The organism is Gemmatimonadales bacterium (assembly GCA_041390145.1).
In the GTDB taxonomy this organism is placed as follows: Bacteria; Gemmatimonadota; Gemmatimonadetes; order Gemmatimonadales; family GWC2-71-9; genus SPDF01.
The window spans coordinates 1-57,671 of record JAWKQM010000009.1 but is presented as its reverse complement, the minus strand read 5'-3'; the positions used below and the strand labels follow the sequence as shown (position 1 = coordinate 57,671).

Here is a 57,671-nt window from a genome sequence, read left to right as displayed (position 1 = left end):
CGGGTCCTTGTACTCGGCGGGCTCGGTCATGAGGGGCGTGACACGCCCGCTCCGATCCACCTCAACGACCGTCCGGTCGTTCTCGCGACCGGTGATAAAGAGCAGCGTCCCAGTCCGCGAGAGCCCAAGCGTCGGGAGTCCGGTGACGGTGCCTTGGACACCGTCCAGCACCGGGATCTCGGGACCGCTGAGTTCCAGCCGCTTCGGGTCGAAGGCGACGAGCGTCAGCAGGTTGTTCTCCTTGCCGAGCAGGAGATGGCGTCCATCGGGCAACAGCCGAACGCCGGCGCCCTTTCCGTTGAGGCGACGGACCTCGCCGGTTTTGGACGACACCGCCACGATCGTCGATGCCCGCGCTTCACCCAGTTCCGAGGAGAGGAGCCACTCGGTGCCGGGGATCGGGGCGAGTTCGCTCAACAGGCCGATGGAGTCTGGAAGGGGGGTGCTGACAGGGGGAGCATTCCCATCCGCGCTCACCTTGTAGATCGAATGCGACGCCTCGATCAGGTAATAAATCGTGTCCGAAGGGAGCCAGACCAAACCGTACGTCTGTGGCGATTGCCCGATCTCCGCGACCCTGATCGGCGGAGTGCCGCTGATCGAGATCCGTTTGAGCGTCGTCCCCTGCCGGAAGAGCAACGAACGGCTGTCGGGGGAAAAGATGATGTCCCGGGCCCCTTCCGTTCCCGGGAGCAGCCGCGCTTCCACTGAGCCAAGGTCGCGCACGGCGATGCTGCGCCGTCCGCCGTCCTCGGCGCGGTAGGCGAGATGCAAGCCATCGGGTGAGATCGCGAGCGCCGGCCGGACGTCCCCGGCGTAGTCCGCGGCCATCCGCCCATCTTGGCTGAGGCGGAACGCCACCGAGGGGACCGCTCCGGCAGCCGGTGATCGCGTCATTCCCCAGGCCGCCAGTGCGACCCCGACCCCGGCCACGCCGAGTGCGGCGTACGCAATCTTCCGCGAGGGCCCGGCCGACGGTGCACGCGACATCGATCGTGACATGCTCTGGGTGGACATCGTGCCCGAAAGCGATGCCAGGAAATCCTGGGCGCTGCCGAACCGGTCTGCCGGCAGCTTCTCCAGCGCCTGCAGCACCGTGGCCTCGACGTAGTCCGGGACGGAGCGGCGCTGCGCCGAAAGACTCGTCACCTCCGCCGTCATCACCTTGGCCACGATGGCTTGCGCCGTTGGCCCCGTGAACGGCGGTTCCCCGACCAGCATCTCGTAGAGCACGCACCCCAGCGCGTAAATGTCCGTCTTGGGGGTGATCTCCTTGTCCCCCATCGCCTGCTCGGGACTCATGTAGTGCGGCGTGCCGAGGGACATCCCAGTCTCGGTCATGCGGGTGCCACCGTCGGATCGGCTGACCGCCAGGGCGATGCCGAAATCGGCCACCATCGCGTGCCCGCCGTGGAGCAGGATGTTTTCCGGTTTGATGTCGCGGTGAATGACGCCCTGTCCATGGGCATACGCGAGCGCGTCGGCCACTTCGCGGGCGATGCGGACCGCGTCGTCAACGGAGAGCTGCGTCTCCCGGTCCAGCCGATCGCGCAGGCTTTCCCCTTCCACGTACGGCATCACGTAGAAGACGAGCCCTGCCGCCTCTCCGGAATCGAAGAGGCTGAGGATGTGCGGATGCTGGAGGTTGGCGGTGGTCTTGATCTCGGCGAGGAACCGCTCCGCGCCGAGAATGGCACTGAGTTCAGGGCGCAGGACCTTGAGCGCCACCTTGCGATCGTGCCGCACGTCATATGCGAGGTACACGGTGGCCATGCCTCCCTGCCCGAGCTCCCGCTCGATGCGGTACTTCTCGGCGAGGGCGGCGGTAAGGCGGGGCAGCGGGTCAGTCATCGCCGTACACTCTCTTGATCAAGGTCTGGTACCGCGGCTCATCCTTGAGCGGATCCCACATTGGGAACCTCAACCCCGCGCCGAGGAACGGGTCCCGCCGGTCGGCCGCTTCGTCGAGGACGTCGAGGGCCATGGCCTTCCTGCCGAGGTAGATGTACCAGGAAGCCAAGTCGAAGATCGGAGCGCGGTCACGCACACCAGGAGCCACCAGCAGTGCATACATCGAGTCCCGGCCGCCGGCCGCATAGGCGGTGCGAATTGTCCCCGGGGGTACCAAGGGGCGGCCCTGCAGAAGATTCCACTGCTCCAGGACCTCGGCGGCCGCGCTGTCGCTTCCCTGTGTGCCGTACAACCATCCCGCCCGCTGGAACGCAGGAGCAAACTGCGGATCCCGGGTCATCACCTGCTGGAACTGGGCCTCTGCCTCTGGAAAGCGACGGGCGTTGAAGAGGTTCATGGCCAGGTCCGTCGCGTTGATGTTGGACAACGGATCGAGCACCACCGCCTGTCGGAAGTTGGCGAGGGCTTCGTCCGTCTTCCCCTGCACCATCAGCACGGAACCCAGCCACTGGTGCGCCGAGGAGAAGTTCGGGTTGAGCCGGATGGCTTCCTTCAGGTCCCGTTCCCCTTCCGCAAACTGCCATCCGATGAAGGCACGGTCAAAGGCACGGGCGGCGTATGCGACGGACAGTTTGGAATCCAGGGCCAAGGCAGAATCGGCGTATCGCTCGACTTTCGCTGAGGCGTCGATCGCCGGTTCAGAGGAATAGATTGGCAGCAGCATCCACGCCTCGGCGAGCCCCCCATAGGCGGCGGCAAACTTCGGATCGAGCGCCAGCGCGGCCTCGAATCGCTCGACCGCGGTGTGGAGGGCATCGCTGTTCCGCTGGGCGAGCAGGAGCCGACCGTTCAGGTAGAGCTCGTAGGCCTCGAGATTGGTGGTCGGGACGGAGGCCGCGCCGCCGCCGGTCGCGAGCATGGACCCCAGCGCGTTGGCAATGTTGTTGGCCACATCCGTCTGGATGGCGAAGATGTCTTCGAGCTCCCGGTCATAGGTGCTGGCCCAGAGGTGCTCATCGGTGCGTGCATCGATGAGCTGCGCCACGATGCGGATCCGGTTCCCCTGGCGGCGCACGCTCCCCTCCAGCACGCTGGTCACGCCGAGCTGCTGGCCGATGTCGCGGATGGAGGTGCCTCCGCCCTTGAACTTTGTGGTGGAGGTCCGGCTGATCACCTTCAGTCCGGCAATCTGGGACACCTGGGCAATGATGTCCTCCGTGACGCCGTCACTGAAATACTCGTTCTGTGGGTCGCCTCCGATGTTCTCGAAGGGGAGGACCGCGAGGGAGGTTGGCGTCGCGGTGCCGTTCGGGGCGCTGTCGCGCCGACCGAGCCCGAACGCAATCAATCCGACCACGGCGACCGCCGCCACGAGGATGCCGGTGCGGATCCAGGCGGAGCGGCGATGCGTGGCTGTGCCTGCGCGCCGACGCGCGTACGACGGGGTGCCCTCAGCCGGCGCCGCGAGCGCCTGGGCGAATGCAGCGGCCGATCCGAACCGGTCGGCGGGGAGCTTTTCAAGTGCCGTGAGGATGGCATCCTCGACCTGGGGGGGAATGCGGTCCCGGCGCGCCGTGAGCGGCGCTGGCCTTTCCGACATCACCTTGGCCACGATGGACTGCACGGTGGGCCCCGTGAAGGGTGGCTCCCCGAGCAGCATTTCATAGAGCACGCAACCGAGGGCGTAGACATCGCTCCGGGCGGTGATCTCCCGCTCCCCCATCGCTTGCTCAGGGCTCATGTAGTGCGGCGTGCCGAGGCTCATCCCGGTTTCGGTCATCCGGTCTTGGCCCGCGGTGCTGGCAGCGAGTGCGATACCGAAGTCGGCGACGAGGGCGGACCCGTCGTGCAGCAGGATGTTCTCGGGCTTGATGTCGCGGTGGATGACGCCGTGACGGTGCGCGTAGTCGAGCGCGGCGGCCACTTCGCTGGCGATGCGCACCGCGTCGTCGATCGGCAGCTGCTTTTCGCGGTTGAGCCGGTCACGGACCGTTTCCCCTTCCACGAACGGCATCACGTAGAAGAGGAACCCGTCGGCCTCGCCGGAATCATGCAAGGGGAGAATGTGTGGATGCTGCAGATTAGCTGTCGTCCTGATTTCGCTCAGGAACCGCTCAGCCCCGATCACCGCTGCGAGTTCCGGGCGCAGCACCTTCACCGCGACTTTACGAGCGTGCTTCAGGTCCTCGGCCAGGTACACCGTGGCCATCCCGCCCGCGCCGAGCTCCCGCTCGATGCGGTACTTCTCGGCGAGGGCGGCGGTGAGGCGGGAAAGGATATCCATCACTTCGTCACCAGATCCATGAGGTAGATATCGCTCTCAAGCTCGCCGGCGGCGAAGTAGAACCGCTTCCCATCGTGGGGGATGGCGCCGAGGAAAACCGTGCGGGTCGGATCGTCGAATCGGATGAGCAGCCTGGGCCTGCCTCCCGCCAGATCGACCTGATACAGCCCTTCGGCACCATCCGCGTCAAAGGCACGGAAATAAATTGAACGACCATCGGCCGACCACTCGGGCCACGAGGGGTATTCGAGCCCGAATGTGTCGGGAGGCATCAGCTGACGTGCGGTCCCGCCAAGTTCGTAGATCCCGATCCCACCCGGTCGAGCGTGAGTAAAGTAGGCGATGTATCGGCCATCGGGTGACCATCTGGGCCCGAACCCATTGGGGATCGGCAACGTTTCGGGCGGACCCCATTCGGCGTCGAGAGATTTCCGTCGGATCACTCGTGTCGTGCTAGTGGTGGCGAGATCGGAATACGCGATGGTGAGGCCATCCGGCGAGTACGCGGGATGAAACGACTCCGCACCATCGTCCACGAGCGGCCGCTCCCCAGATCCGTCGATCCCGACCACATAGATGTCCCTCGTGGTATTCCGAATCGTGTGGAATGCGATCTCACGGCTGTCGGGTGAGGGGTCAGGGCTGAAGTTATCAGTTCCACCACGCGTCACCCGGCGGACCTCCCCGCCGGCCGTCGACATGACATAGAGATCTTGTCGACCCTTGAGGTTCGAGTCGAAGATCAGAGTGCGGCCGTCCCGTGTGACGCTGACGGTCTCGATGGTCTGGTTGCCGGTCGTGAGCGGTACGGCGTCCTTCATCGACGCAACACCACTTGTCGGGATCGGCAATGCGTAGAGATTGCGCCGGAGGAGCAAGCGGTCGTAGGCTAACGTGCGCCCATCGGCCGATGGCGAGACCGAGAAAGGTTCGAGGCCCGTGGTGAGACGGAGCGGTGTCCCAATGGGCCGACCGTCTTCTGCGATTCGCAGGGCATAGATATCCCGCGCCCCATCGCGATTCGAGATGAACAACAGTGTGCCATTAGGCAGCCATGCGGGCTGGGTGTTGAGCGAGGTGCTGTCGGTCACTGCCACCGCAGTGCCCCCCAAGGGAGCCACCCAGACCTGGCTGGGAGAGATATTTCCCCACGAATAATTGTAGTCCTGGTTGCCGCGCACCCAGGCCACCATCCTGCCATCCGGTCGCCAGGCAAATGAGTGCAGCTCGCGGAGCCCCACCCACAGCACGGTCTCGCGACCATCCTCGGCACGTATCAGCGTCGTATCACCGCGCGCGATAATCGTGCGGCCGGGGCCATCGACCAGCGCGGCGCCGCTATCGATGGGCTCGGCAGTGCCGCCGAGGCGCGGCATCCGCCACGAGCCAGAATCGTGGGCGGGCGTGGTGTAGAGGTTCCAGAAGGTGACCGAGCGACCATCGGGAGTCCAGCGCGGCTTGAATTGGCTGCCCCCCCACCCTGCCGTGAGCGGGACCGGCCGGCCCCCGGCAACATCCCGCACGATGATCTGGGTGTGCAGCGGCGAGCCGAGTTCGTACGCGATCTCCTGGCCATCCGGGGAGAGCGCCACATGTATCTCCGCCTCGGGTTCCCTGGTCACCTGCCGGATGTTCGTGACCGACATCGTGAATGGCACGGGGCGAACTGCACGCCAGCCGAACCAGCCGACCACGGCGAGCGCCGCGACCACCGCCGCCATTCGCCACGACATCCCACGCGTGACCGTGATCGTCGTCGCCGACGGCACGCGCAGCGCCTCGGAGAACTGCACGACCGGGTTGAAGCGGTCGGCAGGCGCCTTCGCGAGTGCGCGTTGCAGTGCCACCACGACCCCGCCCGGCACGGACGGCCGGAGATCGGTAATGGGGGGTGGCTCAATGGCGATATGCTGCCGGATTACGCTCTGCATGTCGGGGCCGACGAAGGGCGGTCGCCCGCCCAGCATCTCGAACAGCATGCAACCGAGCGCATAGACGTCACTTCGTCCGTCGACGTCCGGCGCCCCGGCTGCCTGCTCTGGGCTCATGTAGTGCGGTGTGCCAATCGAGAGCCCGGTGGCGGTCAGCCGCTCTGCCCCGACGCCAGTCGTCGCGTGCGCAATCCCGAAATCGGTGACCACGGCATGGCCACTCTCAAGCAGGACGTTCTCGGGCTTGATGTCACGGTGCACCACTCCGTGAGTATGCGCATAGCTCAGCGCATCGGCGACCTCGCGAGCGATCTGCAGTGCGTCCTCGATCGACAGCTGCTTTTCGCGATCGAGCCGACTGCGGAGCGATTCGCCGTCGACCAAGGGCATCACGAAGAACAAGAACCCTGCCGCCTCCCCTGAGTCGTGGAGTGGTACGATATGGGGGTGTCTCAGGTTGGCCGTGGTCTCGATCTCGCGCAGGAACCGCTCTGCACCCATGGCAGCGGCGAGTTCTGGCCTGAGGACCTTGATCGCGACCTTGCGCTTGTGCTTGAGGTCCTCGGCCAGGTAGACCGTGGCCATCCCGCCCGCGCCGAGCTCCCGCTCGATGCGGTACTTCTCGGCGAGGGCGGCGGTGAGGCGGGGCAGGGGGTCGGTCATTTCATCCTCGCGGCCAAGGCCGCGGCTCGGCTGGTGTCGCTGAAGCGACACGAGAGGTGCGAGATCAAGGACTAGGAGGGCTGCGTGGGCACCTTCGCGGCTTCGCGTCTTCGCGTGAACAGCTTCGGACGCGAAGACGCAAAGGGACGCAAAGGACAGCGGTAACCCCTTAGGATACCGCGAGATATGGAAGCGGGCTAGAGGGCGGGGCTTTCGCCCCGCATGCTAGTACAGCGAGAAGGCGTACTGCCACCCCGCGACGATCAGCCACTTGGTCTGGAGTTGCGGGCCGTCGAGATCCTGGTAGAAGGGGATACCGGCTTCCACCGCGAGCCGCTGGCCCTTCAGCTTGCCGGTCGCGACCTCGAAGTTCAGGCCGACGAGGGCATCGAGCCGGGTACCGCCGCGGAGCGAGGGATCAGCCGTCGGAACGACGGCAGGATTGAGGGCTGGATCCGCGCCGTGGATGTTGCCCCAGCTGCTGCCGGCCACGCGGATGGAGGTGCTCACCCAGTGGCTCCAGCGCCGGGCGTACCACCCGGTCAGGTATCCCTTGTTGCCGAGCCGATAGTCGTTGTCGTTGGTCCCGGTCCGGATGACGCCGCTGCCCTGTGCGCCCCAGGACCAGTTGTCATTCTGGCCGAGGTAGGTAAGGCCAAGGAGCACGTCGAGTGTGCCGGAGCCGAGCTGCATCGGGTAGGGGAGCTGAACCGGCTGCCCCATGCTCATCGGTGTCACATCCTGCTGGTCGATGGAGCCGGTGGGGAAGCTCAGCCCCGCCTGGACATGCATCGCCTGCCGGTCCTTGTTGAACACCCTGATCAGCGCGGAAGCTGTAAGATCCGAGATGCCGCTGCTCTCGGTGGTGAAGAACCCTCCCATTCCGGTCTGATGGTCCATCGAGTAGCTCAGGTACGGCAGCATGAAGGACAGGGTCACGCGGTTGCTCGGCGCGTACATCAACCCGAACATGCTCATGTTCATCGGCATGCTGAGCGGCGAGACAGGATAGTCCGCGAGCACGTCGGCGGTGGTGACCTCGGACGTGCCGGTCCGGTTGCCGTCCATGTCCATGTACATGTAGCGATACGAGAGCATCATCTCGCCCCGCTCGTGGGTATGGTCGCCCATGACGCCGATCGGGGCGTGCCCGTCGGGGCGCCCACTCGACCACTTCGGTTCCTGGGCAGCGCCCGGTATCGCGGTGGCAAGGCAGAACAACCCCAGGACAGCGGGGGCCCATCGTGTAGCCGAGAAATGCATGGCAGTCTTCTCCTGAAAGCTCAGAGCCCGGCGGGCGCAGGGAGCGCACCGTCGAAGCGATTGATTTGGATTGGCGATATGACTCAGGAAAGACCGATGGGCGGTGCGGTGGCCGGGGGAAGGAGGCGGGATGGCGTGCCGACGAGCGGCTCGGCGGCTTGCAGGAGTTCAGGTGAGTGTGAGGTGGCAAGCAGCAGCGTGGCCAGCGCCGCACCTTGCGGCAATCCTGGATGTTGCAGAGCGAGCGAGCAGGCGCCGAAGCAGCAGCAGCGGTTGCCATGTTCCGGCCCCTGATGGCCGGAATGATGTGAATCAGAATGATGCGAGTGCCCGGTACCCGATGCTTCCGGGGCCGCATCGCCGGGGCAGGGATGGCTGATCTCCAGCACGAGGCCCCCGGCTCCCGGTGACAGCAGGAGCAGGGTGAGGGCCAACAGCTGGGAGACGCGCGATCGGAAGGGCATGCTACAGGCAATCTAGGACCATCGGACCAAAAGGTGCACCGGCTACTTCCCCTCAGTGGTGCGCCGCAGCTCGGCCGACCCAGCCCAGCTCCCGCTCGATGCGGTAGCGGTCGGACAGGGCGGCGGTGAGGCGGGAGAGTTGGTCGCTCATTGCTCCCCCACCAGCGCGGCGAGTTCCGCCTTGACCGAGTCGCGCTGCGGCATCAGCGCGGGCTCCGGGTTCGAGCGAATGGAGAGGTAGCGTCGATAGACCCGGATCGCTTCCTCCCGGTCGCCCGCCAGCGCGGCCAATCGACCCTGATCGCGGAGGCCTGCCCACCAGATCGAGCTGCCTTCCCCTCGCCAGGCGGCCCGGGATGCCTGCTCGATCATGCCGACGTGCTCCAGGGCCCGAGCCACCAGCAGGTCGGCGGCCTGGAGGCTCGTATCCCCGCCGTCTGTCGTCAGCTCGGTTCCGGCTGGCCCCAGCATGAGGAGCGAGTCGAGCCGGATCACCAGGGCGGCTGCCTGCGGGTTTCCACTCCGTACTGCCGACAGGGCTTCAACGATCGCAAGGCAGACGGGGCTCGCCTCGGGAGCCCCATGCTCGTCCAGTCTCACGGACCCTTGCCTCAGCCTGTCGGTGAACGTCGCCACGGAAGCACCGGGTTCGCGCAGCAGGCGCCACTGCGCCATCAGACAGGCCGCCTGATTCTGGGTCCGACGCGCCGGGGGCGTGTCGGCCGGTGGTGCCAGCGCGAGCGCCGTCAGGCGCTCGAGCGTGCTTACCGCGGCGCCGGGTGGTGCCGATTCATAGAGCACCGCCATGATCGCGGTCGGATCGTCCCACACCCCTCGCTGCCGGGCCAGGGCTACGGCCTCCGCCGGTCGTCCAAGGGCCATCAGCACTCGGGTCCGAGTTTCGGCGGCTACCCGCCGGCTGGCGTCGGCGGTGGCGGCACGATCTGCAAGGCTGAACAACGTGTCGATCAGACCCAAGCCACGCCCATTATCCACAAGGTCAAGGGAGGCCCAGCGTACAGAGGGGTTTCCCGTCCGCGCGAACCGCGCCAGCGCGGCCGCCACCGCGGCGGAATCGCCGACGCCCTCGGCAACGGTGAACTCCAGGATGCCCCTGGCGTCCGAGGTCGAATCCTGCGCGATGATTCGTCCGAGCAGTCGCTGCGCCCCGGCCGTGTCATGCCGATCTACCGCCATTTCGACCTGGTGAAAGAGCGGGGCCGCCATGTCGGGGTCGAGCGATGAGGCCATCTCCAGTGCCTGGCGCGCTCGCGCCTGGTAGTCCGCGATGCCGAGCATCTGGCCGGAGTGGACGTAGGTCTCGCCTAGCCAGTACCACGCATCAGCCAGATCGGGGAATCGGCTCACCGCAGATTCCCAGGCCTTGAGGACATCCGCCTTGCTGTCGGGGGCTGGGCCGTTCCCGCCGGTGTAGCCCGCCAGTACCGCTTGATCGCGGGGGCTCAGCACGGCGCGATTGGACCAGGCCAGTTCCTGCACGCGGGCGTTCATCAGTTCACCCGTCGGGCTCCACGCGAGGGATTCGCTGAGGCCGAGGGCGGCGAGGGTGAAGGATGAGTCGAGGGCGATGGCGCGCTGGAAATGGACGGCTGCTCCGCTCCAGTCGCCTCGCCGGTTGGCGGCCCGGCCCGCCACGTAGGCGCGGGTCGCCTCGAGTGACGGAGAGAGCCCAACTGCCCGCTCGCTGGTGAGTCCCGCGGTCCGCACCAGGAGCTGCCCGACCAGCACATCGAGCAGGCTGGACAGGCTGTCCGTCGGGCCCTCGACCCGCGCCTGCACGACTGCGCCGTCCTGGCCGGGGCGGCCGACCGACGCACTCAACACGAGGCGACTCCCCGTCCCAACGACGCTGCCAAGCAGGAATTGCCCGGCACCCAAGTCGCGCGCCGCCGCCGGCCCGGCGGCTTCCGCCTGCTCGCCACCGCCATGGCGTTTCCACGCCGCGAGCGCGGTCCGCGGATCGATGGCGCGGGGACCACCCTCGCCGGTGTACATCGCCGCGAGCAGGTCCACCATGCCATCGCCCAGATAGTCGAGGGAACCGTCGGCGCTGGTGACGCGGAAGGGGAAGACGGCAATCAGGTCCGGGTTGAGTGATGCGTCGACGGCCGGCTTCCGGTTCCAGAGTGCAAACGCCGCCATCGCGGCGACCGCTGTGATGACCACCCCGATGCGGACGCGTCGCGTGGGTGACGCGCGACCCTCCACGCGCACCGGTTGCGTGGCAGTGGGTGTCATGCCTCCGCTCGGTGTCAGGACCGACTCGAGCTGCGGAATCAGCGCCTCGGCGCTCTGCCACCGGTCGGCGGGCTTCTTCTCCAGGCACCGCATCACCAGCGTCGAGAGCGCGGTGGGCACGGTCCGGTGCGTGCCGATCGGCTCCGCCGCCGCGGTGACATGCGCGGCGAGGACCTGCTGTGGGTTCATGCCGGTGAAGGGTGGGGTTCCGGCAAGGAGCTCGTAGGCCACCACGCCGAAGGCGTAGATGTCGGCCCGATGGTCCACCATCGGATCGGCCACCGCCTGCTCCGGCGCCATGTACGTCGGCGTGCCGAGGGCGATGCCCACCGTCGTGATCGACTGGCGGCCGGTGGCCTCGCTCAGCGCCTTGGCCACGCCGAAATCGGTGACCAGTGCGTGCCGCCCGCGCAGCATCACGTTCTCGGGCTTCAGGTCGCGATGCACGATGCCGTGCTTGTGGGCCTCGGAAAGCGCATCGGCGATATCGCGAAGAATGCGGACTGCCTCATCGATCGGAAGCTCGCCCTCCTTGACCAGTCGCTCACGCAGTGAGAGACCATCGACGAATGGCATCACGTAGAAGAGGAGACCGTCCGCCTCGCCGGAGTCGTAGAGGGGGAGGACATGCGGGTGCTGCAGGCCCGCGGCGACCTTGATCTCGCGGAGGAAGCGCTCCTTGCCCAGCGACGCGGAGAGGTCCTCCCGCAGCACCTTGATCGCCACTTTGCGGTCGTGCTTCAGGTCCTCGGCGAGATACACCGTGGCCATCCCGCCCTGGCCCAGCTCCCGCTCGATGCGGTAGCGGTCGGACAGGGCAGCGGCCAGGCGGGCGAGCGGGTCAGTCAATGTGACATCCAGTTCATGGAATGATCGTCATTCCGGCGAAGGCCGGAATCCAGGACCACCGGACCCCGGCTTCAGCCGGCGGGCAGGCGCGGTCGCTATTGTGCCGCCCCCAGCACATCCAGCTCGAGGTGCGACGGGTACTGCGCGCTCCGGTAGATGCGATGCGTCTGCGCCCGGAAGTCGCCGGCCCTGGCCTCGAAGATATTGGGCACGAAGGTCTGCGGGTTCCGGTCGTGCACCGGGAACCAGGTGCTCTGCACCTGGACCATGATGCGGTGCCCCGGCCGGAAGGTGTAGGCCTGCTGGTGCATGTCCACGCTGAACGGGGTGACGGTGTTCGCGGGAATCGGCTGCGGGTTGTCCCACCCCTTGTAGTAGCGGCCGCGCATGATCTCGCCGACCACCATCAACTCGTACCCGCCCATCCGCGGCCGGTCCGCAATCGAATCGGGATAGACATCGATCAGTTTGACGACCCAGTCGGCATCGGTGCCGGTGGTGGCGGCGAAGAGCTTGGCCGCAACCGAGCCCGCCACCGTGACCTCCTCGGTGAGCGGCTCCGTCTGCCAGACCAGCACGTCGGGGCGGCTGTCCACGAAGCGCTGGTCCTCGGTCATCCAGTAGTCCCAGTCGGATCCACGCGGATCATACGTCCACTCGACCGGCCGGTGCCGGTAGGGGACCGGGCGCGCCGGATCGCTGACGTACTGGTCGAAGCCGCTGGTTGCGGTGGGCGGGTCGAATGAGAGTTTGCCACCGTCGTGCAAGTAGAGCTGCTTCGGTGCGGAGGTCGGTGCCGGCCAGGCGTCGAAAGTGCGCCACTGCTGGGCTCCGGCGTCGAACACCCGCGCCTCCGGGAATTGCCCGTCGCCCTTGTCCTTGAGCCAGTAGGCAAACCACGGGGCCTCGATGGTGCGGCGGTATGTCTCGCCGGTGGCGCTGCCGAATTGAATGGGGCCGAGCGAATCGCCGGACTCCAGGAACCACTCACCGTGGTACCAGGGGCCGATGACGAGAAAGTTCCGGTGCGCGGAGTCGTTGGTCTCCATGGCGGCATAGACGTTCGGCGTGCCGTAGATGTCCTCCTGGTCCCACCACCCGCCCACATTCAGCGTGGGGACCGGGGCGCTCTTGAGCCGCGAAGGAATCGACCGGGCGCTCCACACCGTGTCATAGGACGGGTGCGTGGCAAAGTTCCGCCAGGTGGGCCAGGCGTCGGCGCCGACCGCGGCACTCAGGTCCCGGAGCGTCGGGAAGGAGAGATACCAGTCGTAGGTGTCGTACCGCCCGGGAGTTGGGGGAATGCTCTGGTCGGAGCTGGCCTCCATGTCCCAGGCGTACTCCAGGCCGTAGCTCAACCGGAAGGCGCCCTGGTGGAAGAAGTCGTCGCCCATCCAGGCGTCGCCCATGGTGGCCTGCGGGCTCAGCGCCTTGATGGCAGGATGCGGATCGAAAGCGGTGGCGTTGGTGGTCCACCCTGGATACGAGATGCCGAGCTGCCCGACCCGGCCGTTGTTGTTCGGCACGTTCTGGAGCAGCCACTCCACGGTGTCCCAGGTGTCGGTGGCCTCATCGATGCACCCGTCGCCACGCTCCAGGCAGGCAGGGCGGCTCATCACGAAGGTGCCGCCGGACTGGAAGCGGCCCCGGATGTCCTGGAAGACGAAGATGTAGCCGTCTTTCATCAACTCCTGGTAGCCATAGCCGATCTTGTAGGTCCCGCCCCAGCCGGCGGTGCCGTAGGGGGTGCGGCTCAGGATGAAGGGGAGCTCCTCGCTCGCGCGCTTCGGTGTGAGAATGACGGTGAACAGCTCGACGCCGTCGCGCATCGGGATGCGGACCTCCTGGCGATCGAATTGCCGGGACAGGTCGTCCGACCCGGGGGGAGGCGCCGATTCGAGGTTGCAGGAGACGCAGAGGATGGCGAGGGCCAGCCATCGGGTCGTGGTCATCAGACGAGTCGTCGTGTCGCTCACCGCGTCACCCTTTCCTTGAGTTCCGAAAACCAGTTCTCGACGTACACCACCTCACCGGCGGTGCTCTCCGGTTCCTTGATCATGATGAAGCGGCTGTCGTCGGGCGCTACGTCGTATTGCTGCCGGTTGCGGGCTGACGCGAAGCCGGCAACGGAGAACAGCGCCCGGGGGATGCCGAGGGTGAGCGTCGGTCCTGGCACCACGGGTACCACCATCAGCTCGTCGCCGCTCTTGTAGAAGAGTTCCCGGCCGCTGTGCGCCCAGCGCGGCTCGGAACCGCCGTCGCGTGAAATGAGGCGGCTCGTCGTGATGCTCGGGAAGGGGGTGACGTAGACCTCCCGGCCACCCGCCGTGATGGAGGTATAGGCCAGCCACCGGCCATCCGGCGAGAGGGCAGCCTGGTTGCTGGCCGTTTCCTTGACCAGAAGCGGCACCTGGGCGGTGTCGCCGGTCAGGCGCCGGCCGTAAATATGGCCGACACCGCCGATCTCGTCGGCGCGGAACAGGACCCACTGCCCGTCGCGTGACACCTCCGCCTCCCAGAGCCCATAGGTGTGGTGCACCAGGCGTTCAGGGGGGGCGCTTCCATCGACGCGTAGCCGGTAGACGTCGAGTTCATCCATGGAGGTGGCCGTGGCCCCGTTGCCGGCGTTGCTGACGTAGTAGATCGACCGGCCGTCGGGGGTCCAGGAGGGGCGCCAGCTGACCGTGCCATCTCGGGTCATCTGCTGCCTCGTTCCGTCGGCACGCCAGACCCAGAGCTGGGTGGTGCCGTCGCGGACGCTCACGGCCAGCGCCTTTCCGTCCGGCGAGAGCGCTGGATAGGCAAACGCCCCGGTCCAGGTCGGATCGAGGGGCTCCGTGCTGCCGTCGCGCGCTACCCAGACCAGGGAGGACTGTGCCTTGGCACCGCTTTCGACGGAGTACAACGCATCGCCCGAGGGAGAGAATGCGAAGGTCGCCGGGGCGACCCCCTCCAGAACCGGCACCGCGCCGGTGGTGAGGACCAGCCGCTTCGCGTCGAACCCCGCCGCGAAGAGCCCGCCCGCCCGGTCGGTGTAGAGCAGGTGGCCGGTGGGGGAGTGCCAGGCGCCGGCGGCATCGGCCACGAGCAATCGGGCGCTGTCCGCCGCGAAGTCGAAGACGTAGACGGACGATCCGTTGGCACAGTTACCGGGGCAGCCGGTGAAGAGCACCCCGCGACTTCCCAGGACCGGCGTCACGAGCGGGAGGGTGAGGCGCTGGTTGGTGCTGTCGGCGAGCACGACCGTGCTCTTCCCGCCGTTGGCGGAAATTCGCCGCAATTCGCTGCGTAGGCCTTCGTAGATGATCGTCCCGTCATCCAGCCAGGCCGCGACAGGGTAAATGACATTCGCACTGTCGGAGAGCGTGAGTGATCCACCACCCCCGGCTGGAACCTTCTTGAGCTTGCCGTCGAAGGTCACGTATCCGATCCACTTGCCGTCCGGCGAGAAGAACGGCGACAGCCCACCCTCCGTGCCGGACATCGGCGTCGGGTCACGCTGGCCACGGAGCTTCTGCATGATCCGATACCCGCCGTCGACGGAGTCTGTGAAGACGATGCTTGACCCGTCGGGCGCGATGGCGGCCTTGGTGTAGAAGCGGTCGATGCTGGGGGAGAGAATCTCGGCGGCTGCGTGCTGCCAGAGCACCACTCGCTGGCGGCTCGTTTCGCCAGTGGGAGCTGGCCGGAGCCATCCCCAGAGTGCCATGGCTGCCGTGCCCGCGAGAAGCCCGACGCTCAGCAGGCGGGGCAGCGGGGCAGCGGGGCGGGGAGGCCGCGACTGACCACTCGCGTGCACTCCTGCCATTGATGCAAACGCGGGGTTCCCCAGGGCGTCGGCGAACTCCTTGGCAGTCGCAAACCGGTCGGCCGGCAGCTTCTCGAGCGACTTGGCGACGGCGGCCGCCACGTTGGGTGGCACTGCCTTCCGCAGCTTTGTGACCGGCGCGGCCTCCTCGGTCACGATCTTCATGATGATCTGCTGGGCCGAGGCGCCCACGTGCGGTGGGTTGCCGGTGAGCATCTCGTAGAGCACGCTGCCAAGCGAGTAGACATCGCTCCGGGCGGTGATCTCCTTCTCGGCGGTGGCCTGCTCCGGACTCATATAGTGCGGCGTGCCGAGACTCATGCCCGTCTCGGTCATGCGGCCGCCGGCCGCGGCACTGAGGGCCAGGGCGATGCCGAAGTCGGCCACCATCGGGCGGCCGTCGTGCAGCAGGACGTTCTCCGGCTTGATGTCGCGGTGGATGACGCCGTGCCGGTGGGCGTAGTCGAGCGCGTCGGCCACGGCCACGGTGATGCTGACCGCCTCATCGATGCCGAGTTGGGTTTCGCGGTCGAGCTTGGCGCGGAGCGTCTCGCCGTCGATGAACGGCATCACGTAATAGAGGAAGCTGTCGGCCTCGCCGCTGTCGAAGAGCGGCAGGATATGCGGATGGCTGAGCGACGCGGTGGTCTTGATCTCCACCACGAACCGCTCGGCGCCGATGACGGCGGCGAGCTCGGGCTTCAGCACCTTGAGCGCCACCTTGCGGTCGTGCTTCAGGTCCTCCGCCAGGTAGACGGTGGCCATGCCCCCCTGGCCCAGCTCCCGCTCGATGCGGTAGCGGTCGGCCAGGGCGGCGGAGAGACGGGGCAGGGGATCAGTCACTCAGGCACTCCCATTCAGAGTTCCTTGCGCCTCATGCGCTGCCGCAGGAGATAATAGACGATCGACACGCCGATCAGCGCCGTCATGCCCAGCGTTTCCTGCCGAGTCGAGTGCGACAGCACCCAGAGCACCACCCCCGAGGCGAGCAACGCCACCGTCGGGCCGCCCGGCGCCCGGAAGCTGCCCGGCGCCCGCGGCCGGTCGTACCTGATCTTGAGCGCCGCGAGGCAGACGGCCAGGTAGATCAGCAGCAACGCCATGCTCGCCAGCACCGCAAGGACGGCGAAGCCGCCGGAGAGACTGAGCGCCAGCGCGACGCCGGCGGTCACGAGAATCGCAATCCACGGCGTGTGGAACCGCGGGTGGATGCGACTGAGCGCCTCCGGCAGCATCCCACTCTCAGATGCAGCGAGAAAGGCGCGCGGTGTTCCGATCATGTCGGCCGCCAGCGCGCCGAAGACTGCCACCGCCGTACACGCGACGATCAGGCTGCGCCCCACCGGGCCCATGAGCCGGTCGCCGAGGTCGGCAAGGGGCGCTGTTCCGCCGAGCGCCAACTCGTTGCCCAGCACACCTTGCGACACGAACTGGAGCGCGAGGTAGAGCAGGATGATCGCGCCGGCGGCGCCGAGAATTCCGCGGGGGACCGTGCGAGCCGGGTCCCGAATCTCGCCGCTGGGCGTCAGCGCGCTCTCGATGCCGCCGAAGGCGAAGAAGAGGAGCAGGGCGCCCGCCCCCAGTTTCTCGATCGACGGCCAGCCGGGCCAGGCGAGGTTCGGTCCCTGCACCGCAAAGACACCGACCACGATGAGGAGGAGCAGCGGCAGCAGCTTGGCCACAGTGGTCACCACCGCCACCCGTGTCCCCTCCCTGACCCCCCACACATTGACCACGGCAAGCCCACCGAAGACGAGCACCAGGGCAAGGGCACGAGGAAGCCCGCCCGCCAGGGCGGGAACGCTCACCGCCAGTGCATCCATCAGGACGTGCGCAATCGCCGCATCCGACGCCGCGGAAAAGGCGAGGGCGAAGATGACCCACGCCACGAACCCCGCCATCGGGCCGAACGCCTCCTCCACATAGGCGATCGCGCCTCCGGACCGCGTCACCTGGCTCCCCACCTCAGCGAAGCAGGCCAGCACCAGGAGGATCAGCGCCCCGCAGAGCAGGTAGGCCAGGATCGCCGCGGGTCCGAGGATGACCGCGACCACCGCGGGCAGTGCGAAGATCCCGGCGCCGACCGTCAGGTTGACGGCGTTGGCGCCCAGGGCCCACGGGCCGATGGCGCGGACAAGCTCGGCCTCCGGGTTGGTGCCGCTCACTTCCTCCCCTTCATCTCGTCGAACCAGTTGAACACCATCACCACATCGCCGTCTCCGCTGGCGGCCTGGTTGATCATCAGGAAACGCCCGTCCCGGCTCACGGCATAGGCGGCATGGAAATTGTCCGTACCCCCGTTGGGGATGGCGAAGAGCAGGCGCGGCGGCCGCGCGCTGAACGTGGCGCCAAGCGTGACATCCACCGCCATCATCTCGCCCCCGCGGGTGCGATAGTAGAGTTCCTTGCCCGAGGGGGCCCAGCGCGGTTCCTCCCCGCCGTTGAGCGAGACCTGCGTGCGCCCCGCCCCGGGATCATCCACCAGCCGCACGAAGACTTCGTTGCGTCCCGATTCGTTGGTGACATACGCGAACCACCGGCCATCGGGAGACACCGCAGGGGCAAACTCATCGTAGCGGCCAGACACCAGCACCTGCTCGGTCGTATCCCCTTCGGCCGCCAGCACGATGTCCCGGCCCCCGGTCGTGCTGCCGAGCCGGGCCAGGAAGTGCCTGCCATCCGGCATCCACTCCACTTCCTCGACGCTCCGGCCGACGTTGAGCAGGGGTTCCGCCTCGGCGCTGCCGTCGGCGCGCTGGATCCAGGCCTTTCGCACCCCGCCGACCGGCGAGGAAATGAACGTGACGCGGCGTCCGTCGGGCGTCCATGCGGGTCGGGAACTCCCACTGCTTTGGAAGGTCAGGCGGGAGAGCGGGCTGTTCGGGAGTCGCTTCACCCAGATCTGTTCCCCGTCGCCTCCCAGGACAGCGACGGCCAGGTGCGACTCGTCCTTCGAGAGGGCCAGCCCGGAGAATTGCCCCAGCCAGGTGCTGTCCAGCGGGGTCCGCTGGCCGGTGCGGTCAACCCAGACCAGCTGTGCGCTGCCGGCTCCGGCACCGGACATGTATGCCAGGGTGCCGTTGTCGCTCACGGTGAATTGCGCCGACCCGCTGGTGCCATCCACCTGGACCCGTTCGGCCACCGCGACCGGGGGCCCGGTCACCTTCCCGGTGGACGCATCGAACGGGACACTCATCAGCGAGCCGGTGCTCGTGGCGTACACGATGCGGCCGGCCGGGACGTATCGCCCGTACAGCCCCTGGAGGACGGGCGTCGCCAGGCCGGTGGCCAGGTCGAGCACGCCGAGCTCGGCGTCCGCGATCGAACTGTGCCAGAGCTGGATGAGCAGTCGCTTCCCGCCGGGAAGGGCCTGCACCCAGTCGTGTTCCGTGACCCCGCTCGCCGAGTCAGTCCTGCTCACCGCCTCTGGCGCCCCGCCCCCCGCCGGGACCCGGGTCACCACGGAGCGATTGCTCGTGAAATAGATGAAGCCGGACTCGTCCCAGTCTCCCCCCCACGGAACGGCGGAGTCGCGGACCAAGGTGAGTGACGGCCCGCCATTGATGGAAACAATACGAAGGTCGCCGGGATTTCCGGTGAAGAAACCAACCGACTGTCCGTCCGGGGAGAGGAAGGGCGCGGCCGCCCCGCTGGTCCCGGGGATGGGACGGCCGGTGAGCGAGTTCAGATCGCGGACCCAGAGCTGATCGCCGTTGACGGAGTCGGCGCCCACGTACACCAAACGAGTCCCGTCGCGCGACAGGGCAAGACGACGCGTGGAGGTGGGCCGGATCTGCTCGCCCGTGGGAAACGAGACGGACAGGCGCACGGTGGATTGCGCCGGCTGATGCCGCCAGGCCCAAACCCCGAAGGCCAGCGCGGCCACGGCCAGGGCGCCGAGACCCATCGCCACCTGGCGCCACGGCCCCGTGCGCATGGCGGCGGGCTGCGCCAGGTGCGCGGCGGTGCGCGCCGAGGTGGCCCCTGAGAGCGCGGCGCCGAATTCCGCGGCGGTGGAGTAGCGGTCGGCGGGGAGTTTCTCGAGACCCGTCAGCACCGCCGCCTCGACATACGGCGGAATACTCTTCCGATGCACTGTCATGGCGTGCGGTGAGTCGGTCATCACCTTGGCGATGATGGCCTGCACCGTCGGCCCGGTGAAGGGCGGCTCCCCCATCAGCATCTCGTACAGCACGCAGGCGAGTGCGTACACGTCGCTCGAGGCGTGGATCTCCCGCTCGCCCATCGCCTGTTCGGGGCTCATGTAGTGCGGGGTGCCGAGACTCATGCCGGTCTCGGTCATCCGGGAGCCGCCCTCGGTGCGGCTCGCCGCCAGGGCAATGCCGAAGTCCGCCACCACCACGTGCCCGTCGTGCAGCATGATGTTGTCGGGCTTGATGTCGCGGTGGATGACCCCCTGCCGGTGCGCGTAGTCGAGGGCGTCGGCCGTCTCCCGCGCAATCCGTATGGCCTCGTCCACCGGGAGCTGCTTGTCCCGGTCGAGGCGGGCCCGGAGCGACTCCCCCTCGATATATGGCATGACGTAGTAGACCAGCCCCTCCGCCTCGCCCGAGTCGTGCAGCGGGAGGATGTGGGGGTGGTGGAGGTTGGCGGTGGTCTTGATTTCCTGCAGGAACCGGTCGCCGCCGATCACCGCCGCCAGTTCGGGGCGCAGCACCTTGAGCGCCACCTTGCGGTCGTGCTTGAGGTCAAAGGCGAGGTATACGGTGGCCATGCCGCCGGCGCCGAGTTCCCGCTCGATGCGGTACTTGTCGGCCAGGGCGGAGGAGAGGCGGGTGATCGGATCGCTCACTTGGGTGTCTCTTCCAGTATTTCGAGTTCGGCCCGCCAGTTCAGGATCACCTGCAGGGTCGGTGCGTCACTCCCGCCGGAGTTGATCATCAGGAACCGGGTCCCGTCGGGGCTCACGTCATAGGCGCGGTGGTAGTTGTCGGGCGCCAGGCTCCCGTTGGTGAAGAGCAGCGTCGGGGTGCCGTGGACGAACACTTGGCCTGGCGTCACGGGCACGGCATACATCTCCCTCGTGAGGTCCGGTAGAAGAGCTCCTTGCCGTCCGGACGCCAGAGCGGTTCCTGGCCTCCCGTCGAGATGGCGTACCGGGCGTCGCCGACGTTGGGGAAGGGTCGCACATAGACCTCGGGGGATCCCGACTCCTGGGACACATAGGCCAGCCAGCGTCCGTCAGGTGAGATGGTCGGCGCGAAGTGATCGAACGGTGACTCGATGAGGGTCCTCGGGACGGTGTCCTTGCCGTTCTCGACGATGAGCAGGTGCCGGGTGCCCTCCGCCGTCCCCTCGGTACGAAGCACGTGTACCGCATCGACGGATCGAAGGTGATCTCGTCGAGCCGGGTGTTTCCCTGGGCGGCCAGCTGGGCGTGCCGGTGCCGTCCGCCCGGCGGATCCAGGCGGTACGCCGGCCGTCCCGGGTGGCGAGGAATGCCACCTGGCGCCCGTCGGGGGTCCAGGCCGGGCGGTCGGCATTGACCACGTCGAAGGAGAGCCGACTGAAGGTCCCGTGTGCTCAGCTGCTTGATCCAGACCTGCGTCTCTCCGGCGATGCCTTGTGTCACGGCGATCTGGCGACCATCTGGAGAGAGGGCCATGTTCGGAAAGATGCCCTTCATCGCGGTGTCCACCGTCGTTTCGAGGCCGGTCCGGCTGACCCAGCGGAAACCGTCATTGTCGCCGGCGTCGACGGCGTACACCAGGGTCCCGGTGGCCGACACGGCGAACTGGATGGTGCCGTTGGTGGTCTCGCGTTGCACGCGCTGCAGGACCGGCAGCGGTGCGCTGGTCAGCCGACCCTTCCGGGGATCGAACCGCGCCGCCCGCAATTGCCCGTCCGCCATGCCGATGATCAGGAAGCCGGGGGCGGCGTAGCGGGCATAGGTGCCCTCCGTCAGGTCGGTGACCTCGCCGTCGTTGAGGTTCACCAGGCCAATGTGGTTGGCGCCGGCCGAGCCCTTCCACAGCATCACCAGGGCGTACCGGCCGCCGGGCAGGACGTCGGGAAAGTCGTGCTCCTTTACGCCGCTGGCGGAGTCGATATGCGATATCGTGATGGCCGTGCCGCCACCGGCCGGCACTTTCGCCAGTACGCGGGCCGACGTGGTGAAGTAGATGTTGCCGTCGTCGCCCCACGACCCCCCGCCGAAGTCCGGGACCGAGTCCGCCACCAGGCGCGGCACGCCGCCGGCCAGCGTGGTCACCATGAGTTTCGTCGGCCCACCGACCGAGGTGTAGAACCCGATCGATTGGCCGTCGGGGGAGAAGAAGGGGGCGAAGGCGCCCTTGGTGTCGGGGAGTGGATGCGCGACCGGCTGGTTGAGCTCCCGCACCCAGAGCTGGGAGCCGGCGCCGTCGGGGCCCACGAAGGCGATGCGCCGACCTGCGGGATCGATGGCGAGCCGTATCGTGGCAATCGCCCGCACCACGACGCTGTCGCCGAGCGCGAGCGAAGCTCGCACCACCTCGTCTGGGCCGACGCTGCCGGGATTGGGCGTGCGATGCCCGATCAGGTATCCCGCCACCAGGGTGACGAGGGCGAGCGCACCGGCCATGAGCCAATTGCGCCGCTTGCTCGCGGCTGCCGGCTGGAAGCCAGGGCGCAGGGTCGTGGTGGTCGGATTGGCGAGCGCCGCGGCGAACTCGGCGGCGGTGCCGAAGCGGTCGGCCGGCAGCTTCTCCAGCGCCGTCATCACCGCCGCCTCCACGCCGGGCGGAATCGTCTTGCGCTGGCCCGAGAGGGTGCGCGGGTCCTCGGTCATCACCCGCGCGATGATCGACTGCGCGGTGGGGCCGGTGAAGGGGGGCTCGCCGGCGAGCATCTCGTAGGTGACACACCCCAGGGCGTAGACGTCGCTGCGCGCCGTGATTTCCCGGTCGCCCATCGCCTGCTCGGGGCTCATGTAGTGGGGCGTGCCGAGCGACATCCCGGTTTCTGTCATGCGGGTCCCACCGGCCTTGCTGGCGGCCAGCGCGATCCCGAAGTCGGCCACAAGGGCACTGCCATCGTGGATGAGGATGTTTTCGGGCTTGATGTCGCGGTGGATGATGCCGTGGCGATGCGCATAGTCGAGCGCCGCCGCCACCTCGGTGGCAATGCGCACCGCGTCGGCCACGGGGAGCTGCTGTTCGCGGGTCAGCCGGTCTCGCACCGTCTCGCCGGTGATGAAGGGCATCACGTAGAAGAGGAAGCCGTCGGCCTCGCCGCTGTCGAAGAGCGGCAGGATGTGCGGGTGCTGCAGGTTCGCGGTGGTCTTGATCTCGCTCAGGAACCGGTCGGCGCCGATGACGGCGGCGAGTTCCGGCCGCAGGACCTTGACGGCCACCTGGCGGTCGTGCTTCAGGTCGGCGGCGAGATAGACGGTGGCCATGCCGCCGGCGCCGAGCTCCCGCTCAATGCGGTACTTGTCGGCCAGGGCGGCGGAGAGGCGAGACAGCGGGTCGGTCAATCCAATTCTCTCCTGTCGTTCCCCCTCTCCCCATGGTGGAGAGGGGGACAGGGGGTGAGGACTTCAGGGCCATGGAATCTGTCAGGTGTCGCTTCCGTGACATCAGCCGAGCCGTGACTTCAGTCGCGACTCGCGGGCGGACGGCGATCGATAGCGCGCTACTTCTTTCCCAGCTTCGCCCGGAGCTCGGTGAACCAGTTGTCCACGATCACCAGTTGCCCCGTGGGGGCCGTGGACGTTTCCGGGAGGACCCGCAGCATGACGAACGACTGGTCGTCCCGGGTCACGTCGTAGGCCCGGTAGCTGGGCGCCTCGAGGTACGTGGTGTCGGCGAAGAGCACGCGTTCAGGGCCGACCGTGAGGGTCGGCGTGGTCGTGATGGGGATCGCCACCATCTGCCCCGCCAGCGAGCGGTAGAACAGCTCGCGCCCGGTGTGCGACCAGAGCGGCTCCCCGCCGCCCGTTACCGATACCTGTCGCCTTCCGGCCGCGGAATCGGGGAAGGCGCGAATGTAGATCTCGTCGCGTCCCGACTCATCCGACTGGTAGGCCAGCCACTTCCCGTCGGGAGAGATGGTCGGGGCCCGCTCGTCGAATCGCGTGGAGTTCACCACGGGAAACCCCACCGAGTCCACACCCGGCCGCATGGCATAGATGTCCCGGCTCGGCAACGTGATGCGGTACGCCAGCCACGAGTCGTCGGCCGACCAGGCAGCCTCGGCGATGGTGTTCAGCGAAGTGACGACGGTGTCGACGGCGCCGCCCCCGTCGGCGCGACGCCGGAGGATGGCGCTCAATTGCCCGTCCTCGGTGACATAGCTGAGCGACTGCCCGTCCCGCATCCAGACCGGCCGGTACTTCACCGTGTTGTCGAACGTCAGCCGGCTGAGCGGGCCGCGGTCGAGGTCCTTGATCCAGATGTCGCCCACCGGGTCGCCATGGACGGTGACCGCCAGCCGGGTGCCGTCGGGCGAAAGGCTGAGGCCGCCGTTGAAGCCGGGGGTGTACGACCAGGACGGATCGATCTCCTGCTCTCGGCCAGCGCGGTTCACGCGGACCGGGCGCACCGGGCGCTGGGTGGGCTGCGCCGTACCGGCCCGGTACATCAGGGTGCCGTCAGTGGCAACCGCCAGGTTCGCAAGACCAAAGGAACCAATGGCGACGCCCTCCAGGATCGGCATTTCCGGACCTGTGATGGCAAGCTTGTCGGTGTCGAACGGCACCACGACGGCTGCGCCGTTGGGACGAAGCACCAGGAGCGCCCCGATGTCGAGGTACCACGCCTGGAGCCCCTGGACCAGCCGCACGCTGCGATCGGTCTTCGGGTCGCGCGCCACGATCCAGTTGTCGTTGCCCCGCGTCGGTCCGTGCCAGTCGGTGTACACGATCCCGCGGCCTCCCGGGAGCGCCACCGGCGCGACATGCGCGATCGTTCCGGGCGAGCTGTCGGCTGCGGTGACCGGCTCGGCCGCCCCGCCGGTCTCGGGAACCCGGTAGATGATGCCCCGTGCGCCGCTCGCGGCCGCGGCGTAGACGTACCCGTCGGTTCCCCAGACGATGCCGCCGTTCACGAACCCCGGAAGCGAATCAATCAGCGTGGTGGCCACGGCGCCGTCGATCGTCAGCACCCGGAGCGCGCCGGTCCGCCCCTCGCGTACCGCGAGCCGGCGCCCGTCCGAGGAGAAACTGGGGGTGAAGGAGTCGCCCGTCCCGGGGAGCACCCGGCCGGCCAGCTGGTCCCGCTCCTGGATCACCACTCCCGCCTCACGGCGGGTCGGCCCGCCCGGGTAGGCGAACCGGCTGCCATCGGGCGCAATCGCGAGTTCCACGCCGCCGAAGTCGTAGTAGGCGGTCTCGGGGGGGAGACTGATGGCGTAGCGGTGGGTCGGTGCGTCGGCGGCCGGGGTCCGGCGGAGCCAGGTGATGCCGAGCGCCACGAGGAGCAGCCCCGCCACTCCCCATCCCGCCAGAACAGCCCGGCGGTTGCCGGTCGGGCCCTGTCCCGCGGCGGCGTACGTGGTGGTGGTGCCGCGAAACCCGGGGTTGTCGAGCGCCTCGGCGAAGGCCTTGGCGCTCTCGAATCGGTCGGCGGGCAGCTTCTCGATGGCTTGCGCCACCGCAGCGGCGACATTGGGCGGCACCGCCTTGCGCAGCCTGGTGACCGGTGCGGCCTCCTCGGTCACGATCTTCATGATGATCTGCTGGGCCGAGGCACCGACATGCGGCGGATTGCCGGTCAGCATCTCGTAGAGCACGCTGCCGAGTGAGTAGACGTCGCTCCGGGCGGTGATCTCCTTCTCGGCGGTGGCCTGCTCCGGGCTCATGTAGTGCGGCGTCCCGAGACTCATGCCAGTCTCGGTCATGCGGCCGCCGGCGGCGGCACTGAGGGCCAGGGCAATGCCGAAGTCGGCCACCATCGGGCGGCCGTCGTGGAGAAGGATGTTCTCGGGCTTGATGTCGCGGTGGATGACGCCGTGCCGGTGGGCATAGTCGAGGGCATCCGCGACAGCTGTTGTGATCGACACCGCCTCGTCGATCCCAAGTTGCGTTTCGCGGTCGAGCTTGGCGCGGAGCGTCTCGCCGTCGATGAACGGCATCACGTAGTAGAGGAAGCCGTCGGCGGTGCCGGAATCGAAGAGCGGCAGGATGTGCGGATGGCTGAGTGACGCGGTGGTCTTGATTTCCACCACGAACCGCTCGGCGCCGATGACGGCGGCGAGCTCGGGCTTCAGGACCTTGAGCGCCACCTTGCGGTCGTGCTTCAGGTCCTCGGCCAGGTAGACGGTGGCCATGCCGCCCTGGCCGAGCTCGCGCTCGATGCGGTAGCGGTCGGCCAGGGCGGCGGCCAGACGGGGAAGCGGATCAGTGCTCACGCTACTTCTTCCCCATCTTCGCGTTCAGTTCCGTGAACCAATTGTCCACCACCACGAGCTGGCCGGCGCCCGGCGCCTGGTTCACGGCCGCGAGGCGGACCATCAGGAACCGCTTGTCGTCCGGGGTGGTCGCATACAGCGGCACGATGGACGAGCCGATCAGCCCTCCACCGAGGGGAAAGAGCCGCCGGGGTGCGTCGTTGGAAAACGTCGCCCCGGAGGTGATCGGCGCCACCATCATGTCGCCCGAGGGCGCCTCGAAAAACAGCTCGTGTCCGCTGTGGGACCAGAGCGCACTCGAGCCGCCGGCGGTAGAAATCTGCCACCGGCCCCCGGCGGTGTTGGGGAACGGCCGGACGAAGATTTCGGCGCGCCCCGACTCGTTGGAGGAGTACGCCAGCCACTTGCCGTCCGGGGACAGCGCCGCGCCTTCCTCGGCAAAGCGATCGGTAAGCAGCGGGATGGGCACGGTGTCGCGCCCCGGGCGGACGGCATACACATCGCGATTGCCGCTGTCCCCGACGACACGGTAGACCAGCCACTCCCCATCATTGGAGAGCAGCGCTTCCGCGATCGGCCGGCCGGGCTGACGCCAGACCAGTTCTGCGGCTGCGCTTCCGTCGGCCTTCTTCTTCCAGACGGCCGGAAGCCCGCTGTCCACGACGGCGATGTAAATGACGGACTGTCCGTCCGGGGTCCATCGCGGACGGTTGGCGGTCTGGGTCTCGAAGGTCAGCCGGGTCAGGGGGCCGGACGGCAGTTGCTTGATCCAGATGTCCGGCGCCGCATTCCCGACTACATCGACGGCGACCCTGGTGCCGTTGGGGGAGAGGCTGAGCGAGAGGTTGGCCCCGGGGTTGTAGGTCAGCGGCGGGTCCAGCGGGGTGATCCCGCCATCCCGGCTGACCCACACGATCTCTGCGACGCCGCCGCCGGTCGAGACCAGCCCAGGCACGTAGGCCAGCGTTCCTGAGGTGGAGATGGCGATGTCGGCCGAGCCAAAGGGCTTCGTCATGACCCCCTCGAAGAGCGGCACGGCCGGCCCCGTCAGCTTGAGCTTGTCCTGGTCGAATGGCGCGGCGAGCACGGCGCCGTCCGCGCGCAGGAAGATCAGGTACCCTGGCTCCACATACCGGGCCAGCAGCCCCTTGGTGAGGATGTGGCGCTCGTGAGTCTTGTCGTCAAAGGCGACGATGTCGAAATCGGTGGGATCCGAATTCCGGCGCGAGCGGTACAGCAGCCCCCGACCGTTGGGCAACGCCGACGGCCAGGCATGCCCGGCCTCATTGGTGGCCGAGTCGAGCGGGATGTACAGCTCCGGGGTCCCCCCATCGGCCTGGATCCGGCTGAGTCCGCCAGGAGAATCGAAATAGATCCACCCGCCGGGTCCCCACGCGCCGCCGCCGCCCGAACCACTGCCGGGCGTCGCCAGCGTGATCGGAGGGCCGCCAGTCACCGGGATCACCTTCAACTGGACGTTCAGGGTAGCCGAATACGCGATGCGCTGCCCGTCGGGGGAGAAGAACGGACTCGAGGCGCCAACGGTCCCGGGCAACGGCGTCGCGTCGAGGCGATCCCGATCCCGGATCCAGAGCTGGTCGCCGCCGTCGCCCGGTCCGACGTACACGATGCGGCTTCCGTCGGGGGAGATGGCGAGATTGACGCCGAGCACACCCTGCCGCATTGCCTGGTCGGGGGGGAGCCCCATGCTGTAGCGGATGACGGGCGGTACCGGTTTCGGCCGGAGCCATCCCCAGGCGGCGAGTGCCGCCAGCACAACCACCGCGGCACCGAGTGCGTTGATCGCCCTGCGCACCCGTGCCCTGCCGCCCAGCGACCCGGCACTCGCGGCGGTCACCACCGTGGACCGCGAGGCGAAGCTCGGGTCCGCCAACGCAGCGGCAAACTCGGCGGCCGTCGCAAATCGATCGGCTGGCAGCTTCTCGAGCGCGGTCAGCACTGCCCCCTCCACCTGCGGCGGGATGGTGTGCCGCTGGCTGGTCATCGAGCGGGGGCTCTCGGTCACGACGCGCGCCACGATGGCCTGCGCGGTGGAGCCGGTGAACGGTGGATCACCGGTCAGCATCTCGTAGAGCACGCAGCCGAGGGCGTACACGTCGGAGCGCGCGTTGATCTCGCGCTCGCCCATCGCCTGCTCGGGGCTCATGTAGTGCGGTGTGCCGAGCGACATGCCGGTTTCCGTCATGCGCGTGCCGGCGGTGCTCACCGCCAGCGCGATGCCGAAGTCCGCCACCAGCGCGGAGCCGTCGTGCAGCAGGATGTTTTCGGGCTTGATGTCACGGTGGATCACGCCGTGGCGATGGGCGTAGTCGAGCGCGCCCGCCACCTCCGTCGCGATCCGCACCGCGTCGTTGACCGGCAGCTGCTTTTCCCGGTTCATCCGGTCGCGCAGCGATTCCCCCTCCACGTACGGCATCACGTAGTAGAGCAGCCCATCGGCGTCGCCCGAGTCGATGAGCCCGAGGATGTGCGGGTGCTGGAGGTTGGCGGTGGTCTTGATTTCGCTCAGGAAGCGTTCGGCGCCGATGACCGCGCCGAGTTCGGGACGCAGCACCTTGATGGCCACCCTGCGATCGTGCTTGATATCCTGGGCCAGATACACCGTGGCCATACCACCCTGACCGAGCTCGCCTTCGAGCCGGTAACGATCGGAAAGGGAATCAATCAGTTTGGGTGGGATCAGGGGCACGTCCAACTCCTCCCTCGGAGGTCCGGCAGGGGCATAACCTGAGAATACGAATCCACGTAGATTGCCTCCCAAATCGAGGGAGGGCAAGGGACCAAGTTACTGAGTTTCAAGCCCTTGCACCCGCTTTGGGGCCTGACACCATACCACCACCTCCGTCCGGAGCCACGACGGTCCCGATCCGTCTCGTTTGGTCTCATTGGCACGGACACGGCCGACCAGGCCGCCATCTGCATCAGTACACGCTGGCCGACACGCGGAAGGGCCGCACCTTCATCGCGAAGGTGCGGCCGGTGGTGGAGCGCGACAATCACATCGGGATCCGGATCGGGGACGACGACCTGATCACGCCGACCCACGTGGAGTGACCCTCGAAGGCACCGAGGGAAATCAGGGAGACTGAAGCGGTGATGCAGGCCGCCGCGAAGCGTTGGCGTGGCGGCTCGTAAGGGCTACGGTCGGGCAGACGCCAGCCAGCTCTGCCGGAACTTCTGGATCGACTCCGTCACCGGCATGCCCGCCTCCTCGTAGGCCACGACCTCGAGCCGGGAATCGGCCGGCATCGAAACGAAGGCCTTGCTCTGGCGTCCGCGGCTCCGGAAGGTGACGGGGACGACGTCGCCGGGCTTGTGCGCTGCCTTGATCGCCTGGAAGACGCTGTCCGAGGTGAGCGGCTGTCCGTCGAGGGCAACGATCAGGTCCCCGCGATCGAGGCCCGCCACGTACATCGGTGAACCGATCAGGGTGGGCGAGGTGATCCGGCCACCCTCCGCGCCGATGTCGAGGCGGACCGGTCCGAACCACGCGCGATCCGGGCTACGGGGACGCAGCAGGAGGCCGCCCTGCGCCAGCAGGGCCGCCATGTCCGGCACGTCGCGACCGGTGATGTACTTCGCGAAGAACTGGTCGGCGAATTCCTGGTTGCCGGAATATTCGACCAGGGTCGCCTGGAGATTCTGCATCGTGTACGGCACTTCGGTCTGGCCGTACTTGGTCCACATCATCCGCATGAATCCGTCGAGCGGCTTCCCGAATTCCTTCCGCAGCGACAGGTCCAGCGCCAGTCCCACCACCGAGCCCCAGGTGTAATACGAAATGAAGATGTTGTCTTCGTTGGTCGGGTCGATGGACGTCGCGGCGTCCACGAACGGCGCCTGCTCGCTCATCCCAACCGGGCTCGCGAACTCCCGGCCCGGGTCGTTGATGACGGCGTTGATGCTACCGGACAGGCCGTGCGCGTAATCGGTCAGCGACGTGATGCCGGCGCGGCGCAGGAAGAGCGGCCCGTAGTAGCTGGTGAATCCCTCCGCAAACCACAGCTCCCCCGACATGTTGGCGCGGGTGAAGTCGAACGGCTCCAGCGACTTCGGACGAATCCGCTCGACGTTCCACGAGTGGAAGAACTCATGGGACGCGGTGCCGAGGAGGCGCGTCTCGTTGCCCTCCAGCGGCAGCGAGGAGGTGATGATGGTGGAGTTGCGGTGCTCCATCCCATCGCCCGAGGCCCACGGGAGGTAGTCGGCAATGAAGGTGTAGCGCCGCACATCGTACTGCGGGGTTGTCCCGAAGACCGCAATCTCCTGCTCGACCACCTTCTTCAGCATCTCCACGTAGCTGTCCAGCTCGGCGTCGGTCCCCTCGTGATGCAGCACCAGGCGCACCGGGTAGGTCCCGGCCGGCGACGTCACGCTCCACTCGCGCTCCGCGAAGTTGCTCAGTTCGGTCGGGCTGTCCATGAAGTACTGGAGGTTCGGCGCGGTGTAGCGATAGGCGTTGTCGGTCGGGTAGAGCTGGGTGGCCACCTTCCAGCGTGAATCCGGCGGCGCCCGAAACGAGACCGCCATCGGCCACGATTCGAGCCCGCGGACCCACATGAACGTGGCGGGCATGTTGAGATGGGCGTGGGTGACGTCCACCTGGGAATAGGTGCCGTCGGCCCGGTCGGCGTAGAGGGTGTAGGTCAGCCGGACGGTACCGGAATGCCCGGACACCGACCAGGTCGACGGGTCGGCGCGCGTCACGGTCAGCGGATTGCCGGCACCGTCGGTGGCGCTCACGCTATAGACGTTCTTGGCGAATTCATGGATGGCGTAGCGGCCGGGCGACGAGCGGCTCATCTGGAATTGCACCGGTCGGCGCGGGAGGCCGGAGGCGCTCAGTGTGATCTGCGCTTCGTGATGCACGGCGTTGGGGAACGACACCTCGTACTGCAGTTCCTGCGCGGCTGCCGGGATGGCGGCCAGGAGGAGCAGCGCCGCGAGCGGCGCGGCGCGCCGTGCGCTGGCCGCGCTCACCGCCACGAGACTGGCACCACGTCGGGCTTGGTGGCCATGATGGCGGCGCCCGCCTCGAGTTCGGCCGAGATCCGGTCGCGGATGGCACGGAGTTCCCGGAAACCGACCAGCTGCTTCGTGTCTTCGTCCCAGAGGGTCAGGCGTAGGGTGGTCAGGCTCTTCCAGAGCGAGAGCCTGGTGACCTGCTGCAGCTCGGGATGGTTGTCGTAGGCCCGCTGGAGCTGGTAGTTGGGGATCCGGCTCGCGATGTGATGAATGTGGTGCAGGCCGATGCTGGCGGTGGCCCACTGCAGCACCTTCGGCATCGTCAGGTGCGAGGCGCCCTCGAGGCCGGCGGCGAAGTAGTTCCATGCCTCGCGGTAGCGCCAGTAGGTGTCCTCGTACTGGTGCTGCACGTAGAAGAGGTATACGCCGATGGAGCCGGCGATGAGCGTGATCGGCAGCTGCACCAGCAGGAATTGCTTGAGCCCGAGCGTCCACCACATGAGCGCGATGACGCCAGCCAGGGCAAGGTTGGTCAGCTGGACCCCCACCTGTTCGCGCTTCCACCCCTTCGGGATGTCGAGCGGCATCCGGTGCTTGAGGACGAACTGCCAGGTGGGGCCGACGAGGAGCAGCACCGCCGGGTGCCGGTACAACCGGTAGAGGATCCGCTTGAACTTCGAGCGGCTCAGATATTCACGCACCGTCAGCGTGTCGATGTCGCCGAGGCCGCGGACGTCGAGGTTGCCGCTGGTGGCGTGGTGGATGGCGTGGGTGCGCCGCCAGTAGGCGTAGGGCACCAGGGTGAAGACGCCGAGCACGCCGCCGACCAGGTTGTTCATCTTCTGGGAGCGGAAGAAGGCGCCATGTCCGCAGTCGTGCTGCAGCATGAAGAGCCGGACGACCATCATCGCGGCCGGCACCGCGATGAGGAGGGTCAGCCAGTAGCCGACATTCAGGCTCCAGACCGCGGCCAGCCAGAAGAGGGCCAGCAGGAAGGCGGTTGAGGCCAGCTGGAATCCGCTCTTCCACGCCACCGGCTGGCGGTAGGGGGCGAGCATGGCGTTCCAGTCAACAGGCTTTTCGGTCGTCCCGGACGCCGGGGCGCCTGGCGGCAGTGCGGTCATGTTATTCCCTCATAAGGCCCGGGGGTGGGCCAACCCCAAATATACCGCAATTCCCCTGCCTTGGCCCGTATTGGGCCCGTTCCGGCGCGCGATCCGTGGCTGAAGCCACGGCTCGGCGAGTGTCGCTGAAGCGACGTGGATTCTACCCGCGCTCGCGCTTCCTCGATACCGCATGGGATCCTGGGATGATGCCGATGGCGTCGGGATCCGCATCCTCTGGGGATGCGCGACCGTCTCTATGTGCACATCGTCTGGACGACACGGGACCGGCAGCCACTGATTGATGCGCCGGTAGCAGGCTTTCTCGCGGCCCACCTGGCGCTGATCGTCCGACAGGAGCGAGGCAGCCTCCTGGAGATCGGGATCGTCTCGACCCACGTCCACGTGCTCACCCGCATCCATCCCTCGACGAACATCCCGCGCCTCCTTCAGCGGATGAAAGGGGGAACGGCCGTCGGTGCCACCGCGGTGCGGGATCGGTCGCTGGCTCCGCTTCGGTGGGCCAAGGGATACAACATCACTTCGGTTAGTGAGCGAGCGCTGAGCCTCGTGGGGGCGTACGTGCGAGAGCAGCATCTTCGGCATCCCGCGGAGGCGATTGTAGGGTGGCTGCCGGTTGACCCGTGGCTAAAGCCACGGCTCGGCTGATGTCGCTGAAGCGACGTGAATTGCCCGCTCGCTCAGGTCGAAGGGGGCCGATGCCTCTTGGGCCGCTCTTGCGGCCACTGTGAAACAGCGCGCGACGATTTCAGGCAGCCCACGCGTCGCTGCTCGATCGGTGGCTAAAGCCACCGCTCGGCTGATGTCGCTGAAGCGACGTGGATTCCACGCTCGCTCAGGTCGAAGGGGGCCGATGCCTCTTGGGCCGCTCTTGCGGCCACTGTGAAACAGCGCGCGACGATTTCAGGCAGCCCACGCGTCGCTTTAGCGACACTGGCCGAGCCGCCGCTTCAGCGGCGGACCCGCACGTTCCTACTTGAGCACTTCCGCGAAGTTCGGCACGAGGTAGATGTCGGTCCGGCGGTCCTGAACCCGGGCGGTAATCCGGAGTCCGTCGCGGGAGAAGCGATAGTAGGCGTCCGGCCAGGGCGCGGTGCCCAGCCGAACCGGGGTGCCACCGGTGTCCGGCACGCGATACCAGGCCTGTGTCCAGTCCGATTCCCACACCCCGAGCACGACCGTGCCGTCATTCAGCCAAGCAACATCGGCGAGGTCCTCCTGGCCAAACTCTGCCAGCAGCGTGACGCTGCCATCGACCAGGGAGATGCGATGGAAGACCAGGTGGTTGCCGGACTGGTCGAAGCCGACCGACGCGAACGCCCGCCCATCCGGCGAGGGATCGATACGGGCAATGTTGCCGACCTCGGCCGGGAGCTGGAAGGTGCTGTCGGGCAGCCCGGAAATCCCGATGCGGCGAAAGCTCTCGCGCGTCGGGGTGATGACCAGTCCTCCCCCCTTCGCCGCTTCGAAGCTGACAAATCTATTGCTTCCCAGCGTTCCGGCCGGCTCGGAGCGCCCCGACTCCAGCGCCACACGCGAGAGCGTCACGCTGTCGGCGCCACGACGGGTCGCGAGCAGGATGGCCTTGCTGTCCTGGGTCGGATCGAAGTCCCGCATCAGCACCGGGGGGCCGAGCAGCTGTTCCGGTCCGCTGTCGAACGGCATGACCGAAAACTGCCTCCGGCTATCATCGCCCGGGGCGGGTCGGTTGAGGATCACGTGGGTCCCGTCGGGGGTGATCGTGCTGAAGATCAGACCGGTCGAGACCGCGAGGCGGCGCTGCTCGAATCGCATGTCGGTCGCCTTGGCCCGCCGCAGCGCCCAGACGGACAACTCCGCCGGACCTGACGCATAGGCCAGCATTCCCGACCGGCTGACCGCCGCCCCCGGGTAGCCGCTGACAGGCAGCTGGCGAGCCACGGTATCCGGGTCGGGGGCGATCCGCCCCCGGCTGCTCACCCGGTACCGGAGGAGATCCACCTCACCGGTCACTCCCTCACGCGGCACCTGGACCAGGATGGCGCGCCCGTCCGGGCTCCAGTCAGGCGGAAACGCCGACCCGCGCCCGAAGGACAGGGTGTCGAGCGGCGTGCCGTCGCGGGCCGTCACGATGGCGGCGAGTCCCTGCCCCGTGCGGGTCCTGATCAGCAGACGGGAGCCGTCCGGTGACATGCTGGCCCAGACATCGGTCTGGGGCACCGCTCGGACCGGCAGGCTGTCGTGTGCCACGCCATCGGCGATCGTCACCCAGCGGATCCACCCGATCGAGTCCCCGACGATGGGGTCGCGACTGACCAGGGCAGTATCGCTGGCGAAGCTTGGCCCTCCAAAACAACAGCCGAGATAGCGTGGTGTCCCGCCCAGTGACGGCACACTGTAGACACCCCAGGTCTCGCCGCCGATGGTCCCGAAGAAGACCAGGAACCGGCCATCGGCCGACCAGCCGATTTTCCACACTCCCTGGGCCCCGCGGAGCACCGTGGCGGTCCCTGCCCCCGCAACATCCTGCACCACGATGTCCTTGGTGCAGCGCCCCTCCGCATCGCATTGCCGGGTGCTGTAGGCGATCCGCTGGCCGTCCGGCGACAGGGCAGGTGTCTCGGCGGTGCCGGTGAAGGTGACCTGCACCCGGTCGAGCGGGATCGCGGCCGCGCCGCCGCGTGGGCGGAGCGCGAGCCATCCGATGGCCGCGAGCACCACCACTCCCCGGCCATCGCCGCGGGCATCCACCTTTTCCTACCCGTCGCCTCCTGCCACGCCGTGACCGGTCGCGTCTGGGTCGGCGTCATCCCCCGCTCGGCGTGGCTAGCGGTTCGAGGTTGTTGAGCAGTTCCTCGGCGGTCTGCCACCGGTCGGCCGCCCGCTTGGCGAGGCAGCGCATGATGACCGCCTCGAGCGACGGCGGGCAGCTGGGCCGGTGCCTGGAGACGGGATCGGGGATCTGGGTGACGTGCGCCGCCAAGATCTGCTGTGAGGTCATGCCGGTGAAGGGCGGCCGGCCGGTCAGCAGTTCGTACGCCATGGCGCCGACGGCGTAGATGTCCACCCGGTGGTCGAGGTTGGGATCGGCGGCGGCCTGCTCCGGTGCCATGTAGCTCGGCGTGCCGAGCGCGACGCCGGCGGTGGTGAGCTGCTGGCGGCCGGTGGCCTCGCTCACCGCCTTGGCCACGCCGAAGTCGGTGACCAGCGCGTGCCGGCCGGAAATCATGACGTTGTCGGGCTTGATGTCGCGGTGCACCACCCCCTGGCTGTGGGCGTAGGCCAGCGCGTCCACCACCTCGACGAGGATCTTGACGGCGTCGTGCACCGGCAGCTCGCCTACGCGGGCCAGTCGCTCACGGAGTGACTCACCGTCCACGTACGGCATGACGAAGTAGAGGAAGCCACCGGCCTCGCCGGAATCATGAAGGGGAAGGATGTGGGGGTGTTGCAGGCGGGCGGCGACCTGGATTTCGCGGAAGAAGCGCTCGTTGCCGAGGGTGGCGGCCAGCTCCGGGCGCAGCACCTTGAGCGCCACCTGGCGGCCGTGCCGCAAATCCTCGGCGAGGTACACCGTGGCCATCCCCCCCGCGCCGATTTCCCGCTCGATGCGGTACTTGTCGGCGAGGGCGGCGGTGAGGCGCGCGAGGGTGTCGGTCAATCGATGCGCTCCGGGTCGATGCTCGATCGGTGGCTAAAGCCACCGCTCGGCTGATGTCGCTGAAGCGACGTGGATTCCACGCTCGCTCAGATCGAAGTGGGCCGATGCCTCTTGGGCCGCTCTTGCGGCCACTGTGAAACAGCGCGCGACGATTTCAGGCAGCCCACGCGTCGCTGCTCGATCGGTGGCTAAAGCCACCGCTCGGCTGATGTCGCTAAAGCGACGTGGATTCCCCGCTCGCTCAGGTCGAAGTGGGCCGATGCCTCTTGGGCCGCTCTTGCTGCCACTGTGAAACAGCGCGCGACGATTTCAGGCAGCCCACGCGTCGCTTTAGCGACACTGGCCGAGCCGCCGCTTCAGCGGCGGACTCGCGCGACCTAGTCCGCCCAACCCTACCGCGCCCCCTCCAGGTCCCCGACCTTCGCCAGCTCGGCACGCACGCTGTCGCGCTGTGGAATCTTCGACGGTTCCGGGTCCACTCGCATCCTGAGGTAGTTGCGGTAGGCGCGGATGGCGTCGGCGCGGTCGCCAAGCTTGGCGGCGTATTGCCCCTCGAGCCGGTACGCCTCGGCAAGGCCAGGCGGCTCCGGTTCGCCGTTGGGACTGAACCGCCGCCGCACCGCCCGGAGCGCCCGGTCGGTCCGGCCTTGCTTCTCGTACAGTCGGGCCAGCTGGAGTGAGGCGACCGCGCTGAAGCCCTCCCGACCCCGCCAGAGGGAGTCGGCGACGTCCAGGAGGCGGTCGGCGTCGGGCCTGCCCTCCTCGACGGCTACCCATGCTTCCACGAGAGGCGCCCAGTGGTACCAGAACCCCTGCAGGGTGTCCTTGGCCGCCGCCTCCCTGGCCTCTTTCAGCACCGCCGGGGCCACCGAGAGGTCGCCCTGCGAGAGGCGAAGCGCGTTGTACGCGCCCGGATTGTCCGCCACCATCGCGCTGTCAGGCTCGTTCCCGCCGTACCAGATCGCGCCCAGCACCGACTGCAGGCGCGCGGCGCCCGGATTGATGGTGCGCAGGGTGTCCAGCCAGCGGTTCGCCTCGTTCGGCTTGCCTCCGTTGAGCAGGTAGAACCACCGGCTGAACGCCATGTCATTGCGCTCGGCGCGGTTGGTGGCCAGCTGGTGGACGACGTCGAGCAGCTCGGGCTGGTTGGCAATCGTGACGCTGTCCCTGGGGTTCTGGAACAGGATCGCGCGGGGGGTGTTGATGGGCTGGGACGGGAGGGCGGCCAGGAACGCCTTGACGCCTGCCGCATCCCTGGACGACTGCAGCAGGTCCCACCGGGCGGCCGGGACGCTTTCGGCCGTCGAATCGAGCGCAATCTGCCGGCGCGTCCAGAGCCGTTGCGCCGCTGTGTCGCCGGTGACAAAGCTGAGCCGCGCCAGGTGGGTGATCGGGCCGCCGTAGAGGGAATCAAGGTCAAACGCTTTCTCGAACGCCTGCCGTGCACGGGCCTCGGGATCCGGAATGTCGGCCAGTCGTCCGCCGTGAAAGAGCGCGTCGCCCAGCCAATACCAGGCGTCGGCGCTCTCCGGCATCGATTGCGCCGCCTTTTCGGCGTCGGCGATCTGGACCTGCCAGGGCGTTTGCATCGGATACATCGAGCCAAGCCGGAGGGTCAGGAAGGCCTGGTCCTGCGGATTCAGCCGGTCGCGGTACTGCCAGGCGAGCTGCCGGACCCGGTTCATGTCGCCGGCGGCGGGATGCCACCCATCGGACTCGATCAGGGCGGAAAGCGCGAGGGCGAAGGTCGAATCCAGCTGGACGGCGCGCTCCAGCAGCGGCGTGGACTTGTCGAAGGCGGCACGGCGGTAGGCGGTCACTCCGTCGAGGTAGGCGCGGAGGGCGTCGAGGTTGGTGGTGGTGAGGGCGCTCAGCTGATTCGACGTGGCGCCGGCGCCGAGCGCCAGGAGCTGGGCGGTGAGCCGGTCCACCAGCACGAAGAGACTGTCCTTCGGCCCGTCCACGGTCGTTTGGGCCACGGTGCGGCCGCTTGGTACCGCCACCAGCGAGGCGCTGATGACCAGATGATCCGGCGGCCCGACGATGCTCCCTTGGAGCACGCGCCCCGCGCCAATCTTCCGGGCGACGCGGTTCACCGCATCGCCGGGGAGGTCGTCGGTGTCGCTGCCGCCGGCGTCGCGCACCGCCGCCAGCACCGAGCGGGTATCGGCGGCTCGAGGGCCGCCTTGACCAGTCAGCTTCGCCTGCAGCAGGTCCACCATCCCCTGGCGGAGGTATTGCACGCTCTGGTCGGCGCCCGCCACCCGGAAGGGCAGAACTGCCACGACATTGGCGTCGAGCGGCTGGCCGCCCGATCCCGCCCACGGCTTCCACATGAATAGCGCCACCGCGGCCACCACCACCGCCCCGGCAATGGCGTAGGTCCGCACTGACTTGCCGGTTCCACCCGTGGCGACTGCCTTCACCGGCTGGGTGTGGGTCGGGGTGACGCCGCCACTCGGCATCGCCAACGGCTCGAGCGCGGCCACCAGTTCGTCGGCGGTCTGGAATCGGTCAGCGGGCCGCTTGGCCAGGCAGCGCATCACGGCGGCTTCGAGCGCGGGTGCCAGTCCGGCGCGCTGCTGCCCCACCGGCACCGGCGTCTGGGTCACATGCGCGGCCAGCGTTTGCTGCGGATTAAGTCCGGGAAAGGGCTGGTGCCCCGTGAGCATCTCGTAGCCCAGCACGCCGAGGGCATAGATGTCCACCCGTGCATCCATCTGGGGGTCGGCGGTTGCCTGCTCCGGGGCCATGTAGGCGGGGGTGCCGAGTGCCACGCCCGCGCTGGTGAGCTGCTGGCTCCCGGAGGCCTCGGTGACGGCCTTGGCCACGCCGAAGTCCATGACCATGGCATGGCGGCCGGAGAGCATCACGTTTTCGGGCTTGATATCCCGGTGGACCACGCCGGCGCGATGTGCCACCGCCAGCGCTTCCGCGATTTCGCTCAGGAGGCGCACCGCGTCGGGCACCGGGAGCTCGCCGGTCCGCGCGAGGCGATCCCGGAGCGTCTCGCCCTCAACGTAGGGCATGACATAGTAGAAGAAGCCCTCGGCGTCGCCGGAGTCGAGGAGGCCGAGAATGTGCGGGTGCTGCAGGCGGGCCGCGACTTCGATTTCCCGGGCAAACCGGTCGGGGCCGAGGGTGGCCGCCAGCTCCGGGCGCAGGACCTTGATGGCCACCTGGCGATGGTGCTTCAGGTCCTCGGCGAGATAGACGGTGGCCATCCCGCCCTGGCCGAGTTCCCGGATGATGCGATAGCGTCCGGCCAGCGCGGCAGTCAATCTGTCGTGTGTGTCGGTCATCAGCTCGTCGCGAGGGGGGGAGATAGAGACTGGGAAGTTACGGGAAACACGAGGGGGGCGCCAGACGGCGCCCCCCTCGCTTGACCAGTGGGATTACCCGCGAGCTTTCACGGGTCAGTTCACCGAGTATCCCTTCCCCGTCAGACAGGCCGTCATGGCACGGCTGAACGTCGCCATGTTCTGCTTTTCCTTGTTCTGCGCCGCCTGCGCGCCGGCCACCTGGGCCTCCTGCTCGGCCTCCTTGCGGGCGCGTCGGCCTGCCAGCCCGCCCAGCACGGCGCCAATCGCCGCTCCCTCGCCGGTGTTCCCGGCAATGGCCCCGATGGCGGTGCCGGCCGCGGCGCCCTTGGCCCCGCCCACCACGGCCGCACCCTGGGTTGCGGCGTTCATCTTTTCCGCATACACCTTGGCGGCGGAATCGGCGTTGGGCGCCGGAGCCATCGGGTTGATCCCGGTCTGCTGAACCGCCCAGTTGTAGCAGGCCGCCTCGTCATTGGTCTGCTGTGTGGTGCTCTGCCCCTTGGCCGGGAAGACGTACAGGCCGAGTTGCTTGGCCAGCGCGGTGACGTTGCCGGCGGTGGCTTCGTCGGCCGGCGTCTGCGCGGAAGCGACGCCTGTGACGCAAGCGGTCAGGGCAACCATCGCTGTGATACGCGTGAAGCTGTTCATGATCTGCTCGTCGTGGTTGGTTGAAGTCGATTTCCTGCAATCACCGCCGCCGCCCACCCCCCCCGCCAAAACCGCCGCCCCCGCCGAAGCCCCGGTTGAAGTTGCCGCTGCTCGCGGCCCGGGTGTCGCCGGCGCCGCGCGCATTCGCCCAGCTGTTGGCCTGCTGCTTCTGGGCGTCGCTCATGCTGGCGTTCTGCCACCCGCCGTTGGCCGACGGTTGCTGCCAGCCGCTCGGCGTGCTCTTGTAGACGTTGCCGTTGGATTCTGCATAGACATTGTTCCCGGCGTGCGCCACGTAGTTGCCGTCTGAACCCATGGCGCCCACCGATTCGGTGCGGCCGGTGTTGGGGTTGTACACGGCGCCCTTGGTGGCCGAGACCTGCTGGCCGGTGTAGGCGTTGCCCGCCGTGGTGTGCACCCCGGCGGCGGCGGCGCCGGTCTTGTTGTTGTAGGCCGCGCCGGCACTCTGCGAGGCGTAGCCGCCGGTGTAGGCGTTGGCTTCGGTGTTGCGCGCCCCGACGGTGGAGGTGCCGGTCATCGAGTTGTAGGACTGTTCCGTCTGATGCGCGTAGCCGTTGCCGGTCCAGGCGTTGTAGCCCCCGGAGGTGCGGCTCACCGCGCTCGTCGAGCCGTACTGATGATAGACATTCCCCGTGGTGCCGGCCCAACCACCCGGGCCGTAGTACGCGGCGCTCCCATGGGGACCGTAGGCGTACCCGTGGTAGGGGGAGTACGCCCCGTAGTACGGCATCGGCGCGTAGCCATAGTGGTAGTACGAGGAGCCGGCAGCATAGCCGAGGGCGAACGCGAAGGCCCAGCCGGCGTATGGCGTGTAGGTCATGGTGGCGCCATAGCCGTAGGTCATCGGCGGCGGGTAGTACACCGTGCCCACGTACGCGGGATAGGTGTATCCCGTGCCGTAGACGACGGTGCCGTAGGGTGTCAGGTACGCCCCGTAGTAACCGGGGGTGTACCCCACATACACCACGGTGCTGGTGGCGCCGTACACCTTCACGTAGGTCACGTAGTAGAGCGGGGAGCTGGGCGGGATGGAATAGATCGTCGCCGGGACGGAGGTGGCCACCGTCCACGGGCCGTTCGCCGACGTTGCGGTGAACCAGATCCCGCTCTGCAGCGCATACCACGAACTGGCGCTGACCATGATCACCGGCGTGCCGGTGTTGACGACGTACTGGAGCGGGGTGTCGGGGATGGCCTGCAACTTTGGTGTCCCGCCGTCGTACACCGGCTGGTCGAGGTGCGCCGAGTCGCGGTACACGGTCGCGGTCTGCGGCACCTGGTTCTCGATGACCGCCTCCTGGGCCTGCGGCGTGCCCGGCACCGAGGCGAGCACGTTCTCCATCGGGCTGTCATAGGGAATCTGGGCGAACTCGCCCGGGAGGCTGTCGGCAGGGACAAAGGTCCAGGGCCCCTTGGTGGACGGCGCGCTGAACCAGCGGCCCGAGAGCAGCACGTAGGCGGTCTGGGTGTTGACCTCCTCGAACACGTACATGTTCGTGTTCGCCACGTACAGGAGGCTGGTGCCCGGGATCGCCTCGTAGTTCGGTGGGCCGTCGGTCACGATCAGTTCGGTTGGTGAGGTCGCCACGTAGATGCTGGGTGGCGTCGTGTTCTTGAGCGTTGGCTTCGGGGTGGAGTCGGTGGCCGCGCCGGTCAGCATGTCCACCTGTCCCGCCTTGGCGGCCGCCTGGGCCGCCGTCTGCACCGCGGACGGGACCTTCTTCGCCACGGTCCACGGCCCGGCGAGCGCCGTGGCGGTCATGAAACCGTCGTACACATGGAGCCAGTAGGCATCGTTGTTGTCGCGGGCCAGGAAGGCGGTGGTGTTCACGACCCGCATCACCGGCTGCCCCGTCACCGCGACGTACTTCGGTGCCCCGTCGATGCTGATCAGGATGCTCGGCTGGGCGGAGAAGATGATGTTGGGCGGGTCATTCTGGATCGGGACCGTCTTGGCCTTCTGCTGGTCCTGCTCGGCGGCCAGGCTGAGCGTCAGCCGGTCGAGCGATACGTTGTCGAAGCTCACCGGCAGCACCAGCGTCAGCGCCGCCGAGAATCCGGCCTCCTGGGCACCGGCCATCGGAAACTTGGCGCTGGTCACCGCGACATCGGTGATGTCGACCAGGCGGGTGTCCTTGTTGACGGCGGTGACGCCCTGCATGTGCATGACCCCGAACGTGGGCTCGGCCATGCCCGGCGCCTTGATGGCGACTGCGGCGTGCGCCCGGATCAGGTTGTCCTGCCAGGCGTCGACCTGCGGCTGGTAGATGGTGATGCTGTCGCCGGAGTAGAAGAACTGCCTGGGCCACCCGGTCTCGGCTGGGGTGGCAGCGGTCTGGGCGGTGAGCGGTGCGACGGCGAGTGCCGCCAGGAAGGACATCACGGCGGGAATGAGACGGCGCTGGAACGGCATGGTCCTGCCCCTCAGGGGTGGTAGCGGGGTGAATACTCAAATAGTACTAATGCCCCGTCCCTGCCGCTACCATTCGATCGATGCACTCCTGCTATGCCGTAACCGCGCCCGGCCTGGAACGGCTGACCGCCGGCGAACTCGCCTCGGCGGGCGCCGTGGTGGATGCCACCGAGCTTGGGGGCGTGGCGTTCACGGCGGCGCCGGGCGTCCTCTACGCCGCCAACCTGCAGGTGCGGACCGCCAGCCGGATCGTGGTGCGCGTGGCGCGGTTCGATGCTAGGTCCTTCGCCGAACTGGAGCAGCGGGCGCGGGCCATTCGCTGGGAACGGTGGGTTCCGGCGGGCGGCGCGGCGCACTTCCGGGTGACCAGTCACAAGAGCCGGCTCTACCACCAGGACGCGGTCGCCGAGCGGTTGGAGCGCGCCATGGTGTCGGCGCTGCCGGGGGCCCGCCCGGTCCGCGCTCCCTCCGACGCCGACACGCTCGATGATGACGTCGCGGCGCTCCCCGGCGTGCAGCGCTTCCTCGTGCGCCTCGTGGACGACAAATTGACGCTGAGCGTGGACAGTTCCGGCGGTCTCCTGCATCGACGGGGCTACCGACTGGCGTCGGCCAAGGCGCCGATACGGGAGACGCTTGCCGCGGCGATGCTTCTGGCCCTGGAGTGGGACGGCACCGCACCGCTGGTGGATCCGATGTGCGGATCGGGCACCATTCCGATTGAGGCCGCACTCCTGGCCCGGAGGATTCCCCCCGGCTGGCGGCGCCGCTTTGCGTTCGAAAACTGGCCCGAATTCAAGCCGTCGGTGTGGGAGTACGTGCGGGGGGAGGCGGCGAAGGCGATTCTCGAGCGGGCAACCACTGCGATCGTGGCCGCGGATCGAGATGCGGGGGCCGTGGAGGCCTGTGCCGCCAACGCCGAGCGGGCGGGGGTGGCCGGCGACCTGTCTGTCCTTCGCGCCGCGCTTACCAACACCCTCTTTGACTCCGACGTGACGGACCTTCCACCCGGGCTGGTGCTTACCAACCCGCCCTATGGCGTCCGTGTGGGCGAGAGCAGCAGGCTGCGGGATCTCTACGCCTCGCTCGGCAACGCGATGCGCGGACCACTCGCGTCGTGGTCGCTGGGTTTCGTCACATCGGATCCGGCGCTGGCATCGGCGACGGGGTTGGCGCTCGACACGGTACTGGACACGTCGACTGGCGGTCTGCGGATCCGACTCTACTGCGGGCGGACGCGGGGTGGGGGCTAGAGGGTATACGAAGTGACGAGGTAGAGCCGGAGCGCGTCTCCCTTGCCGCCGAACGCATCTTTGTGCCAGCCGTAGAGCACTTCAGCGCCAAGATTGAGGCGCGGGGCCGGGGTGAGGAAGAGGTTGACCGATCCGTAGGTGCCCCGGAAGAGGTCGTTGTAGGCCGGATCAATGTTGTTCTGCACGAGGATCCCGCCCGCCACGGCCGTGCTGTACAGCGACGGCGTCCAGAAATGCTCGTACGCGAGGTATCCGCCGGCGACCGGCAAGAGACTCAATTCACCGTTGTAGACGATCGCGTCGGCGCTGGCATTCCCGATGCCTGTCACGTACCGGCTGATCCCCCGGCCCGCCAGCCCCTGCAGGAAGAGCTTGTCCCGCGCTCCGACATTGAGAATTCCGGAGAGTGCCGCGCCGTATCCCCACTCGGATTGGTTGACGCCATCCTGTCGGTAACGGAGTTCCAGGGTCAGGCCGGACAACTGCAGGTGGCCCCACGGTTTCTCGACGCGCACGTTGACGGCAAGGTTGGGGAGTCGCTGAAACGTCGGCTCGGTCGTGCTGTCTATCGACGCGGTCGGGTACCGAATGTCTGCAGACGGATTCTCGAGTGAGATCTCGGTGCTCCAGGGATGGTCCGCATTGCGCGGTGAGCGATACTGGATCATCGCGACGCGCACGTTGGCGCCGGTCGGCGGTCCATCGAAGTCGGCCACGGGGGGAAACACCGTCAGATCGCTGAACGTGCTCCAGTCCTGTCCGATCAGCAGCCGCCTCGCCGTCACATACGCCCGGCGGAGTCGCAGGACGGCTGTCCCGTCCGGGCCCCAGAAGTCAGCCTCGAGGTAGGCGGTGATGGGCCCCACGGGTGTGTCGTTGGTGGTGCCGCCCAGTCTGAACCTGGTCTGCCGGAGATCGGCGTCCAGGCGAGCTCCCGACCGGCCAGATCCGTCCGTCGGGATCTCGATCGGACTGAACGTCGGGCTCTCCTGCAGCCCGTAGAAGTCCAGGTACCCGTCGAACCAGATGGTGAGACCGACAAAGGCCGTCTGCTTCGGTTGTCCCCCGACGGAGTCCTTGCTCTCGTACTTGATGGCCTGGGCGGAGAGCGGCGCCGCGGCGAAGAGGGCGGCGAGGCAGAGGAAGGAGGTTCGCATCCGGGAATTTTGCCTCCCGAGGTTAGAGGTGCAAGCGGTGCAGGCTTGACCTCTGAACCACCCTTCCGGTTGTCGCACCCATCCCTCACTGCGACGCAGCGGAGGGTGGGAGCCCCCAGTCCTCCGATATGCAAACGGTTGCGGGTTCGCCGTTCAAACCCATGGTATTTCAACGGTTGCCAACGGTGCAGTCGACTGGCACCGCTCCTGCTCTTCTCACTCCCCGAAGTCGACCTCTACCGGAGTGACGAACGATGCAGTTTCCGAATGCCATTCCCTCGCTGACCCCGAACGCCTCGGCCGCCGACCGGCAGGTGCAGGTCGCCTACGCGCGCGCCTGGGAGGCGCTGGTCGAGACGCACCGCACCGAAGCCGCCAGTTTCGTCGAGGCCCTCGCCCCATTCGTTTCCGTGGACGAGGCGCTCGATGCGTACTTCCGGGAAGTCCCGGTCCCCCTCGGCATGCGCGACGCCGTCCGGACCGGCACCTTCCTGCGGCTCGATTTCTCCGCGCTCGAGACATCGACGCCCGATGGCACGCCCAGCGGGTGGGCGCTCCTCAATCCCGGCACCTTCCTCGGCGTGACCCGCCGGATGGCGTCGGCGACGCAGGAGGCGCGCCGCCGGATGACGCTGGCCACCGCCCGCGCCCTCGAGGGGCTGGCCGCCACCCACAAATCGAATGCCCTGATGCTGGCCGGGACCCGCAGCGGTTCGTCGGAGGACGGCGTCCGCCACTACATCCGCACCATGGACCTCCCGGCGCACCAGGCCCAGATGGTCTACCAACAGGCGCTCGCGGCGATGGCAGAGGTGGAACTCGACGCACCGGTGGAAACGGAGGCGGCCGTCGTCGCGGCACCGGCTCCGACCCGCATCCCGTTCCTGAAGGTCTGGGCCAGGGCGAGCTGACGCTCGCGGCGGGGCAGGTAGGCAGCGGGGCAGGGGGGCGTCCGGTTCGGACGTCCCCCCTCTCCATTTTATGGAGAGGGGGACCGGGGGTGAGGTTGAACAGCAAGGCCGTTAGCTTTGTCGCCATGACATCGCCTGCGCCCACCGGCTCCACCCGGTTCTTCCGCGCCATCCGCCGGCACTGCCCCCACTGCGGAGCCACGCCGGTCTTCCATCACTGGCTGCGGATGCTGCCGGACTGCCCGACTTGCGGGCTCCGCTTCGACCGCGGCGAGCCGGGCTACTACCTCGGCGCCATCTGGATCAATCTCCTCCTCGCCGAGGGACTCTCGATGGCGGTGATCTTCACCGTCATCGCCCGCGCCTGGCCCACGCCGCCGTGGGACACGCTGGCGTGGACGGCGCCGCTCGAGGCGCTGCTGTCGCCGTTCGTGCTCTTTCCCTTCAGCAAGACGCTCTTCCTCGCCTTCGACATTGGCTTCCGCCCGCTGACTCCAAAGGATTTCATCGCGTAGTTTCGGCCCCGCCGCCCCGCCTCCTTGCGTCCCGCCCTTTCGCGCGTACCTATTGGAAGGGTCCGCACTCGAAGGGGAAACGTCATGAGCCTGGAACTGTTGCGGGAGATTGGGAACTATGCAGGCCTGGTGGCGGTTTTCGTGGCCATCGTCAGCCTGACCTCGCAGATTCGTCGCCACACGCAGTCGTTGCAGTCGCAGAATTACGCCAAGGCGCTCGAGCGGCTGGGGGCGACGCAGGCCCGCCTTGGTACGAACGCGAGCGCCTCGAGCCTCGTGAGTCGTGGTGTGCGAGACATCGCGAACCTCACACGCGAGGAGCGGATACAGTTCACGTGGATCTTCTACGAGATCTTCGGCACATTCGAGTTCATGTTCCACGAGGCACATGCGGATCGCCTTCCCGCCGAGGTCTGGGGTCGCTGGGCGGCGACGCTCGGGTGGTGGATTTCGTTGCCGGGGGTCGAGGCCTGGTGGCGGGCCAAGCCGACGCCGTATTCGCGGGATTTCTCCGCGTTCGTGGAAAAGTGTATTGCACAGCCCATCCTGGATCAGGCGGCGGTGGCTCGCTGGCAGACATTCCTCGCCGATGACGATGTTGCACCTTCGTCGCAAGGCTGAGTGCTGGTAGGGCATGCCTCCCCCTCTTCACACGGGGGAAAGGGGACAGGGGGTGAAGCGCGTTACATCCATGGCCTCGGCGCCCCGTGCCGCAGCACCGTCCCCATCGCTTCCGCGTACCGATTCCACTCCGCCGCAAGGCGCCGGAGTTCCTGGCGGCCCGAGGTCGTGAGCTGGTAGTAGCGGGCCCGCCGATTCGCGTCGGACCGTCCCCAGTCCGACGTGATCCACCCCTTCCGTTGCAGCCGCCCCAGCGCGGGATAGAGTGATCCCTCCTCGATACTGAACACGCCGCCGGTCACCAGCCGGATCCAGTCGCCCACGCCGGTGCCGTGCGTCGGCTCCCACGCCAGGGCGCGGAGCACGAGGAGGTCGAGGGTGCCAGGAAGCAGGGTCATGGGGGCGAGGTTCGCTCTTCCATAGATGGTCTATGGAGAAACCTAGCCCCGGCCCGCCCTCTGCACTAGACTCCCGCCGTCCGCCGCTCGTCTCTCCCGACCGCCAGTGCGAGGAACTCCGTGACCGCCCCCATCGACCGCATCGACAGCATCTACGGCAAGGACGTCTTTTCCCGGCGCGTGATGCGCCAGCGCCTCCCGAAAGAGATCTACAAGAGCCTCATCCGGACCATCGACGCCGGGGAGCAGCTCGACGCCCAGGTGGCCGACGTGGTGGCCGCCACCATGAAGGACTGGGCCATCGAGAACGGCGCCACCCACTTCACCCACTGGTTCCAGCCGCTCACCGGCCTCACCGCCGAGAAGCACGACTCGCTGGTGAGCCCCGACGGATCCGGCGGGGTCATCTTCAACTTTTCCGGCGCCGAGCTGGTGCAGGGCGAGCCGGACGCCTCGAGTTTCCCCTCCGGCGGCCTCCGCGCCACCTTCGAGGCCCGCGGCTACACGGCGTGGGATCCGACCAGCCCCGCCTTCCTGGTGCGGGGCGAGAACAACGTGACGCTCTGCATTCCCACGGCCTTCGTGTCGTGGACCGGCGAGGCGCTCGACACCAAGATCCCCCTCCTCCGTTCGATGGAGGCGCTGAGCAAGCAGGCGCTGCGGATCCTCAAGCTCTTCGGCACCGACGCCGGCGTCACCCGCGTGGCCACGACGGTCGGTCCGGAGCAGGAGTACTTTCTGGTGGACCGGGAGCTCTACTTCCAGCGCCCCGACCTCATGACCTGCGAGCGGACCCTCTTCGGCGCCCGTCCCCCCAAGGGGCAGCAGCTCGAGGACCATTACTTCGGCACCATTCCGAGCCGGGTGCTGGCCTTCATGTCCGACGCCGAGCTCGAACTCTACCGCCTCGGCGTGCCGGTCAAGACCCGCCACAACGAAGTGGCGCCGGGCCAGTATGAAATCGCGCCGCTCTTCGAGGTCAGCCACATCGCGAGCGACCACCAGATGCTGCTCATGGAGACCCTCAAGCGCGTGGCCCAGCGGCACGGCCTGGCGGCGCTCCTGCACGAGAAGCCCTTTGCCGGGGTCAACGGCAGCGGCAAGCACAACAACTGGTCGATGGCCACCGACACCGGCGTCAACCTCCTCGATCCGCAGGACGAGACGCACACCAACCTGCAGTTCGTCGTGTTCCTGGTGGCCGTGATCCGCGCGGTGGACGTGCACGCCGACCTGCTCCGGGCCTGCATTGCCAGCGCGGCCAACGACCACCGCCTCGGCGCCAACGAGGCGCCGCCGGCCATCATCTCGATGTTCCTCGGCGACATGCTCTCCGACATCCTGTCACAAGTCGAGCAGGGTGTGCCGAAGCGCACGCTCAAGGGCGGGATGATCGACCTGGGCGCCCGGTCGCTGCCGCAGCTGCCGCGGCACTCCGGCGACCGCAACCGCACCAGCCCGTTTGCCTTTACCGGCAACAAGTTCGAGTTCCGGGCCGTGGGGTCGAGCCAGAGCATCGCCTGGCCCAACACGGTGCTCAACACCATCGTGGCGGAGTCGCTCGACTACGTGGCGGGGGAACTCGAGAAGGCGGTGGGTGACAAGCCGACGGCCGCCAAGGTCGAGAGCGCGGCGATGGGCCTGCTCAAGAAGCTGCTCAAGGAGCACAAGCGGGTCATCTTCGACGGCGACAACTACACTCCGGAGTGGCATGCCGAAGCGGAGAAGCGCGGGCTCCCGATGCTCAAGGACTCCGTGGAGTCGTTCCAGGCGCTGTCGGCGAAGAAGAACTACGACATGTTCAAGAAGTACGGCGTGCTCACCAAGGCGGAACTCGACTCCCGCACCCACATCGCCATCGAGAAGTACATCAAGCAGATCACCATCGAGGCGGAGACCATGGTGTCGATGGCGCGGACCATGATCCTTCCCGCCGCCCTGGCGCATCAATCGCTGATGGCGGACGCCGTGGCCTCCACCGAGGCGGCCGGCGTCGAGGACGCCGACTCCCGGACGGCGCTGCAGACTTTCGTCGGTGCAGTGAGCCGGCTTCGGAAGGCGACCGTGGCCCTCGACAAGGTGGCGCAGGCCCACGCCGATTCGCCGATGAAGCACGCCCAGCAGATCAAGGCGAAGGTCATCCCGGCCATGGAGGAACTCCGGCTGGTGGCGGATGAACTCCAGCTGCACGTGGCGGACGAGTTCTGGCCGGTGCCGACCTACCGGGAGCTTCTTTTCCTGAAGTAGGACGGTGTGGAATGGGCAGGGGGGCAGCGGGGCAGGTGGGCAGGTAGAGCCTCCCTGCCTCCCGGTCCCGCCGGCGATTCAACGCACAAACCGGATAGCCCCGCCCCGGGGTTTCTCCTACCTTGTTCCCATGATCAAGTCACCCAGTGCCAAGGCTCCCCCGGGCGAGACGGACCGGTGGGCGGCCGTGCTCGACCGCGATGCGCGGGCCGATGGCCAGTTCGTCTATGCCGTGCGCACCACCGGGATCTACTGCCGGCCCTCCTGCGGATCCCGACGCCCAAAGCGTGAGAACGTAGTGTTTTGCGACTCGCCGCTCGGGGCGCGGGCAGCTGGATTCCGAGCCTGCCTGCGCTGCAAACCCGATGAGGCGGAATTCGGTACCGGGCCCCGTTCGGGAAATGAGGCGGTCCGGCGGGCGCTGGCCTATATTGAGGGCCGCGCTGGAGAGGTCCCTCCCCTCGCGGAGCTGGCCCGGGCCTCGGGCTTGAGTCCGGCGCACCTGCAACGCAACTTCTCCCGGCTGGTCGGGGTCAGCCCCCGGGCGTATGCACAGGCCCTTCGCCGTGAACGCCTCAAGGCGGGGCTCCGGCAGGGCCGTGCGGTGAGCCGCGCCGGGTGGGACGCCGGCTATGGGTCCAGTCGGCAGCTGTATGAGCAGGGCGCCGATGCGCTAGGTATGCCGCCAGCATCGTATCGCGCGGGTGGGGCCGGGGTTACGCTCCGGTACACCGTGGCAGAATCGGTGGCGGGGCCGCTCCTGCTTGCCGCCACCGAGCGGGGACTCTGCGCGGCCTGGTTTGGGCAGGACGATGGTGCACTCGCCCGCGAACTGGCCGGGGAGTTTCCAAGCGCGGAACTGGTGCGGGATGACGGCGCCCTGGCTCCACTGGCCACCGCGGTTCTCCGGCACCTGGCCGAGGGAGCGCCACTCGCGCGGATCCCGCTGGATATCGGCGGAAGCCCCTTTGGGCGGTTGGTCTGGAACCAGTTGCGGCAGATCCCGTACGGGGAAACCCGCACCTATGGCGAGGTGGCAGCGGCCATTGGGCGGCCCGGCGCAGCCCGGGCCGTCGGAACCGCCTGTGCAGCAAATCCGGTGGCGCTCGTCATCCCTTGTCACCGGGTGGTGCGTGCCGATGGGACGGGTGGGGGATATCGGTGGGGGGAGGATCGAAAGCGGGCTCTGCTTGCGCGCGAGGCGCGGGGTGAGATGCCGTGAGCATCATCGGGGGTTACCAACGCCCATGGGGATTCGCAGGTATGCATCGCCGACCGCCGTCGTCACCGGTTTCCTGTTTCTGGGACTCGGCGTACTGGGCTGTACCCCCCTTGGCGGGTGGCTGTACTCCGATCCGACCTTCGCGCTGAGCGGCGTCCGTCCCACCTTTCAGGGCTCGCCTGCCGACACCCTCCAGGTCGTCCTGACCGGCTGCAATCTCAACGACTTCAACGTCGATGGACTCACTATCAACGGCCAGCTTGCCGTGGACGGGGCCGTTGTCGGGTCGCTCCAGAGCAGCGAGGCGTTCACGATGAAGATGCGCGATTCGGTGGACGTGACGGTCTTGCTGCAGATCCCGCGCAGTAACGAGCCGCCGGTGCACGCCAAGGGCGACGATTACGTCATGACCAAGTACGAGCTGACCGGCTTGGTTGAACTGGCCACTCCCATCGGGGTCCGGCGGGTGAGGCTCAACCAGCGGGGGGATGTCCGCTTCGACTCCGCCGGCATGCCGAGCGGGTGGACGGTGCGCAATGCCCGCCCCTGCAAGCCGGGCCAGTCTGTCCTGCCGGGTCAGGGCATGAAGCCGCGCACCCTCGTCGACACCATGTTCCGTCCGCAGACCCCTGGCGTCGGTTCCCCTTCCCAGCGGGACGGCATTTGACCCCTCCGTCCAAGCCGCTTACGTATGCCACCTACCTGAAGGTGGACGAACTCCTGGCGCTGCAGCAGCCGCTGAGTGACGGGCCCGAACACGATGAGATGCTCTTCATCGTCATTCACCAGGTCTACGAGCTCTGGTTCAAGCAGCTCCTCCATGAACTCGGTCGCCTGCACCGCCTCCTCGAGGCCGGCGAGGGGCTGGGGGCCCTGGGCACGCTGAAGCGCATCCTGACCATTCTGAAGGTGCTCGTCTCCCAGATCGACGTGCTGGAGACGATGACGCCGCTCGAGTTCCTCTCCTTCCGGGACCGGCTCGAGTCGGGCAGCGGCTTCCAGTCGTTCCAGTTTCGCGAGTTCGAGTTTGCGCTGGGACACAAGCAGCGCAGCGCGCTGGAGCGCTACCCGGAAGGATCCGCGCACCGGCAGCTTCTCGAGCGGCGGTTCGCCGCCTCGACGCTCTGGGATGGATTCCTCGGCTACCTCTCCCAGGAGGGCGCGGCCATTCCCGCCGAGGCGCTGACGCGGGACGTGACCCAGCCGGTCACGCCCTCGGCCGGCGTGCAGGACGTGCTGGTCTCGGTCTACCGGACCGGCGGCCTGCCGGCGCAGGTCTGCGAGCGGCTGGTGGACCTGGACGAAGGGGTCCAGGAATGGCGGTACCGCCACGTGAAAATGGTGCAGCGCACCATCGGGACGAAGCGCGGCACGGGAGGGTCCGACGGGGCCGAGTACCTGATGCGGACGCTGAACCATCCGCTGTTCCCGGATCTTTGGGCTATTCGGGCGGATCTGTAGCAGCGGATTCACCGCCCCGCCGCCCCGCCGCCCCCCTGCCACGCCGTTGGATCGCCTCTCTCAACAGAAACTCGATCTGCCCATTCAGGCTGCGCAACTCGTCCGCCGCCCACCGCTCCAGGGCGGCATGGACGGCGGGGTCGAGTCGAAGCAGGAACGCCTTGCGCGGAGCCACGGGGCGATCAGTAAAGCGAGCCGGAGTTCACGACGGGCTGCGTGCCTCGTTCGGAGCAGAGCACCACGAGCAGGTTGCTGACCATGTTCGCCTTCCGCTCGGCGTCCAGCTCGAGGATCTTCTTGCTGGAAAGCATCTCCAGCGCGGTCTCCACCATCCCGACCGCGCCCTCCACAATCTTCTGCCGCGCGGCGATGATGGCGCTGGCCTGCTGGCGCTGCAGCATGGCCGAGGCGATTTCCGGTGAGTAGGCCAGATGGCTGATCCGGGTTTCGGTCACCTCGACACCGGCCTTGCCGAGCCGCTCCTGCACCTCCGTGTTGAGCTGCTTTGACACCTCGGCGGTGTGGGTGCTGAGCGCCTCCTCCCCCTCGGTGTGGGCATCGTAGGGATAGGCGGTGGCCAGGGTGCGGACGGCCGACTCGCTCTGCACCTTCACGTAGTTCTCGTAGTCGTCCACCTCGAACATCGCCTCGGCGGTGTCCACCACTTTCCAGACGACTACCGCGGCAATCTCGATCGGGTTGCTGTTGGCGTCATTGACCTTCAGCTTGGCCGTCTCGAAGTTCCGGATGCGGAGTGACACCTTCTTCTTGGCCATGAAGGGATTCACCCACCAGAGGCCCGGCACTTTCACGGTGCCGACGTACTTGCCGAAGAGGGTCAGGACGCGCCCCTCGTTGGGGTTGACGACGAACAGCCCGCCGAGGCTGACCGCCGCCAGAAAGAGGAGCGCAAAGCCGGGCAGCGCCATCAGGGGTCTGTCGGTTGCCGCGCCACGCGTGACGAGCAACAGGCCGAAGGCGGCGGCGGCCAGGATGAGAACCAGGAAGAACAGGCCACTGGCGGCCTTGTATTTGGATTCGCGAATCACGGCAACCTCACGGAGAAGGTGATACCGATATGATATCATATGGCTATCGGATCGTCAAGGGGGGCCGGCGTGCTGGCTGATGCGCTCTACCGGACCCCGAACGCCCTCGCTCCCCAGTACTCCGCGTTCCGTGTGGCCGACCGCCTGTTGCTGACCGGGCACTCGCACCAGGCCTGGCCCGACTGTGCCCGCCACGGCCAGCTCCGCGCCTGGGACGATGCCGCCCAACTGGTGGACCAAAAATGGGAGCGGGCGTTCGCCAAGGCCGACCGGGTGCGACAGGGATTCGCCACGCTGCTCGATGACGCGGACGGCGAGTACGCTCTCGCGTCCAGCACGCACGACCTGCTCCTCCGCTTCCTCTCGGCGCTGCCGCTCCGCGAGCGCCCGCGGCTGGTCACCACCGACGGTGAGTTCCACACCATCCGGCGCCAGCTCGACCGACTCGGTGAAGCGGGCCTCGAGGTGGCGAAGGTGGCCGCCGACCCCGCAGGCACGGTGGCCGAACGGCTGACGGCGGCGGTCGATGACCGGACGGCGGCGGTGCTGGTCTCGGCGGTGTTCTTCCACAACGCGCACATCGTCCCCGGCCTCGACGGCCTCGCGGCGGCCTGTGCGCGGCACGGCGCGGAGCTGTTGGTGGACAGCTACCATGCGCTCGGTGTCGTGCCGATGTCGGTGCGGGCGCAGGGATTGGAGGGAGCGTTCGTGACCGGGGGCGGGTACAAGTACTGTCAGCTCGGCGAGGGCAACTGCTTTCTGCGGATTCCTCCGGGCCGTGCCTTCCGACCGGTCGTCACCGGGTGGTTCAGCGAGTTCAGCGCCCTGGCGGAGTCACGGCCCGGCGCCGTGCTCTATGGCACCGGGGCCGATCGGTTTGCCGGGTCCACATATGACCCCACCAGTCACTATCGCGCCGCCGAGGTGTTCGACTTCTTCGAACAACAAGGGCTCGACCCTGCGTTCCTGCGGGAAGTGAGCCAGCACCAGGTGGGCCGGCTTGCCGAGCGGTTCGACGCGCTCGATTGCGACCCGGCCGTCGTGACGCGGGACCGCACCGTGCCGCTTGGCCAGATCGGAGGGTTTCTCGCCCTGCGTGCCCCGCGCGCCGCCGAACTCTCCGCCGCACTTCGTGCCCGGGGGGTCCTGACCGATGCCCGGGGGGACGCCTTGCGATTCGGGCCAGCTCCATATCTGTCGGATGCCCAGTTGGACGACGCCATGGCGATGCTGAGCGAAGTGGGCCGGTAGTCACTTCACCTTTGCGTCCTCGATTCTTTGGTATTTCATTTGTGTCTGCAGCGACTGCAGTGACCATCTCCCATTGAGGAAGTGATACTATGCCCCGAAGTTCCTGGACCGTTCGCACCGGCCTGTCGGCCCTGGCCGTGATTGCGCTCGCCTCCGCCGCCCAGGCACAGGGCAGCGCCCAGCAGGAGGTGGAGGCCATCAAGACCGCCATGAGCGCCAACGCGGCGGCACAGCGCAACTACGCCTGGCAGCAGACGACGGCGGTCGCGTTCAAGGGAGAGGTGAAGTCCACGACTACCTCCGCCTGCCAGTATATGGCCGGGGGCACGAAGCCCACCTGCACCGTCACCAGCGCCCCGCCGGAGGCGAAGAGGCAGCGCGGCCCGGTGCGCCGGTCGGTCAAGGACTCGAAGGTCGATGAGCTCAAGAGTTACATGGACAGCGTGAAGACGCTCGTGGCGCAGTACGTGCCGCTGAAGGCCGCGGCGATCCAGGCGGCGCAGGGTCGTGGCGACGTCGCCACGGCGCCCAACCCGTCGAACGGGACCATCGCGCTGACCGTGAGCAATTATCTCCAGAAGGGTGACAAGGTCATCATCACCGTCAACCAGACGACCAAGCAGGTGTCCCATGTGGCGGTCGACACCTGGCTGAACGACCCCAGCGCCACCGTGACCCTGGATGTCGCGTTCACGACGCTGCCCAACGGGGTGAGCTTCGCCTCGACCAAGACGCTGACCGCCACCGCGAAGGAAGTCGTGGTCACGATCACCGATGCCGGCTTCGCGCTCGCGCAATAACCAAGGAAAGAGACAGACCATGACTGGAACGAGATTGCCGCGCCGGGCGGCGATGGCCGCGCTGCTTTGCGCGGCCGTGGCGACGACAGCGCATGCGCAGGGTACCGTGCAGGAACGGGTGGCTGAACTCAAGCGGACGCTCGCCGAGAACGCCGCGGCGCAGCGGGCCTACACCTGGATCGAGACGACGGAGCTGGCGCTCAATGGCGACGTCAAGGAAACCAACTCCATGTCGTGCCAGTACGTGGCCGGCGCCGAAAAGCCGCAGTGCACGCAGATTGGCGCCCCGCCGGCGCCCAAGAAGGTGCGCGGCCCCCTGCGCAAGCGGATCGCCAAGAGCAAGATCGCCGACCTCAAGGCGTACATGGACAGCGTCAAGACGCTCGTGGCCAAGTATGTGCCGCCCGAGCAGGAACTCATTGCGAAGGCGCAGCAGCGGGGGGATGTGTCGGTGGCGCCGAACCCGTCGAACGACACATTCAAGGTGACGGTGAGCAATTACATCCAGCAGGGCGACGCCGTCGCCGTGGTGGTGCACAATGAGGACCACCACCTGGCGACCCTGGCTGTTGCCACGTGGCTCAACGACCCGAGCGCCAAGGTGTCGCTGGATGTCGCATTCACTACCCTCGCCACCGGCGTCAGCTTCCCGGTCAAGAAGGTCCTGACGGCCTCGGCCAAGGGCGTCGTGGTGACGATCACCAGCAGCAACTTCGCGAAGGCCGTGGGGCAGTAACCGTCGTGGAGTTGGGTGCCGCGCTCAGGGAGTGAAGCGCGCGGCACCCGCTGCCGGTGTCCACGGAGTGTCCGGCTCAAAGTACGCCCACAACAGCGCCGACACCTTCCGCAGCAGCACGTAGCCCTCGTTTGACGAATCCCAGCTCTCGTCGACCTGGTTCTTCGTAATCACGCAGAAGACGTAGTCCCCCGCCGGCGCGTTCACCAGCACCACCTCGGAGCGTGAACGGTCGACCGCGCCCTGCTTGGAGGCGGCCTGCACCCAGGGCGGGATCTGGCTCACCGCCTCGCCGTTCCAGTAGGTCCGCGTCAGCATCCGGTACATCTGCTGGTCGGCGGCGGGGCTCACCGCCCGCTGCTCCCGGATCATCACGAGCAGCTCCGCCATCTCGCGCGGCGTCGTCTGTCCCCATCCATACTGCTTCCAATTGTCCTGCCGCCCCGGGGTCCGCGAATTCATGCGGGTCGAGTCCATGCCGTGCTGCGTCAACCACTGGTTGATTTGCACACCGGTGCCGGCGAGCGACTGCAGCCAGAGCGATGCCGTGTTGTCGCTCATGGTGAGCATCAGCATGGCTACCTTGGCCAGCTCAATGGTGCTGCTGTCCTGGACCAGCGCGAGGAGGTCGTCCTCCTCGGAATAGGCGAGCGAGTCGGTGTAGGTGAGCTTCTGCAAGAACGACAGGTTGCCGTCTTCCATCGCCTGGAACGTCGCCAGGAGGATCGGCACCTTGATCATGCTGGCCGTCGGGAAGAGCTCGTTCGCCCGGATGGCGGCGGTCTGACCGGTGCGGAGGTTCCGGACGTAGACGCCCACATCACCATGGAATCCTTGCACCGCCGTTTCCAATTGCGATTGCAGCGTGGCGTCGGGTTTGGGTGTGGCGGGTGGAGCGGTCAGGGACGCGGGCGCGGTGGCGCAGCCGGTCAGCACGGCCACCAGCCAGAGGATCGACGCCGGGCGAGCAGGGCGGTGCATCAGGGACTCCTGAAGTGGAATGGTGCGTCGAGTGCGCGGAGGACCGCCGCGTCACGGTGATAGACATCGGGCCGAAAATTCACCGTGCCGTCCCGTGCCGACCACGCCGTCCAGTACAGCACAACCACGGGCACAGCACGGGGCAGGGGGATGGTCTGCTCGCTCCCCGCCGCCACCACGCTGTCCAGTGCCTCCGCGGTCCACGGTGAGCCGTCGAGGAGCAGCGCCGCCAGCGCCATCGGGTGCTCGATGCGGATGCACCCCGAACTGAAGGTCCGCTGCGGCTTCCGGAAGAGCTCCCGTGCCGGCGTGTCATGGAGATACACGGCGTAGGGGTTCGGGAACATGAACTTGATCCGGCCGAGGGGGTTTCCGCCACCCGGCGCCTGCACGACACGGTAGGGAAAGGTCCGCCCCCGATACCAGTTCCAGTCGATCGTGCTGGGATCGACGACCTCGTCCTGCCGGTCGAACACCTGCATGGCGTGCGTCGCGAGGTAGGTCGAGTCCCGCCGCACCGCCGGAAACACATCCTCGTCAAGGAGCAACTCGGGCACCGTCCACGTCGGGTTGACGACGAGATAGGTCATCGTCGCGCGGAACTCCGGCGTCTGCCGGAACGGCTGTCCGACAATGGACGGGGCCTGCCACGCGAGGGTGTCGTTCCGCACGAAGTACGATTCGAAGCCGGCGATGTTGACCGCGACGTAGGTGCGGCCGAGATCGCGCAGGACCCACCGGCCCCGTTCCAGGCTCACGCGCAGCGTCTGAATGCGCGCCGCCACCGGCACGTTCAGCTGATCGCGGGTGCGCGGACCCAGGACACCATCGGCATAGAGGCCGTTGCGCGCCTGGAAATGCGCCAACGCCGCGGTGAGCTCCGGTGTTGCCACGGCGCCGGTATCGGATGCGGTGAGCGGGTCAAGGTCGCCTGTCAGGGCCAGCCGTCGCCGCAGCGCCGGAATCCGCGAATCACTTTGCCCTTCCTCCAGGTTCGGGCCGGCCGGGATCGGCTCCCATCCACCGCTGGCTTCCAGCGCCCGATACCGGGCGAGGTCGCTCCGCAGGCGGAGGTAGAGCGGGTGACGGGGTGCGAGCGCGGCGATGGCTGCCGGCATCGTGTCCGACGTGG

At 67.6% G+C, this 57,671-nt stretch carries 39 protein-coding genes (1 of these 39 running past the window's edge); 13 read left to right on the top strand and 26 right to left on the bottom strand.

The features are described 5' to 3' along the window. The 14 genes from R2910_09290 to R2910_09225 form a co-directional block, all read right to left on the bottom strand. Positions 1-1,851: the 5' portion of a protein kinase gene (locus R2910_09290; GenBank protein MEZ4413164.1), read on the bottom strand. Its footprint begins 819 nt before the window's first position; only the first 1,851 of its 2,670 coding nucleotides appear in the window; it begins with the start codon at positions 1,849-1,851; the stop codon falls past the left edge of the window. Continuing rightward, positions 1,844-4,195, bottom strand: a complete 2,352-nt coding sequence (locus tag R2910_09285; protein MEZ4413163.1) for a protein kinase — start codon at positions 4,193-4,195, stop codon at positions 1,844-1,846. Before R2910_09285 ends, R2910_09290 begins: the two co-directional genes overlap by 8 nt. Further along, entirely contained in the window at positions 4,195-6,789 is a 2,595-nt protein-coding gene (locus R2910_09280) for a protein kinase (GenBank protein ID MEZ4413162.1), read from the bottom strand. Before R2910_09280 ends, R2910_09285 begins: the two co-directional genes overlap by 1 nt. Positions 6,790-7,014: 225 nt before the next feature. Next, a complete protein-coding gene (locus R2910_09275) occupies positions 7,015-8,052 on the bottom strand; it encodes a hypothetical protein (protein ID MEZ4413161.1) in 1,038 nt (345 codons plus the stop codon). Positions 8,053-8,135: 83 nt separating this feature from the next. Beyond that, positions 8,136-8,516, bottom strand: a complete 381-nt coding sequence (locus tag R2910_09270; GenBank protein ID MEZ4413160.1) for a hypothetical protein — start codon at positions 8,514-8,516, stop codon at positions 8,136-8,138. Positions 8,517-8,663: 147 nt separating this feature from the next. Next, positions 8,664-11,624, bottom strand: coding sequence for a serine/threonine-protein kinase (locus tag R2910_09265; GenBank protein ID MEZ4413159.1), 2,961 nt, complete (start codon positions 11,622-11,624; stop codon positions 8,664-8,666). Positions 11,625-11,719: 95 nt separating this feature from the next. After that, entirely contained in the window at positions 11,720-13,576 is a 1,857-nt protein-coding gene (locus R2910_09260) for a CocE/NonD family hydrolase (protein MEZ4413158.1), read from the bottom strand. 20 nt (positions 13,577-13,596) lie between these two features. Continuing rightward, a complete protein-coding gene (locus tag R2910_09255; protein ID MEZ4413157.1) occupies positions 13,597-16,275 on the bottom strand; it encodes a protein kinase in 2,679 nt (892 codons plus the stop codon). Positions 16,276-16,289: 14 nt separating this feature from the next. Next, entirely contained in the window at positions 16,290-17,597 is a 1,308-nt protein-coding gene (locus tag R2910_09250; GenBank protein MEZ4413156.1) for an APC family permease, read from the bottom strand. Continuing rightward, positions 17,594-20,245 carry a protein kinase gene (locus tag R2910_09245; GenBank protein MEZ4413155.1) on the bottom strand — a complete coding sequence of 884 codons (2,652 nt, stop codon included), beginning with the start codon at positions 20,243-20,245 and terminating at the stop codon, positions 17,594-17,596. The genes R2910_09250 and R2910_09245 overlap by 4 nt, the downstream gene beginning before the upstream one ends. Beyond that, complete coding sequence (locus tag R2910_09240) at positions 20,242-20,454, bottom strand: hypothetical protein (GenBank protein MEZ4413154.1); 213 nt, start codon at positions 20,452-20,454, stop codon at positions 20,242-20,244. Before R2910_09240 ends, R2910_09245 begins: the two co-directional genes overlap by 4 nt. Beyond that, a complete protein-coding gene (locus R2910_09235; protein MEZ4413153.1) occupies positions 20,363-22,909 on the bottom strand; it encodes a protein kinase in 2,547 nt (848 codons plus the stop codon). Before R2910_09235 ends, R2910_09240 begins: the two co-directional genes overlap by 92 nt. Positions 22,910-23,067: 158 nt before the next feature. Beyond that, a complete protein-coding gene (locus R2910_09230) occupies positions 23,068-25,782 on the bottom strand; it encodes a protein kinase (GenBank protein ID MEZ4413152.1) in 2,715 nt (904 codons plus the stop codon). A 1-nt stretch (position 25,783) separates the two neighbouring features. After that, positions 25,784-28,492 carry a protein kinase gene (locus tag R2910_09225; GenBank protein ID MEZ4413151.1) on the bottom strand — a complete coding sequence of 903 codons (2,709 nt, stop codon included), beginning with the start codon at positions 28,490-28,492 and terminating at the stop codon, positions 25,784-25,786. A gap of 125 nt (positions 28,493-28,617) precedes the next feature. On the opposite strand from R2910_09225, the gene R2910_09220 reads away from it, so the two are divergent. Beyond that, positions 28,618-28,857, top strand: a complete 240-nt coding sequence (locus tag R2910_09220) for a hypothetical protein (GenBank protein ID MEZ4413150.1) — start codon at positions 28,618-28,620, stop codon at positions 28,855-28,857. Between the two features lie 84 nt (positions 28,858-28,941). On the opposite strand, the gene R2910_09215 is transcribed toward R2910_09220, so the two are convergent. After that, the gene (locus R2910_09215; GenBank protein MEZ4413149.1) at positions 28,942-30,783 is read right to left on the bottom strand and encodes a hypothetical protein; all 1,842 of its coding nucleotides are present in this window, start codon (positions 30,781-30,783) and stop codon (positions 28,942-28,944) included. Beyond that, a complete protein-coding gene (locus R2910_09210) occupies positions 30,780-31,892 on the bottom strand; it encodes a fatty acid desaturase (GenBank protein ID MEZ4413148.1) in 1,113 nt (370 codons plus the stop codon). Before R2910_09210 ends, R2910_09215 begins: the two co-directional genes overlap by 4 nt. Before the next feature lie 222 nt (positions 31,893-32,114). On the opposite strand from R2910_09210, the gene R2910_09205 reads away from it, so the two are divergent. After that, a complete protein-coding gene (locus R2910_09205) occupies positions 32,115-32,540 on the top strand; it encodes a transposase (protein MEZ4413147.1) in 426 nt (141 codons plus the stop codon). A 324-nt stretch (positions 32,541-32,864) separates the two neighbouring features. Here R2910_09205 and R2910_09200 read toward each other — a convergent pair whose 3' ends face one another. From R2910_09200 to R2910_09180, 5 genes are all read right to left on the bottom strand, one after another. Then, the gene (locus R2910_09200) at positions 32,865-34,622 is read right to left on the bottom strand and encodes a hypothetical protein (protein MEZ4413146.1); all 1,758 of its coding nucleotides are present in this window, start codon (positions 34,620-34,622) and stop codon (positions 32,865-32,867) included. Positions 34,623-34,677: 55 nt separating this feature from the next. Continuing rightward, complete coding sequence (locus R2910_09195; protein ID MEZ4413145.1) at positions 34,678-35,532, bottom strand: serine/threonine-protein kinase; 855 nt, start codon at positions 35,530-35,532, stop codon at positions 34,678-34,680. A 392-nt stretch (positions 35,533-35,924) separates the two neighbouring features. Next, positions 35,925-38,834, bottom strand: a complete 2,910-nt coding sequence (locus R2910_09190; GenBank protein ID MEZ4413144.1) for a protein kinase — start codon at positions 38,832-38,834, stop codon at positions 35,925-35,927. Positions 38,835-38,948: 114 nt separating this feature from the next. Next, the gene (locus R2910_09185; protein MEZ4413143.1) at positions 38,949-39,503 is read right to left on the bottom strand and encodes a hypothetical protein; all 555 of its coding nucleotides are present in this window, start codon (positions 39,501-39,503) and stop codon (positions 38,949-38,951) included. 40 nt (positions 39,504-39,543) lie between these two features. Continuing rightward, positions 39,544-41,937: a hypothetical protein gene (locus R2910_09180; GenBank protein ID MEZ4413142.1), complete on the bottom strand. Its 2,394-nt coding sequence runs from the start codon at positions 41,935-41,937 to the stop codon at positions 39,544-39,546. A gap of 80 nt (positions 41,938-42,017) precedes the next feature. On the opposite strand from R2910_09180, the gene R2910_09175 reads away from it, so the two are divergent. Continuing rightward, entirely contained in the window at positions 42,018-43,190 is a 1,173-nt protein-coding gene (locus tag R2910_09175) for a hypothetical protein (GenBank protein ID MEZ4413141.1), read from the top strand. On the opposite strand, the gene R2910_09170 is transcribed toward R2910_09175, so the two are convergent. Continuing rightward, a complete protein-coding gene (locus R2910_09170) occupies positions 43,187-44,347 on the bottom strand; it encodes a DcaP family trimeric outer membrane transporter (protein MEZ4413140.1) in 1,161 nt (386 codons plus the stop codon). The two genes, R2910_09175 and R2910_09170, sit on opposite strands and share 4 nt — an antisense overlap. A gap of 254 nt (positions 44,348-44,601) precedes the next feature. Between R2910_09170 and R2910_09165 the strand changes: the two genes are divergently transcribed. The 3 genes from R2910_09165 to R2910_09155 all read left to right on the top strand — a co-directional run bounded on the left by R2910_09165 (position 44,602) and on the right by R2910_09155 (position 46,394). Next, a complete protein-coding gene (locus R2910_09165) occupies positions 44,602-45,258 on the top strand; it encodes a hypothetical protein (protein ID MEZ4413139.1) in 657 nt (218 codons plus the stop codon). A 125-nt stretch (positions 45,259-45,383) separates the two neighbouring features. After that, positions 45,384-45,773, top strand: coding sequence for a DUF983 domain-containing protein (locus tag R2910_09160; protein ID MEZ4413138.1), 390 nt, complete (start codon positions 45,384-45,386; stop codon positions 45,771-45,773). 84 nt (positions 45,774-45,857) lie between these two features. Further along, positions 45,858-46,394, top strand: a complete 537-nt coding sequence (locus R2910_09155; GenBank protein ID MEZ4413137.1) for a hypothetical protein — start codon at positions 45,858-45,860, stop codon at positions 46,392-46,394. A gap of 62 nt (positions 46,395-46,456) precedes the next feature. Here R2910_09155 and R2910_09150 read toward each other — a convergent pair whose 3' ends face one another. Continuing rightward, positions 46,457-46,792 carry a PadR family transcriptional regulator gene (locus R2910_09150; GenBank protein MEZ4413136.1) on the bottom strand — a complete coding sequence of 112 codons (336 nt, stop codon included), beginning with the start codon at positions 46,790-46,792 and terminating at the stop codon, positions 46,457-46,459. Between the two features lie 120 nt (positions 46,793-46,912). Here R2910_09150 and R2910_09145 point away from each other — a divergent pair, with 120 nt between their 5' ends. The 4 genes from R2910_09145 to R2910_09130 all read left to right on the top strand — a co-directional run bounded on the left by R2910_09145 (position 46,913) and on the right by R2910_09130 (position 51,722). Then, a complete protein-coding gene (locus tag R2910_09145; GenBank protein ID MEZ4413135.1) occupies positions 46,913-49,039 on the top strand; it encodes a glutamine synthetase III in 2,127 nt (708 codons plus the stop codon). 130 nt (positions 49,040-49,169) lie between these two features. Next, positions 49,170-50,261, top strand: a complete 1,092-nt coding sequence (gene ada, locus R2910_09140; protein MEZ4413134.1) for a bifunctional DNA-binding transcriptional regulator/O6-methylguanine-DNA methyltransferase Ada — start codon at positions 49,170-49,172, stop codon at positions 50,259-50,261. Between the two features lie 25 nt (positions 50,262-50,286). Continuing rightward, positions 50,287-50,928: a hypothetical protein gene (locus R2910_09135; protein ID MEZ4413133.1), complete on the top strand. Its 642-nt coding sequence runs from the start codon at positions 50,287-50,289 to the stop codon at positions 50,926-50,928. Further along, positions 50,925-51,722, top strand: a complete 798-nt coding sequence (locus tag R2910_09130; GenBank protein MEZ4413132.1) for a tryptophan 2,3-dioxygenase family protein — start codon at positions 50,925-50,927, stop codon at positions 51,720-51,722. The genes R2910_09135 and R2910_09130 overlap by 4 nt, the downstream gene beginning before the upstream one ends. Before the next feature lie 182 nt (positions 51,723-51,904). Here the strand turns inward: R2910_09130 and R2910_09125 are convergent, their stop codons facing one another. After that, positions 51,905-52,771 carry an SPFH domain-containing protein gene (locus R2910_09125; protein MEZ4413131.1) on the bottom strand — a complete coding sequence of 289 codons (867 nt, stop codon included), beginning with the start codon at positions 52,769-52,771 and terminating at the stop codon, positions 51,905-51,907. 39 nt (positions 52,772-52,810) lie between these two features. On the opposite strand from R2910_09125, the gene R2910_09120 reads away from it, so the two are divergent. The 3 genes from R2910_09120 (at position 52,811) to R2910_09110 (ending at position 55,558) form a co-directional block, all read left to right on the top strand. Further along, positions 52,811-54,022 (top strand): hypothetical protein, encoded by a 1,212-nt coding sequence (locus tag R2910_09120; GenBank protein MEZ4413130.1) that lies wholly within the window; start codon positions 52,811-52,813, stop codon positions 54,020-54,022. Positions 54,023-54,111: 89 nt separating this feature from the next. Next, entirely contained in the window at positions 54,112-54,822 is a 711-nt protein-coding gene (locus R2910_09115; GenBank protein MEZ4413129.1) for a hypothetical protein, read from the top strand. 19 nt (positions 54,823-54,841) lie between these two features. Further along, a complete protein-coding gene (locus R2910_09110) occupies positions 54,842-55,558 on the top strand; it encodes a hypothetical protein (protein MEZ4413128.1) in 717 nt (238 codons plus the stop codon). Between the two features lie 24 nt (positions 55,559-55,582). Here R2910_09110 and R2910_09105 read toward each other — a convergent pair whose 3' ends face one another. After that, complete coding sequence (locus tag R2910_09105) at positions 55,583-56,539, bottom strand: serine hydrolase (GenBank protein MEZ4413127.1); 957 nt, start codon at positions 56,537-56,539, stop codon at positions 55,583-55,585. Beyond that, positions 56,539-57,671 (bottom strand): L,D-transpeptidase family protein (locus R2910_09100; GenBank protein MEZ4413126.1); only part of this gene is annotated, 1,133 nt, incomplete at its 5' end. The genes R2910_09105 and R2910_09100, both read right to left, overlap by 1 nt.

What these genes read in the sequence shown, in the direction of transcription:
- R2910_09110 (MEZ4413128.1), top strand. Translation starts at nt 54,842, where the DNA reads ATGACTGGAACGAGATTGCCGCGCCGGGCGGCGATGGCCGCGCTGCTT.
- R2910_09285 (MEZ4413163.1), bottom strand. Translation starts at nt 4,195, where the DNA reads ATGGATATCCTTTCCCGCCTCACCGCCGCCCTCGCCGAGAAGTACCGC.
- R2910_09260 (MEZ4413158.1), bottom strand. Translation starts at nt 13,576, where the DNA reads ATGACCACGACCCGATGGCTGGCCCTCGCCATCCTCTGCGTCTCCTGC.
- R2910_09190 (MEZ4413144.1), bottom strand. Translation starts at nt 38,834, where the DNA reads ATGACCGACACACACGACAGATTGACTGCCGCGCTGGCCGGACGCTAT.
- R2910_09180 (MEZ4413142.1), bottom strand. Translation starts at nt 41,937, where the DNA reads ATGCCGTTCCAGCGCCGTCTCATTCCCGCCGTGATGTCCTTCCTGGCG.
- R2910_09115 (MEZ4413129.1), top strand. Translation starts at nt 54,112, where the DNA reads ATGCCCCGAAGTTCCTGGACCGTTCGCACCGGCCTGTCGGCCCTGGCC.
- R2910_09120 (MEZ4413130.1), top strand. Translation starts at nt 52,811, where the DNA reads ATGGCTATCGGATCGTCAAGGGGGGCCGGCGTGCTGGCTGATGCGCTC.
- R2910_09205 (MEZ4413147.1), top strand. Translation starts at nt 32,115, where the DNA reads ATGCGCGACCGTCTCTATGTGCACATCGTCTGGACGACACGGGACCGG.
- R2910_09270 (MEZ4413160.1), bottom strand. Translation starts at nt 8,516, where the DNA reads ATGCCCTTCCGATCGCGCGTCTCCCAGCTGTTGGCCCTCACCCTGCTC.
- R2910_09280 (MEZ4413162.1), bottom strand. Translation starts at nt 6,789, where the DNA reads ATGACCGACCCCCTGCCCCGCCTCACCGCCGCCCTCGCCGAGAAGTAC.
- R2910_09275 (MEZ4413161.1), bottom strand. Translation starts at nt 8,052, where the DNA reads ATGCATTTCTCGGCTACACGATGGGCCCCCGCTGTCCTGGGGTTGTTC.
- R2910_09160 (MEZ4413138.1), top strand. Translation starts at nt 45,384, where the DNA reads ATGACATCGCCTGCGCCCACCGGCTCCACCCGGTTCTTCCGCGCCATC.
- R2910_09165 (MEZ4413139.1), top strand. Translation starts at nt 44,602, where the DNA reads ATGCAGTTTCCGAATGCCATTCCCTCGCTGACCCCGAACGCCTCGGCC.
- R2910_09170 (MEZ4413140.1), bottom strand. Translation starts at nt 44,347, where the DNA reads ATGCGAACCTCCTTCCTCTGCCTCGCCGCCCTCTTCGCCGCGGCGCCG.
- R2910_09210 (MEZ4413148.1), bottom strand. Translation starts at nt 31,892, where the DNA reads ATGACCGCACTGCCGCCAGGCGCCCCGGCGTCCGGGACGACCGAAAAG.
- R2910_09185 (MEZ4413143.1), bottom strand. Translation starts at nt 39,503, where the DNA reads ATGAACAGCTTCACGCGTATCACAGCGATGGTTGCCCTGACCGCTTGC.
- R2910_09175 (MEZ4413141.1), top strand. Translation starts at nt 42,018, where the DNA reads ATGCACTCCTGCTATGCCGTAACCGCGCCCGGCCTGGAACGGCTGACC.
- R2910_09155 (MEZ4413137.1), top strand. Translation starts at nt 45,858, where the DNA reads ATGAGCCTGGAACTGTTGCGGGAGATTGGGAACTATGCAGGCCTGGTG.
- R2910_09105 (MEZ4413127.1), bottom strand. Translation starts at nt 56,539, where the DNA reads ATGCACCGCCCTGCTCGCCCGGCGTCGATCCTCTGGCTGGTGGCCGTG.
- R2910_09150 (MEZ4413136.1), bottom strand. Translation starts at nt 46,792, where the DNA reads ATGACCCTGCTTCCTGGCACCCTCGACCTCCTCGTGCTCCGCGCCCTG.
- ada (MEZ4413134.1), top strand. Translation starts at nt 49,170, where the DNA reads ATGATCAAGTCACCCAGTGCCAAGGCTCCCCCGGGCGAGACGGACCGG.
- R2910_09135 (MEZ4413133.1), top strand. Translation starts at nt 50,287, where the DNA reads ATGGGGATTCGCAGGTATGCATCGCCGACCGCCGTCGTCACCGGTTTC.